The organism is Sulfurihydrogenibium sp. (assembly GCF_028276765.1).
Classification (GTDB): domain Bacteria; phylum Aquificota; class Aquificia; order Aquificales; family Hydrogenothermaceae; genus Sulfurihydrogenibium.
The window spans coordinates 1-57,671 of record NZ_JAPYVU010000001.1 but is presented as its reverse complement, the minus strand read 5'-3'; the positions used below and the strand labels follow the sequence as shown (position 1 = coordinate 57,671).

General features: G+C 32.2%; 61 protein-coding genes and 2 tRNA genes (1 of these 63 running past the window's edge). 27 read left to right on the top strand and 36 right to left on the bottom strand.

The features are described 5' to 3' along the window. The 5 genes from Q0929_RS00315 to Q0929_RS00295 all read right to left on the bottom strand — a co-directional run. A protein-coding gene (locus Q0929_RS00315; protein ID WP_299237597.1) for an HAD-IA family hydrolase crosses the window boundary here: on the bottom strand, positions 1-111 show its start. It extends 525 nt beyond the left edge of the window; 111 of the gene's 636 nt are visible here — the first part of the coding sequence; the start codon lies at positions 109-111; the stop codon falls past the left edge of the window. Continuing rightward, entirely contained in the window at positions 108-500 is a 393-nt protein-coding gene (locus Q0929_RS00310; RefSeq protein WP_299237596.1) for a septum formation initiator family protein, read from the bottom strand. The genes Q0929_RS00315 and Q0929_RS00310 overlap by 4 nt, the downstream gene beginning before the upstream one ends. Next, positions 490-1,776, bottom strand: a complete 1,287-nt coding sequence (gene eno, locus Q0929_RS00305; protein ID WP_299237595.1) for a phosphopyruvate hydratase — start codon at positions 1,774-1,776, stop codon at positions 490-492. Before eno ends, Q0929_RS00310 begins: the two co-directional genes overlap by 11 nt. Positions 1,777-1,790: 14 nt before the next feature. Continuing rightward, positions 1,791-3,221 (bottom strand): acetyl-CoA carboxylase biotin carboxylase subunit, encoded by a 1,431-nt coding sequence (locus Q0929_RS00300; protein WP_299237630.1) that lies wholly within the window; start codon positions 3,219-3,221, stop codon positions 1,791-1,793. Between the two features lie 61 nt (positions 3,222-3,282). Next, on the bottom strand, positions 3,283-4,518 hold the full coding sequence (locus Q0929_RS00295; protein WP_299237594.1) for an aspartate kinase: 1,236 nt from the start codon (positions 4,516-4,518) through the stop codon (positions 3,283-3,285). A 387-nt stretch (positions 4,519-4,905) separates the two neighbouring features. Here Q0929_RS00295 and purS point away from each other — a divergent pair, with 387 nt between their 5' ends. From purS to Q0929_RS00270, 5 genes are read left to right on the top strand one after another with little or no spacing between them, the layout of a single operon-like run. After that, positions 4,906-5,148, top strand: a complete 243-nt coding sequence (gene purS / locus Q0929_RS00290) for a phosphoribosylformylglycinamidine synthase subunit PurS (protein ID WP_299237593.1) — start codon at positions 4,906-4,908, stop codon at positions 5,146-5,148. Positions 5,149-5,151: 3 nt separating this feature from the next. Continuing rightward, entirely contained in the window at positions 5,152-5,832 is a 681-nt protein-coding gene (purQ, locus tag Q0929_RS00285) for a phosphoribosylformylglycinamidine synthase I (protein ID WP_299237592.1), read from the top strand. 9 nt (positions 5,833-5,841) lie between these two features. Continuing rightward, the gene (locus Q0929_RS00280; protein WP_012460387.1) at positions 5,842-6,090 is read left to right on the top strand and encodes a hypothetical protein; all 249 of its coding nucleotides are present in this window, start codon (positions 5,842-5,844) and stop codon (positions 6,088-6,090) included. Beyond that, positions 6,083-6,466, top strand: a complete 384-nt coding sequence (locus tag Q0929_RS00275) for a hypothetical protein (RefSeq protein WP_299237590.1) — start codon at positions 6,083-6,085, stop codon at positions 6,464-6,466. The genes Q0929_RS00280 and Q0929_RS00275 overlap by 8 nt, the downstream gene beginning before the upstream one ends. 4 nt (positions 6,467-6,470) lie before the next feature. After that, positions 6,471-6,926 carry a TlpA disulfide reductase family protein gene (locus Q0929_RS00270; protein WP_299237589.1) on the top strand — a complete coding sequence of 152 codons (456 nt, stop codon included), beginning with the start codon at positions 6,471-6,473 and terminating at the stop codon, positions 6,924-6,926. Here the strand turns inward: Q0929_RS00270 and Q0929_RS00265 are convergent. The 7 genes from Q0929_RS00265 to Q0929_RS00235 all read right to left on the bottom strand — a co-directional run bounded on the left by Q0929_RS00265 (position 6,908) and on the right by Q0929_RS00235 (position 11,181). Beyond that, positions 6,908-6,981 (bottom strand) — tRNA-Arg (locus Q0929_RS00265). The genes Q0929_RS00270 and Q0929_RS00265 overlap by 19 nt on opposite strands. Before the next feature lies 1 nt (position 6,982). Continuing rightward, positions 6,983-7,735, bottom strand: coding sequence for a deoxyribonuclease IV (locus Q0929_RS00260; protein WP_299237629.1), 753 nt, complete (start codon positions 7,733-7,735; stop codon positions 6,983-6,985). Positions 7,736-7,768: 33 nt separating this feature from the next. Further along, positions 7,769-9,271 carry a transposase gene (locus tag Q0929_RS00255; RefSeq protein ID WP_299237588.1) on the bottom strand — a complete coding sequence of 501 codons (1,503 nt, stop codon included), beginning with the start codon at positions 9,269-9,271 and terminating at the stop codon, positions 7,769-7,771. Between the two features lie 108 nt (positions 9,272-9,379). Further along, positions 9,380-9,502, bottom strand: coding sequence for a hypothetical protein (locus Q0929_RS00250; protein WP_299237587.1), 123 nt, complete (start codon positions 9,500-9,502; stop codon positions 9,380-9,382). Beyond that, entirely contained in the window at positions 9,496-10,134 is a 639-nt protein-coding gene (locus Q0929_RS00245; protein WP_299237586.1) for an MBL fold metallo-hydrolase, read from the bottom strand. The genes Q0929_RS00250 and Q0929_RS00245 overlap by 7 nt, the downstream gene beginning before the upstream one ends. Continuing rightward, positions 10,124-10,654, bottom strand: a complete 531-nt coding sequence (locus tag Q0929_RS00240; protein WP_299237585.1) for a DUF29 domain-containing protein — start codon at positions 10,652-10,654, stop codon at positions 10,124-10,126. The genes Q0929_RS00245 and Q0929_RS00240 overlap by 11 nt, the downstream gene beginning before the upstream one ends. A 2-nt stretch (positions 10,655-10,656) precedes the next feature. Beyond that, positions 10,657-11,181: a DUF29 domain-containing protein gene (locus Q0929_RS00235; protein WP_299237584.1), complete on the bottom strand. Its 525-nt coding sequence runs from the start codon at positions 11,179-11,181 to the stop codon at positions 10,657-10,659. A 394-nt stretch (positions 11,182-11,575) separates the two neighbouring features. Here Q0929_RS00235 and Q0929_RS00230 point away from each other — a divergent pair, with 394 nt between their 5' ends. From Q0929_RS00230 to Q0929_RS00200, 7 genes are all read left to right on the top strand, one after another. Next, positions 11,576-14,449, top strand: coding sequence for an EAL domain-containing protein (locus tag Q0929_RS00230; RefSeq protein WP_299237583.1), 2,874 nt, complete (start codon positions 11,576-11,578; stop codon positions 14,447-14,449). Between the two features lie 217 nt (positions 14,450-14,666). Next, positions 14,667-15,068 (top strand): 50S ribosomal protein L19, encoded by a 402-nt coding sequence (gene rplS, locus Q0929_RS00225; protein ID WP_007546596.1) that lies wholly within the window; start codon positions 14,667-14,669, stop codon positions 15,066-15,068. Further along, positions 15,061-15,654 carry a ribonuclease HII gene (locus Q0929_RS00220; protein WP_299237582.1) on the top strand — a complete coding sequence of 198 codons (594 nt, stop codon included), beginning with the start codon at positions 15,061-15,063 and terminating at the stop codon, positions 15,652-15,654. Before rplS ends, Q0929_RS00220 begins: the two co-directional genes overlap by 8 nt. Beyond that, a complete protein-coding gene (gene trpD / locus Q0929_RS00215; RefSeq protein WP_299237581.1) occupies positions 15,647-16,657 on the top strand; it encodes an anthranilate phosphoribosyltransferase in 1,011 nt (336 codons plus the stop codon). The genes Q0929_RS00220 and trpD overlap by 8 nt, the downstream gene beginning before the upstream one ends. 12 nt (positions 16,658-16,669) lie before the next feature. After that, positions 16,670-17,449, top strand: a complete 780-nt coding sequence (locus Q0929_RS00210) for an SDR family oxidoreductase (protein ID WP_299237580.1) — start codon at positions 16,670-16,672, stop codon at positions 17,447-17,449. 127 nt (positions 17,450-17,576) lie between these two features. Beyond that, complete coding sequence (locus Q0929_RS00205) at positions 17,577-19,118, top strand: ion transporter (protein ID WP_299237579.1); 1,542 nt, start codon at positions 17,577-17,579, stop codon at positions 19,116-19,118. Continuing rightward, positions 19,115-19,828 carry a uroporphyrinogen-III synthase gene (locus Q0929_RS00200; RefSeq protein ID WP_299237578.1) on the top strand — a complete coding sequence of 238 codons (714 nt, stop codon included), beginning with the start codon at positions 19,115-19,117 and terminating at the stop codon, positions 19,826-19,828. The genes Q0929_RS00205 and Q0929_RS00200 overlap by 4 nt, the downstream gene beginning before the upstream one ends. A gap of 241 nt (positions 19,829-20,069) precedes the next feature. Here Q0929_RS00200 and gmk read toward each other — a convergent pair whose 3' ends face one another. The 17 genes from gmk to Q0929_RS00115 all read right to left on the bottom strand — a co-directional run bounded on the left by gmk (position 20,070) and on the right by Q0929_RS00115 (position 35,216). Continuing rightward, a complete protein-coding gene (gene gmk / locus Q0929_RS00195; protein WP_299237577.1) occupies positions 20,070-20,687 on the bottom strand; it encodes a guanylate kinase in 618 nt (205 codons plus the stop codon). Then, positions 20,684-22,153 carry an NADH-quinone oxidoreductase subunit N gene (locus Q0929_RS00190; RefSeq protein ID WP_299237576.1) on the bottom strand — a complete coding sequence of 490 codons (1,470 nt, stop codon included), beginning with the start codon at positions 22,151-22,153 and terminating at the stop codon, positions 20,684-20,686. Before Q0929_RS00190 ends, gmk begins: the two co-directional genes overlap by 4 nt. 5 nt (positions 22,154-22,158) lie before the next feature. Beyond that, positions 22,159-23,667 (bottom strand): NADH-quinone oxidoreductase subunit M, encoded by a 1,509-nt coding sequence (locus Q0929_RS00185; protein WP_299237575.1) that lies wholly within the window; start codon positions 23,665-23,667, stop codon positions 22,159-22,161. A 13-nt stretch (positions 23,668-23,680) separates the two neighbouring features. Next, the gene (gene nuoL, locus Q0929_RS00180) at positions 23,681-25,627 is read right to left on the bottom strand and encodes an NADH-quinone oxidoreductase subunit L (RefSeq protein ID WP_299237574.1); all 1,947 of its coding nucleotides are present in this window, start codon (positions 25,625-25,627) and stop codon (positions 23,681-23,683) included. A gap of 4 nt (positions 25,628-25,631) precedes the next feature. Next, positions 25,632-25,934 carry an NADH-quinone oxidoreductase subunit NuoK gene (gene nuoK, locus Q0929_RS00175; RefSeq protein WP_007547541.1) on the bottom strand — a complete coding sequence of 101 codons (303 nt, stop codon included), beginning with the start codon at positions 25,932-25,934 and terminating at the stop codon, positions 25,632-25,634. Next, complete coding sequence (locus Q0929_RS00170) at positions 25,934-26,464, bottom strand: NADH-quinone oxidoreductase subunit J (protein ID WP_299237573.1); 531 nt, start codon at positions 26,462-26,464, stop codon at positions 25,934-25,936. The genes nuoK and Q0929_RS00170 overlap by 1 nt, the downstream gene beginning before the upstream one ends. Next, positions 26,455-27,057, bottom strand: a complete 603-nt coding sequence (locus tag Q0929_RS00165; protein ID WP_299226421.1) for an NADH-quinone oxidoreductase subunit I — start codon at positions 27,055-27,057, stop codon at positions 26,455-26,457. The genes Q0929_RS00170 and Q0929_RS00165 overlap by 10 nt, the downstream gene beginning before the upstream one ends. A gap of 1 nt (position 27,058) precedes the next feature. Next, positions 27,059-28,069, bottom strand: a complete 1,011-nt coding sequence (gene nuoH / locus Q0929_RS00160) for an NADH-quinone oxidoreductase subunit NuoH (RefSeq protein ID WP_299237572.1) — start codon at positions 28,067-28,069, stop codon at positions 27,059-27,061. A 454-nt stretch (positions 28,070-28,523) separates the two neighbouring features. Beyond that, entirely contained in the window at positions 28,524-30,266 is a 1,743-nt protein-coding gene (gene nuoD, locus Q0929_RS00155) for an NADH dehydrogenase (quinone) subunit D (RefSeq protein WP_299237571.1), read from the bottom strand. 12 nt (positions 30,267-30,278) lie between these two features. Then, positions 30,279-30,794 (bottom strand): NADH-quinone oxidoreductase subunit B family protein, encoded by a 516-nt coding sequence (locus tag Q0929_RS00150; protein ID WP_343232040.1) that lies wholly within the window; start codon positions 30,792-30,794, stop codon positions 30,279-30,281. After that, complete coding sequence (gene ndhC / locus Q0929_RS00145; protein WP_299237570.1) at positions 30,785-31,156, bottom strand: NADH-quinone oxidoreductase subunit A; 372 nt, start codon at positions 31,154-31,156, stop codon at positions 30,785-30,787. Before ndhC ends, Q0929_RS00150 begins: the two co-directional genes overlap by 10 nt. A 470-nt stretch (positions 31,157-31,626) precedes the next feature. Beyond that, positions 31,627-31,935 carry a 30S ribosome-binding factor RbfA gene (gene rbfA, locus Q0929_RS00140; protein ID WP_299237569.1) on the bottom strand — a complete coding sequence of 103 codons (309 nt, stop codon included), beginning with the start codon at positions 31,933-31,935 and terminating at the stop codon, positions 31,627-31,629. A 13-nt stretch (positions 31,936-31,948) separates the two neighbouring features. Continuing rightward, positions 31,949-32,230 carry a DUF503 domain-containing protein gene (locus Q0929_RS00135; RefSeq protein WP_007546743.1) on the bottom strand — a complete coding sequence of 94 codons (282 nt, stop codon included), beginning with the start codon at positions 32,228-32,230 and terminating at the stop codon, positions 31,949-31,951. Then, positions 32,217-32,993, bottom strand: coding sequence for a 16S rRNA (adenine(1518)-N(6)/adenine(1519)-N(6))-dimethyltransferase RsmA (gene rsmA / locus Q0929_RS00130; protein WP_299237568.1), 777 nt, complete (start codon positions 32,991-32,993; stop codon positions 32,217-32,219). Before rsmA ends, Q0929_RS00135 begins: the two co-directional genes overlap by 14 nt. Beyond that, the gene (gene galU, locus Q0929_RS00125; RefSeq protein WP_299237567.1) at positions 32,980-33,879 is read right to left on the bottom strand and encodes a UTP--glucose-1-phosphate uridylyltransferase GalU; all 900 of its coding nucleotides are present in this window, start codon (positions 33,877-33,879) and stop codon (positions 32,980-32,982) included. The genes rsmA and galU overlap by 14 nt, the downstream gene beginning before the upstream one ends. Beyond that, positions 33,876-34,574, bottom strand: coding sequence for a phosphoribosylaminoimidazolesuccinocarboxamide synthase (purC, locus tag Q0929_RS00120; protein ID WP_299237566.1), 699 nt, complete (start codon positions 34,572-34,574; stop codon positions 33,876-33,878). The genes galU and purC overlap by 4 nt, the downstream gene beginning before the upstream one ends. A 9-nt stretch (positions 34,575-34,583) precedes the next feature. Further along, entirely contained in the window at positions 34,584-35,216 is a 633-nt protein-coding gene (locus Q0929_RS00115) for a tetratricopeptide repeat protein (protein ID WP_299237565.1), read from the bottom strand. 508 nt (positions 35,217-35,724) lie between these two features. Between Q0929_RS00115 and Q0929_RS00110 the strand changes: the two genes are divergently transcribed. Together Q0929_RS00110 and Q0929_RS00105 are read left to right on the top strand one after the other, a co-directional pair. Beyond that, complete coding sequence (locus tag Q0929_RS00110) at positions 35,725-35,973, top strand: integrase core domain-containing protein (RefSeq protein ID WP_299237564.1); 249 nt, start codon at positions 35,725-35,727, stop codon at positions 35,971-35,973. A gap of 16 nt (positions 35,974-35,989) precedes the next feature. Then, positions 35,990-36,062: transfer RNA gene (locus Q0929_RS00105), tRNA-Phe, on the top strand. A 5-nt stretch (positions 36,063-36,067) separates the two neighbouring features. Here the strand turns inward: Q0929_RS00105 and folK are convergent. The 4 genes from folK to Q0929_RS00085 are packed head-to-tail and all read right to left on the bottom strand — an operon-like array spanning position 36,068 to position 38,242. Beyond that, positions 36,068-36,541, bottom strand: coding sequence for a 2-amino-4-hydroxy-6-hydroxymethyldihydropteridine diphosphokinase (folK, locus tag Q0929_RS00100; protein ID WP_299237563.1), 474 nt, complete (start codon positions 36,539-36,541; stop codon positions 36,068-36,070). Beyond that, entirely contained in the window at positions 36,534-36,773 is a 240-nt protein-coding gene (locus Q0929_RS00095; protein WP_299228454.1) for a hypothetical protein, read from the bottom strand. The genes folK and Q0929_RS00095 overlap by 8 nt, the downstream gene beginning before the upstream one ends. A 9-nt stretch (positions 36,774-36,782) precedes the next feature. Further along, complete coding sequence (locus Q0929_RS00090; protein WP_299237562.1) at positions 36,783-37,676, bottom strand: tyrosine-type recombinase/integrase; 894 nt, start codon at positions 37,674-37,676, stop codon at positions 36,783-36,785. Continuing rightward, positions 37,673-38,242, bottom strand: a complete 570-nt coding sequence (locus Q0929_RS00085; protein WP_299237561.1) for a UbiX family flavin prenyltransferase — start codon at positions 38,240-38,242, stop codon at positions 37,673-37,675. Before Q0929_RS00085 ends, Q0929_RS00090 begins: the two co-directional genes overlap by 4 nt. A gap of 725 nt (positions 38,243-38,967) precedes the next feature. On the opposite strand from Q0929_RS00085, the gene Q0929_RS00080 reads away from it, so the two are divergent. From Q0929_RS00080 to Q0929_RS00050, 7 genes are all read left to right on the top strand, one after another. Next, on the top strand, positions 38,968-39,810 hold the full coding sequence (locus Q0929_RS00080; RefSeq protein WP_299237560.1) for a GNAT family N-acyltransferase: 843 nt from the start codon (positions 38,968-38,970) through the stop codon (positions 39,808-39,810). After that, on the top strand, positions 39,807-40,583 hold the full coding sequence (locus tag Q0929_RS00075) for a lysophospholipid acyltransferase family protein (protein WP_299237559.1): 777 nt from the start codon (positions 39,807-39,809) through the stop codon (positions 40,581-40,583). Before Q0929_RS00080 ends, Q0929_RS00075 begins: the two co-directional genes overlap by 4 nt. Continuing rightward, positions 40,568-41,254, top strand: a complete 687-nt coding sequence (locus tag Q0929_RS00070) for a polysaccharide deacetylase family protein (RefSeq protein ID WP_299237558.1) — start codon at positions 40,568-40,570, stop codon at positions 41,252-41,254. Before Q0929_RS00075 ends, Q0929_RS00070 begins: the two co-directional genes overlap by 16 nt. A gap of 36 nt (positions 41,255-41,290) precedes the next feature. Continuing rightward, positions 41,291-41,665: a HEAT repeat domain-containing protein gene (locus Q0929_RS00065; protein WP_299237557.1), complete on the top strand. Its 375-nt coding sequence runs from the start codon at positions 41,291-41,293 to the stop codon at positions 41,663-41,665. 67 nt (positions 41,666-41,732) lie between these two features. After that, entirely contained in the window at positions 41,733-44,048 is a 2,316-nt protein-coding gene (locus tag Q0929_RS00060; RefSeq protein WP_299237556.1) for a glycosyltransferase, read from the top strand. Next, on the top strand, positions 44,045-44,281 hold the full coding sequence (locus Q0929_RS00055) for a hypothetical protein (protein ID WP_299237555.1): 237 nt from the start codon (positions 44,045-44,047) through the stop codon (positions 44,279-44,281). The genes Q0929_RS00060 and Q0929_RS00055 overlap by 4 nt, the downstream gene beginning before the upstream one ends. Continuing rightward, complete coding sequence (locus Q0929_RS00050; protein WP_299237554.1) at positions 44,278-45,399, top strand: glycosyltransferase; 1,122 nt, start codon at positions 44,278-44,280, stop codon at positions 45,397-45,399. Before Q0929_RS00055 ends, Q0929_RS00050 begins: the two co-directional genes overlap by 4 nt. A 102-nt stretch (positions 45,400-45,501) precedes the next feature. Here Q0929_RS00050 and Q0929_RS00045 read toward each other — a convergent pair whose 3' ends face one another. The 3 genes from Q0929_RS00045 to Q0929_RS00035 are packed head-to-tail and all read right to left on the bottom strand — an operon-like array spanning position 45,502 to position 48,579. Continuing rightward, positions 45,502-46,176: a class I SAM-dependent methyltransferase gene (locus Q0929_RS00045; RefSeq protein WP_299237553.1), complete on the bottom strand. Its 675-nt coding sequence runs from the start codon at positions 46,174-46,176 to the stop codon at positions 45,502-45,504. After that, the gene (cysS, locus tag Q0929_RS00040) at positions 46,161-47,624 is read right to left on the bottom strand and encodes a cysteine--tRNA ligase (protein ID WP_299237552.1); all 1,464 of its coding nucleotides are present in this window, start codon (positions 47,622-47,624) and stop codon (positions 46,161-46,163) included. Before cysS ends, Q0929_RS00045 begins: the two co-directional genes overlap by 16 nt. Positions 47,625-47,664: 40 nt before the next feature. Beyond that, complete coding sequence (locus Q0929_RS00035) at positions 47,665-48,579, bottom strand: protoglobin domain-containing protein (RefSeq protein ID WP_299237551.1); 915 nt, start codon at positions 48,577-48,579, stop codon at positions 47,665-47,667. Between the two features lie 27 nt (positions 48,580-48,606). On the opposite strand from Q0929_RS00035, the gene Q0929_RS00030 reads away from it, so the two are divergent. The 6 genes from Q0929_RS00030 to ppsA all read left to right on the top strand — a co-directional run bounded on the left by Q0929_RS00030 (position 48,607) and on the right by ppsA (position 56,814). Further along, positions 48,607-48,819, top strand: coding sequence for a hypothetical protein (locus Q0929_RS00030; RefSeq protein WP_299237550.1), 213 nt, complete (start codon positions 48,607-48,609; stop codon positions 48,817-48,819). 370 nt (positions 48,820-49,189) lie between these two features. Next, positions 49,190-49,438 (top strand): curli assembly protein CsgG, encoded by a 249-nt coding sequence (locus Q0929_RS00025; RefSeq protein ID WP_299237549.1) that lies wholly within the window; start codon positions 49,190-49,192, stop codon positions 49,436-49,438. Continuing rightward, on the top strand, positions 49,438-51,162 hold the full coding sequence (gene recJ / locus Q0929_RS00020) for a single-stranded-DNA-specific exonuclease RecJ (RefSeq protein WP_299237547.1): 1,725 nt from the start codon (positions 49,438-49,440) through the stop codon (positions 51,160-51,162). Before Q0929_RS00025 ends, recJ begins: the two co-directional genes overlap by 1 nt. Positions 51,163-51,468: 306 nt before the next feature. Further along, the gene (locus tag Q0929_RS00015; protein WP_299237546.1) at positions 51,469-52,362 is read left to right on the top strand and encodes a glycine--tRNA ligase subunit alpha; all 894 of its coding nucleotides are present in this window, start codon (positions 51,469-51,471) and stop codon (positions 52,360-52,362) included. After that, entirely contained in the window at positions 52,343-54,379 is a 2,037-nt protein-coding gene (gene glyS, locus Q0929_RS00010; protein WP_299237627.1) for a glycine--tRNA ligase subunit beta, read from the top strand. The genes Q0929_RS00015 and glyS overlap by 20 nt, the downstream gene beginning before the upstream one ends. Before the next feature lie 5 nt (positions 54,380-54,384). Next, positions 54,385-56,814 (top strand): phosphoenolpyruvate synthase, encoded by a 2,430-nt coding sequence (gene ppsA, locus Q0929_RS00005; RefSeq protein ID WP_299237545.1) that lies wholly within the window; start codon positions 54,385-54,387, stop codon positions 56,812-56,814. Positions 56,815-57,671 lie beyond the last annotated feature (857 nt).

Below are 57,671 nucleotides of genomic sequence, written 5' to 3'. Positions count from 1 at the left end.
TGTTTTAAGATTTAACTTTTCAAATGCGTAGTTTGCCGCTAAGGCTATATCTTTTCCTGAATCGAGAAGTGTCCCATCAAGGTCAAAAATGTATAACTCTAAATGTTTCATTGAATCTTAAATTCTTGATATTTTTCTTTGATTTTATCGATCCATTTCGTTTGATTTAATGGTTCAGGCTCTTCATCCTTAGTTTGTGGCTTTTTGTAATTTACTAACACATAAACTTCTTCATCTTCTTTAATAAGACCTAAATTTTCTCTTGCTTTCTTTTCTATGTAAAATGGGTCGTTTTGCAAGTAGTCTATAGTTCTTTGAAGTTTTTTATTTTCTGATTTAAGTGATTCAACTTGACTTAAAAGCTCATTTCTGGTCTTAACTTTGTCAAAGTATTTAAAAATATTATTTTCTCCAAAAAGAATAGTATATATTGTCAAAAGTAATGTAAATAAAACCGTGAGCTTAAGCCCACGGTCTAAAACTTTATGTTCATTCCTCAAATTGGAATTTCTTAAATACTTGTTTTCCTTTGAAGATTGCGTTCTCACCAAGTTCTTCCTCTATTCTAATTAATTGGTTATATTTTGCTATTCTATCTGTTCTTGATGCAGAACCTGTTTTAATCTGTCCTGCATTGGTTGCTACCGCTAAATCTGCGATAAATGCGTCTTCAGTTTCTCCAGACCTGTGAGAAATGATTGCTGTATAGTTATTAATTCTTGCCATTTCTATAGCATCTAACGTTTCGGTTAAAGTACCAATTTGGTTTAATTTTATTAAAACTGAGTTTGCTATGTTATTTTTAATCCCTTCTTTTATAATTTTTGGATTTGTTGTAAAAAGGTCATCTCCAACAAGTTGAACTTTGTTTCCAAGTGCTTGTGTTAAGTTTTTCCATCCTTCCCAGTCATTTTCAGCCAATCCATCTTCTATAGATACTACTGGGTACGTTCCTACGATTTCTTCGTATAAGATTATCATGTCATCAGATGTTAATTCTCTTTTTTCAAATAAGTATTTTCCATCTTTATAAAATTCAGAAGATGCGGCATCTAAGGCAATAAAGATATCTTCGCCGGGTGTGTAACCTGCTTTATCTATTGCAAGCATTAACATGTCTAATGCTTCTTTTGTCTCTCTTAAAGCAGGTGCAAATCCGCCTTCATCTCCAACGTTTGTTGAGTAGCCTTTTTCTTTTAATACAGATTTGAGAACGTGAAATGTTTCAACGCCTGCTCTTAAAGCTTCTTTAAATGAACTGCCGCAAACTGGAACGATCATAAACTCTTGAAAATCTAATTCGTTGTCTGCGTGTGCTCCGCCATTGATTACGTTCATAAGTGGAACAGGTAAAACCTTAGCATTAACTCCGCCTAAGTATCTGTATAATGGCATTTCCTTTTCTATTGCCGTAGCTCTCGCAACTGCTAAAGAAACCGCTAATATTGCATTAGCTCCAAGGTTTGATTTATTCTCTGTTCCATCTGCCTCTATCATAAGTCTATCTATTCTAACTTGGTCTTCTGATTCTTCACCGATTAAAAGGTCAGCAATTTTTGTGTTAATGTTTTCAACTGCTTTTAAAACACCTTTTCCAAGAAATCTTTTTTTATCTCCATCTCTAAGCTCCAATGCTTCATTAGCTCCTGTTGATGCTCCGCTTGGAACTATTGCAGATGCAACAACACCGCTTTCAAGAACAACAGTAGCTTCTACCGTTGGGTTTCCCCTTGAATCTAAAACTTCTCTTCCGATAATGTCTATAATCGTTGACATTTTAAGACCTCCTTTTATAGTCTATAATATGCTGCTAATGCTCCTGCTATTGCTGCAACTAAATCTTCAATATTTCTCTCTTGCTCTTTTAAGTTAAAAGTTGGTAATTTTTCATCTATGTATTTTGTTGTAAATTTACCATTAATAAAATCTTCGTCTCTGACGATTGCTCTAAGAAGTGGGAGGTTTGTTGGCACACCCCGAACGATAAACTCATCTAATGCTCTTCTTGCTCTATTTACCACATCTTGCCATGTTAAAGCCCAAACAGATAACTTAGCTATCATAGAATCATAGTATGGTGGTATTACATAATCCTTATAAACTGCCGCATCTACTCTAACACCCGGTCCACCTGGAGAGTGGTAAGATGTAATAAGTCCAACCGATGGTGCAAAGTTTTTAGCCGAGTCCTCTGCGTTTACTCTAAACTCGATTGCGTATCCTCTCATGGATATATCTTCTTGTAAGAAAGGTAGCTTTTTACCTTCAGCAATTTCTATCATTTTTTGGACAATATCTATTCCTGTTACCATTTCTGTAACTGTATGCTCAACCTGAAGTCTTGTATTCATCTCAATAAAATAAAAATTATTGTTTTCATCTACTAAGTACTCGATCGTTCCAACGTTTTCATACCCAACTTTAAACATTGCTTTAACTGAGGTTCTGTAAAGCTCTTTCTTTACTTCTTCATCTAAGGATGGAGACCTTGCTATTTCTACTATTTTTTGATGTCTTCTTTGTATAGAACAGTCTCTTTCTCCAAGATGAACTACGTTTCCATACTTATCAGCCATTATCTGAATTTCTATGTGTCTTGGATTTTCAACGTATTTCTCTATAAAAACATCACCTTTTCCAAAGAATTTTTTGGCTTCATTGTAAGCAGACTGGAATAAGGTCTCAAATTCAGATTCAGACCTTACAATTCTCATACCCCTTCCGCCACCACCATAGGCAGCTTTAAGAATAACCGGATATCCTATCTCATTTGCTATTTCTTTAGCCTTTTTCATATCAGATATTGGTTCATCGCTACCCGGCAGGATTGGAACGCCAAGCTCCCTCATTTTTTTCTTTGCCGCCATCTTATTACCAAAGAGTGCAATATGCTCCGGCTTTGGACCAATAAATATGATTCCCTGTTTTATGCAGTACTCTGCAAACTCTGGGTTTTCTGATAAAAATCCGTATCCTGGATGGATTGCATCACACTTAGTTTGTTTTGCTAAATCTACTATTCTAAAGTAATTTAAATAAGCTTGGATTGGGTCTCCTGGAATCAGATAAGCTTCGTCAGCTTTTTTAACATAGATACTTTTTGCATCTGCTTCTGAATAGATTGCTACCGTCTTTATTCCAAGCTCTTTACATGCCCTAACTATTCTCGTTGCTATCTCTCCTCTGTTTGCAACAAGGACTTTTTTAATCTCTCTTGGCATTGCCTTCATGTATTCTTTCTTTGAAGAAATTTTTTTAACTGATTTGTAAAGTGGATTATTTTTACTCATACTGAATATCACCTTCCATGTTTTCTATAAATGCTTCATGTAAAGACCTTACTGCAAGCTCTGCATACTTTTCATCTATTAAAACTGATATTTTTATCTCTGACGTTGAGATTGCATATATATTTATACCTTCTCTTGATAAAACTTCAAACATTTTTGCTGCTGTTCCTGCATGGGTTTTCATACCAAGACCAACGATAGAAACTTTTGCGATTTTATCATTTCTTTCAACTTCTTCAGCTCCTATTTCTTGTGCTACTTCTTTTGCTATTTCTTCTGCTACATCTGCATCTGTCTTGTTAACTGTAAATGATATATCAGTAAAACCTTTGTGTGAAACGTTTTGAACTATCATATCAACAACGATGTTTCTATCTCCAAGAGCTCTGAATAACTTAGCTGCAACGCCTGGCTTATCTGGTACCCTTACTACAGTAATTCTTGACTCTTTTAATTCGTGAGATATTCCTCTGACAATCATTTTTTCCATTTCTTCATTCTCCTCCACTATCCAAGTTCCTTCTTCGTCGTTAAAAGATGACCTTACGTGTATTTTAACACCATACTTTGCTCCAAATTCTACAGACCTAATTTGCATAACTTTTGAACCAAGAGATGCCATCTCCATCATCTCTTCATATGATATAACCGGTATTTTTCTTGCATTTTCAACAATTCTTGGGTCTGCTGTAAAAACACCCGGTACATCTGTATAAATCTCGCATACATCAGCTTTTAAAGCTGCAGCTAAAGCAACGGCAGAAGTATCAGAACCACCTCTACCCAGAGTTGTAATATCTCCCCCTTCTGTAACACCTTGAAATCCTGCAACTATAACAACCTTTCCTTCATCCAAATGTTTTCTGATTCTATGTGTATCTATTTTTTTAATTCTCGCCTTTGTATGTACATCATCAGTAATAATTGGAACTTGCCAACCCGTTAAACTTATAGCATCTATTCCAAGCTCTTTTAATGCAATAGCTACCAATCCTATTGCCACCTGCTCACCTGTAGAGACTACCATGTCTTGCTCTCTTGGGTCAGGTCTTGATGATAACTCTCTTGTTAAACCAAGCAGTCTATCTGTCTCACCACTCATAGCAGAAGAAACAACTACGACTTTATTCCCGGCATCTACTGCCTTTTTTATTTTTTTTGCAACATTTTTAATTCTTTCTATATTTCCAACAGATGTTCCGCCATACTTTTGAACTATTAAAGGCAATTAAAGAGACCTCCATACATAAAAATATTTAGTTTATTATAACAAAAGCATTATTTTTTTGCTTAATTATAAATGATGAGAAATGGGTGAGACTATTCTAAAAATCAAAATTGTCATTCTGTAGCTGGCAAAAATCTCCTACTTTTATGAATTTCTAACCTGATATATTTAAATATACCTTGGGTGAGAAATTAGCGGTTTTTATAGAATTTAAAAATGAGATCCTTCGGCCTTAAGGCCTCAGGATGTTCTATGTGGAGTATTAGATTTTATTGTTTTATCTACATTCATTCCACAGCCAAAGAAGAATCTCCTGCTTTGCTAAATACATTCAAGCCAAGCTTAACTTATGATATAATAACTAAAAAATCCATATGAGGACAAGTAATGCTAATAAAGTTTTTTATCAAGCCAAGAAAAGGTGTTCTTGACCCACAAGGTAGAGCAGTTGCAGAAAGTTTAAAATCCTTAGGATTTAATAATGTAAAAGATGTTAAAGTAGGAAAATATATAGAAGTTTACGTAGACAGTACAGACAAAGAAAAAGCCATAGAAGAAGCTAAAGAGATGGCAAAAAAAGCAATCGTCAACGACCTTATAGAAGACTATGAAATACAAGTGGTGGAGTAAAAAATGAGATTTGGAGTTGCTGTATATCCAGGTTCTAACTGTGATTATGACACTTATTACGTAATTAGAGATATTCTAAAAAAGGAAGTTGAATTTATTGATTATAGAGAAACAGATTTATCTAAATACGATTGCGTTATAGTTCCCGGCGGATTTTCTTTCGGAGACTATTTAAGACCTGGAGCAATAGCATCCCACACTCCACTAACTCAAGCATTAAAAGATTTTGCATCAAAAGGAAAGTTTGTAATTGGAATATGCAATGGCTTTCAAATCCTTACAGAAGCCCATTTGCTACCAGGTGCACTACTGCCAAACAATCATGGAAAATTTGTGTGTAAGCATCAATACTTAAAAGTAGAAAATAATGAAACTCCGTTTACAAAAAATTTAAGCAAAAATCAGGTTATAAAGCTTCCTATCGCACATCACGATGGAAACTACTTCGTTGACCCAGAGACTTTAACAGAAATGGAGAAAAACGGACAGATAATTTTAAGATATTGTGATGAAAATGGTATAGTAGATGAGTCTACAAATCCAAATGGCTCAATTGAAAATATAGCGGGTGTTTGCAATAAAGAAAAAAATGTATTTGGACTTATGCCACACCCAGAAAGAGCCTGCGAGTCAATCCTTGGCACAGCAGATGGATTGCTATTGTTAACATCATTAATAAATTAGGAGAAGATAATGACAGATATAGAAAGAAAGAAATTAGAAGAGTTGGTTGCAAAAGTTTTTACGTTAGCATATGAACTTGGGACAAACGTTGATGAACTTTTTAGAGAAGTAAGACAACTTAGATTTGAAACAAAAGATAAAGACTTTGAAGCAGCACTTATAAACTTGGAACATGCATTTTTTATGGTTGCTCAATCAATTAATATTTTGAAAGATCAAACAAGAAATACAATAACTTCAACCAAAAAAATTGCTTAAAGAGAATACCGAGCTAAAAGTAAACATCAAAGGTTTTGAAGTTTTAGATAACGGAGAGATAAAGTATCTTGAAGATATTTTAACTCCTTTAATTCTTGTTGAAAACATCCCAAATTACAAAGAAAATGTTTTTTGGTATAAGATTAGAAATCTATGGGTTTTGGTCGGAAAAATTCCACCGCTTACAATAGAATCCAATGATGTAATCTTGTTCAAAGAAAAAGGAAAGTGGGGACTATTTAAAATCTTAGAAAAAAAAGATAGCATGCTTATCTTAACAGATGGTAAAGGTTTAAGAAAAACAAAAGTAAAAGAAGAAAATCTTACAGAGCTGAATTTGCTTGGTAAAGTATTAAGAGTTCAAAACAAGGTGTAGAGAAATGATAAGAAAAATAATCGTTTTGGTTGTTCTTATTTTAGCCTCTAAATCTTTTGCTAAGGATATACTAAAAGATAAGTTTGGCAATCCTGTAAAGCTTCCAGAAAATAAGTTAATTGTGCTTAATTTTATGGCTTACAGCTGTGGTCATTGTATGGCTGAAATTCCAACCATTAAAAAAGTATTAAGAGAACCGGAATTTAAAAATAATTTTGTTGTGATTGCTTTTGCAATAGATGGAAAACAAAACGATTTCAAAGATCCAGAATTTCCAATCTATGCAAATCATCCGGAGAATCAGGTAAGGTTTCCAATCTTAGGAACACCTACGACTTACATAATAACTCCAAACGGTAAAAAGTTAATTACAATATATGGTGCTTTAACAGAAGAAAATTTTAGAAAGTATTTAAAAGAGGCTTTAAAGAAAGTCCAAAGCGCGCCTGGCAGGATTTGAACCTGCGACCTTCGGCATCGGAAGCCGATGCTCTATCCAGCTAAGCTACAGGCGCATCACTTTATTAAAGATTTTAACAAATTAATATTTACTCTGTCCATATCTCCCTCTTTTGGTGTTTCTAAGATAAAAGGAAGTTTACTAAAATCTTCATCATTTAAAAATATTCTGAAACCCTCTAAGCCAATAAAGCCTTTTCCAATATGTTCATGTCTATCTTTTTTAGAGTTAAAAGGAGCTTTAGAATCATTACAATGTATAACTTTTATCTTTTCTAAAAGATTATAATCTATAAGCTCTTTTTTAAAGCTATTAAATCCTTCGTCGGTGTTTATCTTATACCCGGATGCAAATATATGGCAAGTGTCAAGACAAACGCCTATTTTTTCATCTTCAAAAGGCTTAATTAGTGTATAAACTTCTTCTAATGTTGCTCCAACTTCTCCGGATTGGCCTGCTAACGTTTCAACTAAAAATGTTGTATTTTTTAGATTTAACCTGCTAAATATCTCTTCAAAAGCTCCTAAGATTCTATCTATTGCCTGCTTTTTTGAATTTCCTTTTGACTTTCCTGCATGAATCACGTAATAATCAATTTTTAACTCTTCACAAAGTTCCAGTTCCTGTATTACGCTTTCTATGGATTTTTTGTATAATTCTTCTTCGAAGGATGCTAAATTAAAAAGATACGAAGCATGTACTACTAACGGATGAATTTTATATTCATTTTTCTTTTGTAAAAATCTTTCTTTTTCTTCATCAGTTCTTTCTATCCAAGCCCAAGAGTTCCCCTTTGCATAGACAAATATTCCATGTATGGAAAAATATTTGTCTATACATACCTAACTTGGCGTCAGGCTCTGACAAGGGTTTAGAATACTCTCAAGATAATCCTTAAAGTATGGATTATCTTTTATAATATTCAAGGGAGGACTCTTGCACCCTTTCAGTCTCTCAAGATACCTTTCTACCAGCATCTTGAGGACTTGCTTTTTTGTCAGATACGAATTCCCAAGAGAACTTCTCTTGAGAATATTCTTAGCTCCGTTTACTTGTGCGTTTATTTGTTTTTTGCATGCTTTACATTCAAATTCTTGAGTATCTTTTCTATTTTTCTTATCTATATATCCGCAGCTACTACATTCTTGGCTTGTATAAGCTGGGTTGATTTCTATTACTTCTATGCCGTATAATTCTTGCAGTCTTTGTAGTTTTTGCTTTATATATCTCTTTCCAAAATTCTGCAATAACCTATTCAATCTTTTAGAAAGCTCAGGAGATCTAAAATCTAATCTCTCTACAATAATTCTTTTTGGTTTGTATATTTCTACAATAACGTTTATCAATCTGTTTATCTCATTTTTCAAACAATCTCTTAAATTATCCACATACTTCCTATACTTCTTATCATCTCTTGGCTTTATGTTTCTCTTCTGTAGACTTGCCATTCTTTTTGTTATTTTCCTATCAAAAGCTTTCAAAATATCAAAGAAATTTCTACCAAACAGATCTCCCTTATCTGTTGCAAATAATGGGCTTAGTCCTAAATCAATTGCTATCTCATCAATAGCAGGTATGTATTCTTTCTTTTTCAACTGCTTTATTATTCTAAATTCTATCTTTCCGTCATTTTCAACTACCTGACAATAATTTAAAAACTCTCCTTCTAACTTTTCTGCATATACATTTGCTTTAAGTGGTATGTATATTGGCTTTCCTTTCTCTAATGTAGCTATTTTTAACCAATAATCAAAACTCTTAGCACCGTTTTCTTTTTTCTTGTTTATATCTATTACTTTACCGTCTAAATGCATTGAGATATTATTAAATCTTGGTTTTCTGTTTTTGCTAAGCAGATGCTTAAATATTTTTCTTGCCAACTTCTTGTGAAACTCTAAAACTTTAACCGTTCTTTTTTCTACATCTTTACCTTTTCTCTCATATATCTCTATCTCATCTTTATCATAAACAAGCCAACCTTTGACATTGTTTAGTGCAAGTAGTATTAACTTATCTTCTTTATTTAAGCTTGAATTAAACACGATATTAGCAAACTGATATTGAATATTTGCTATATAGCCGCTTAAAACATCGTAAGTTTGCCATAAACATACATACTTATAAAGCTCTGATAGATAACTTGGAATGTGCTTGACGTTTATTTTCTTTCTATGAAGAAGCTTGCCTGTGCGAAAGAAAATATACCACAGATAATTAGATATATCCTTAGCAGTTTTTCTGTATTCTTTGAGAGTGTTTTTGACTTTCTCTATTTTACTTTTGTTTGCATAATTTACAAATAGATAAGAGCCAAATATTCTATCTTCCGATGTTTTTTCTTTCACTTTACTACTCATTCTTTCTTTGTCTATTACGATAGTTTCATGGTAATACTATAAAACAAAAGTATAAATTTATCAATAGGAAAACATAAAAGAGTATTAAATCAGAGACTAGTTACAAGACCTTGGAGACCTTATAAAAAACTGAATTGATGAAGCTTCTACTTCTTTTCCCCTTTCAAAAACAAGGTCTAAGGATTTTGAAGATGATACATGGGTTCCAATGTTTACCATTTTAATCTAAATACTCCTGTAATAAAAGGATTTGTCCTTTTTTCTATACCAATGGTTGTTTTAGGTCCGTGGCCGCTGTATACGACTGTATCTTCCGGAAGCTCCATCAGTTTTCTTAAAGACTGTTCTAACATCTTTCCATTTCCACCGGGTAAGTCAGTCCTTCCAACGCTTCCTTTAAAAAGCGTATCTCCAACAAATATAATTTTTTCTTTTTTGTTAAAAAAACACACACTGCCCGGTGTATGTCCGGGTGTTTCTATAACCTGAAACTCCAAATTACCAAATTTCAATACATCACCATCTTTTACATCAAAATCAGGAGATGGGCATTTTACAGCTTTTATAATGTAGGCAAAGTTAGGAAAAATTTCATTGTTAATCAAGAATTCATCTTTTTTATTCATGTAGAAAGGAATATTTAATTTTTCTTTTAAATATCCAACTTGACCTACATGGTCCAAATGTCCGTGAGTTGCGAGGATTGCCTTTACATCTAAATCTTTTAGTTCATCTAAAATTAAATCCCCATCAGCTCCCGGGTCAATAACCACCGCATCTTTTGAGTTTTCTTCAAAAACGATAAAACAATTTTCAGCCAACGGTCCTACTGTTAGAGTTTCAACCTTCATAATCTTCCAAACCTTTTAGCCATGGTTCGTAATCTAAAATCTGCTCAAATGTGTAAGGACATTTTCCCGGGAAGTCTTTTTCTGTTGGTAATCTGTCAAAATACTTTTTTGCTAATCGAATATTTTCAGGGTCTTCGAACCATTTAATTAATCTTCTTACAGCATCTTTCCATGCATACTCTATTTCATTGTAAGATTTAACTCTTAATGATGGATATCTATCAAAAAGTCTTAGTATTTCAATTCTTCCATTGTTTATACTTCTAATCCAACTTACACCCATCTTTTCATTTTCTCTAAAATTTTCCCACTTGTAAAGATGTTCCAAGATAACAGCCATAAAGCTAACTACGCTGTCCAAATGTCTATTGCCCATATCCTCAATCTCCTCTAAGAGATGCTCCCAGTCTACCAAATCAAACTGCTTATCTTTCAAAAGCTTAAGATTTTCTTCTACCCATAATACAAAGTCTTTATCGTAAAGCTTTTTTAATTCTTCTTTGTTAATTTGAGTAATCATTTTTACTCCTCCAGGTCTTTTAGCCATGGCTCGTAATCTAAAATCTGCTCAAATGTGTAAGGACATTTTCCCGGGAAGTCTTTTTCTGTTGGTATTCTGCCAAAGTATTTTTTAGCTAAATGAATATTTTCAGGGTCTTTGAACCAAGAGATAAGCTCTAAAATTGCATCATTCCATGCGTTTTCTAATTCAAATTGCGCTTTCACTTTTAAAGATGGATATTTTCTAAACAGCTTGTATATGCCAGTTCTTGAGTTTATTATGCTTTTTATCCAGCCGTTTCCCATCTTTTCATTTTCTCTAAAATTTTCCCACTTGTAAAGATGTTCCAAGATAACAGCCATAAAGCTAACTACGCTGTCCAAATGTCTATTACCCATATCCTCAATCTCCTCTAAGAGATGCTCCCAGTCTACCAAATCAAACTGCTTATCTTTCAAAAGCTTAAGATTTTCTTCTACCCATAATACAAAGTCTTTATCGTAAAGCTTTTTTAATTCTTCTTTGTTAATTACTTGTGTTAGCATAGATAAACACCTCACTTAATTTTTGCACTATGTAATTAAAATTTGGCATAGATTTTAAAAAATCAACATTAAATTAAAGAGTGTTCCATAATTTTTGTAAGCTTATTTTTCTTGTCATCTGAGCAAAGCAAAGAATCTCCTTTTTACTACTCTTTCTTTTGCGCTCTTTTTTAATTAAAAATTAAAAACAAACCTATTTTACGCATATATTATACAACTTAATGGAATTTTAGAACACCCTCCATGCTTTTATTGAATTTCTTGCCCTACTTATGAGACTGTTCCAAAAATCAATATTGTCATTCTGCAGCCGGCGAAGAATCTCAATCTTTTATTGAATTTCTCGCTCGATATGTATAAAATTGTATTAAAGGAATTCTAAAAGGAGAAATTCGTGATTACTTTTAGAGTTTGTCCGCATGATACAAAAGAAGGATTAAAAAAGTGGTTTAAAATCTCAGATAAAATAAAGCAAATTTTTAACCAAGAAGTAGATTTTAAACCTTATAAAAACTTCTACGAAGAAGAAGCATTAATATTAATAGATAATTTTAAACCAGATATATATTATGCAAGCTTTGATGTTGCTTTAATTCTTTTACAAAAAAATTACAAACTTATAGGAAGATTTAAAGGTCATTACGATAAATTTCTTTTAGTTAGTTTAAATAATCAAAAGGATTTCCAAAATATAGCAATAGTTGATAAACTTAGTTCTTATTGTGTTTTAAACAAAACAGGTCTTTATACTAAAGAGGTTATTTTATATGAATCTCTTGATGAAGTCATAAATTCTTTATTAAACGGAAAAACTGATGCTGGAGTAATACTTAAGGAATATTGCGATGAATTAAGTCAAGAAATTAAAGATAAGCTGAAAATCATAGAAGAAATAGATTTGGATATAAGCCATTACTTTTTGGTATCAGAAGAATTTTATGAAAAGAGTTCCTTTAATATAATTACATTTATCCAAGAGTTAGATTTACAAGAGATTTCTCAAGACAAAATTGATAAACTTAAAGAATATCATGAGCTTGGAAAAATAGCTAGGGATTTAATAATACAAAGGATTCTTGTAGAAAGCTTAAAAGATGTTAATCAGCTAATTATATCTGTAGAAACAGAAGAAGAATTATTTAAAAGAACATGTGAAAGCCTTGTAGAAAAAAATCATTTTAAGTTTGCCTGGGTCGGAAAGAGAGAAGGAGACTTTATTAAGCCAGTATGTAAGTATGGTGAAGACGATGGATATGTAGATAATTTAGCTGTAAGTGTTAGAGAAGACCTGCCAGAAGGAAGATGTCCAACGGGAAGAGCTTACAGAGAAAATAGAATTATTATAAATGAAAATACACTAACGTCAGAATTTATGACTCCATGGAAAAATGAGCTTCTAAAAAGAGATATATATTCATCATTGACAATTCCAGTAGAAAAAAATGGAGAAGTTTATTGTGTAATTACTATCTATTCAACAAAGCCATTTATATTCAACAAAGAATTTCTACCTTTATTTGAAGAAATTAGAAAAGACATATCTTTTGCTTTAAATAAAATAGAAAAAGATAAAGAAAACATACTTTTAAGAAAGGCTATAGATAATTCAAAAATGTGGCTTGTAACTACTGATTCGGATGGAACAATAGAGTATGTAAATCAATATGTTGTAGATTTGACAGGATACACAAAAGAAGAAATAATTGGCAAAAATCCAAGAATATTTAAATCTGAAATGCAGGATGCGAAGTTTTACAAAGAATTATGGGATACCATATTGTCGGGCAAACCATTTTCAGCAGTATTTATAAATAAAACAAAAGACGGAAGACTAATTCATATAGACCAAACTATCTATCCAATTAAGTTAAAAGATGGAGCACTTAAATTTGTTTCCGTTGGAAAAGATATAACACAAGAGAAGATGCTTTCAGAAGAAATAGAAAAATATAAATACTGTGATAGCTTAACCGGGCTTCCAAATTTTATATCATTTAAAATTCAAGCTTCAGAAATGATTAAAAACAAACTATACAAAAAATTTGGATTAATATTGATAGATATTTATAACATGTCTGTAATTAATGCTTCTTATGGATTGGAAACAGGTAATGAAATTTTAAAAGAAGTAGCAAAAAATCTAAAAAAAGAATTTCCAGATGGATATATAGCCAGAATTGGAAATGATGAGTTTGCAATACTTATTCCAAATATAAAAAACGAGTCAATGCTTATTTATAAGATTAGAGATGCTTTAGATAGAGATTTAGATACTTCCAAAGGCAAAATTCATATTTCCTACAACGCTTCAATTGTCTTGTACAATGAGGATGGTCAAACATTTGAAGAGCTTTATAATAATGCCGTTCTTAATTTAAACACAGCTAAAGAAGAAGGAGAAAATGTAATAAAATTCTATGAACCGCAGTTAAATAAAAAATTAGAAGAATATTTAGAAGAATATTTGGAAGCTGAAAAGATTATAGAAAAAGCATTTGAGAAGAAATTATTTAAATTTTACTTCCAGCCATACTTTAAATTAGAAGACTTTTCATTAGCAGGATTTGAATCGTTAATCAGGATAGTGGATGAAGATGGAACTGTTTATCCACCTATAAAGTTTATAGATTATCTTGAAAACAGTAAATATATCACAAAATTTGAAGAATGGGCTTTAGAAGAAGTTTCTCAAAAGATAAAAAAATTTAACTCTTTGAATGATAAAAAAGATATAACAATATCCCTAAACCTATCACCAAAAGGACTGCTTGAATACTCATTAAACTTAACATCAGATGAACTATCAGATAAAAGCTTTATTGAAAGGTTAAAATCTCTGCCGGTTGAGGTTCAGAATAACTTAGTAATAGAAATCACAGAAAGAAATGTCATAAAAGATATAGAAAAATCTAAGAAGATATTTAAAGACATTAAAGATTTAAACAAAAACATAAAAATAGCGATAGATGACTTTGGAACGGGATACTCATCTTTAACATATTTAAGAGATTTAGCTATTGATATACTAAAAATAGACATGTCTTTTGTAAGGAATATTGCAAGAAGTAAACAAGACTTATCATTAGTAAAATTCATAATTGGATTAGCTAAAGATCTTGGATTAAAAACAATAGCTGAAGGTGTAGAAACAGAGGAGCAGGTAAAACTCTTATCTTTACTTGGAGCTGATTATCTACAAGGATTTTACTTTGCAAAACCAATGCCAGAAGAAGAAGCTATTAAGTTAATTATGGAGAAATACAGTTAAAGAGAAAAGACGAAATGATAAGTGATATATAAGATGACAAGGAACGACCCAACGGTGTCATTCTGCAGCCGGCGAAGAATCTCCTATTTTTCAAAAAAACATTAAAAAATGAGATCCTTCACTACGTTCAGGATGACGAGGATTTGAAATACTTTCTCACATTTCACATTTCTTATGCTATAATATTTTTTTAAAATTTTTCAGCGGAGGAAGAATTATGCACCAATTAATTAGAGAAATTGAACAAAGATATTTACCACAAGACATTCCTGAATTTAAAGTAGGAGATACTGTAAGACTTCACCTAAAAGTTAAAGAAGGTGAAAAAGAAAGAACACAGATTTTTGAAGGTTTAGTAATAAGAGTTAGAGGTAGCGGAACGGGGAAAACTTTTACAGTTAGAAAAGTTTCTTACGGCGTTGGAATGGAAAGAATTTTTCCAATAGCATGTCCATCTATTCAAAAAATAGAAGTGGTTAAACGCGGTAAAGTTAGAAGAGCTAAACTCTACTACATCAGAAATCTCAAAGGTAAAGCTGCTAAAATTAAAGAGCTTAAAGAATGGGAAATCAAGAAAAGACAAGCAGAATCTCAAGCTTCTAAAGAAAATAATGGATAATGTTGAAAAAGAGCTTTTTAGTCAAGGTTATGAAAAAATTGTCGGTATAGATGAAGCAGGAAGGGGACCGTTAGCCGGTCCTCTTGTTATTGCATCAGTCATTTTTCCTAAGCATCAAAAACCATTCATACATAATGATTCAAAAAGTCTTTCAGAAAAAGAAAGAGAGTATCTCTTTGAAAAAATTCACGATTACGCTGAAGAAATAAATATTACCATCGTAGAAAATACAGAAATAGATAAGCTTGGCATATCAAATGCTGCAAAAATATACATGGAAAACAATCTAAAATCTTTAAAATCAAAATGGGATATAGCTTTAGTTGATTTTGTAAAATTAGATGAAAGTATAAATCATCTACCTTTAATCAAAGGAGATGAAATATCTCATACAATAGCGGCAGCAAGCATCATCGCAAAAGTAGTTAGAGATAGAATAATGATTGAGTATAAAGAAAAATATCCTAACTTCTCTTTTGATAAACATAAAGGTTATGCAACCAAACAACATTACCAAGAGATAAAGAAATTCGGCATTACTCCAATCCATAGAAGAAGCTTTAATCTTGGAGTTAATGATGATTAAAGATATTATAAAAAAACTTACAGAAAGACAAGACTTAACAAAAGAAGAGATGACCTATCTTTTTGATAATTTAATGGAAGGTAATCTAACCGATGCACAGATTGGAGCTGTTTTAATCGGCTTGAAGATGAAAGGAGAATCTGTTATTGAAATAGAAACAGCGGCAAGAATTATGAAGGAAAAAGCTGTTAAAGTTGTGGTTAAAGATAAAAGTAAACTTGTTGATACATGCGGAACAGGTGGAGATAGATTAAACACTTTTAACGTGTCTACAATATCGGCGTTCGTTGTGGCAGCAGCAGGTGGTAAAGTTGCAAAGCATGGCAACAGGTCTATCTCTTCAAAATGCGGAAGTGCAGATATAATGGAAGCTTTGGGAATAAAAATAGAGCTTACTGCGGAAGAAGTTTCAAGACAGATTGAAGAGATAGGTCTTGGTTTTATGTTTGCTCCGTTGTTCCATCCATCAATGAAAAATGTAATAAAACAAAGAAGAGAGATAGGCGTTAGGACAATTTTTAACATTCTTGGACCACTTTCAAATCCGGCTGATGCAAATTATCAAGTGATGGGTGTATATGATAAATCCTTAGTTGAACCGCTAACAAAAGTCTTACAAAACCTTGGAGTAAAAAAAGCTTACATCGTCCATGGATTAGATGGGTTAGATGAAGTGTCCATCACAGCAGAAACTTATGTTGGAGAAATTAATGAATCTGATATAAACTTTTATACAGTAAAACCGGAAGATTTTGGATTAAAAAGAGCTGAAATTTTTGAAATTCAAGGTGGAGATGTAGAGTGTAATAAAGAGATTGCTTTAAGTATTTTACAAGGCAAAGATTATTCTTCAAAAACAGATTTTGTGGCTTTAAATTCAGCATTTGCTTTAAAAGTTATAGGTCTTGTAGATTCTATAAAAGATGGAATAGATTTGGCAAAAGAGACTATATATAATAAAAAAGGCTATGAAGTTCTTGAAAAATTAAGAAATTTCTCATAAAGGGGGATTGATATGGTTTTAGAAGGAAAGTTAGCATTTGTAACAGGAGCAAGCAGAGGAATTGGAAGAGCAATAGCTTTAAAATTGGCTTCTATGGGAGCAGATGTAATTATTAATTACTATAAAAACAAAGAAAAGGCTGAAGAAGTCAAACAAGAGATAGAAAAGCTTGGAAGAAAGTCTTATATAGTTCAAGGAGATTTTGGAGTTAAGGAAGAGATTGACAGAGTATTTGATGAAATCACAGAAAAATTTGGCTACTTAGATATTTTTGTAAGCAACGCAGTAGCATCAGGAAGAGAAGTAATCGGTGGTTTTGCACCATTTTTAAGACTCAAAGAAAAAGGCACTTTGAGAATATACAACATAACAACCTTTGGTTTTATATGGTCTTCTCAAAGAGCCGTTAAGCTTATGGAAGGAAGAGAAGGAAAGATTATAGCTATTTCATCAACCGGGACAAGAGACTATATGCCAAATTATGCAATACACGGTTCAGCAAAGGCAGCATTAGAAACACTTGTTAGATACTTAGCAGTAGAAGTTGGTCCAATGGGAATTAATGTAAACTGTGTATCCGGTGGACCAATAGATACAGAAGCAATCCAGCTTTTTCCAAACTATGAGGAAGTTAAAGAGGGAACAATCAAGCTAACGCCACTTGGTAGAATGGGGCAGCCGGAGGATATAGCCGGTGTAGTTGGATTTTTATGCACTCCGGATGCAAGATGGATACAAGGTCAAACAATAGTAGTTGACGGTGGATTATCTTTAGTTAGGGGTGGAAGGTAAGTGATTAGGTGAGAAAATGAAAAATCATTTTTTATCATTCTGAAGCCGGCAGAGAACTTTACATTTTTTTATATATCACATTCCACTTTACAATGCTTTTTATATCTCACCTTTATAAGGAAATGTGATGCTTAAGTTAAAAAGAAAAAGATTAAATCATAAAACATTTGTAAAAAGATTCAAACTGTTTTTATACAATCTTTTAGAAAATGATAGAAATTCTCTAAATCATATCTATTCTATCTTTGCAATTTTTTTAGTTTTAACATCCTCAATCACGGTTTTTCTATTAATATCTCCAAAAAGTGAAAGACTTCCTCATGATTTACATACTTTTCTTATAGACTTTGACGAGTTTGCTTTATTTTTCTTTTTGTTTGAATACATACTTAGATGGTGGGTTGTTTCTGATTTTACAGAAGATTTTAAAGATTATTTAACTGAACATAAACAAAGAAATTTAAAAGTATATTTTGATGCCTTTTTATATGCCTTAAAGCCAAAGCTTAAGTGGATGATAAAGCCTTATTCAATCATAGACCTACTCGCAATACTGCCAATCATAAGACCTTTAAGAATGCTTAGGATATTCCAGCTAATTAGACTACTAAAACTTTTAAGATACTCTTCTGTATTTAGAAATTTCTTTTTTGCGTTTAAAGAAAACAGCTTTGTCTTTACATTTACTTTTTCAAGTTTATTTGTAAATATCATTTTCTTCTCTTTTTTAACATACATCTATGAACATAACGCAGGAAATGAAAATTTTGACAGCATCTGGGGAGCCATTTACTGGGGCATCATAACATCCTTTACAGTTGGATATGGAGATATAGTTCCTATTTCTGATGTAGGAAAGATTGCAGCATCTTTAATGGTAATTATTAATGTTATTTTAGTATCAGTTTTAACAGCTGGTTTTTCTGTTTCATTTATAAATAAACTTTTAGAGTTGAAGGAAGGGGAGATAGTCATGAGAGATTTAAAAGACCACATAGTTATTTGTGGATACAATGAAACATCTGAAGAAATCCTTGAAAAAATAATGGAAAGTGATATAGATAAAGAAAAACCTGTTGTGCTTTTAACAAACTATGATAAAAAAGACTTGGGAATTGACCTATCAAAGTATATCCTTTATAAAAAAGGAGATTTTATCTTAGAAAAAAATCTTTTAGATGTTGGAATAGAAAATGCTTCAGATGTAATCATCGTCGGTGAAAAGCTACCAAATCTATCTGAGAGAGACATAGATGCAAGAACAGCTTTAGCAGGTATGCTTATTAGAACGCTTAATCCAACAGTAAAACTTTATATAGAAGTTCTTTTAGATGAAGACGCAGAAATTTTTAAAAAACGAGTTGGAGCAAGGGAAGTTTTGATTCATGGTCAGATAGTAGGAAAGATAATGTTTTCAAGTTTACTAAATCCGGGTGCAACAAGCTTGATAGAAACGTTATTAGATGTAGAGACAGGAATTCAAAAAGTAAAAGTTAGAGAACTTGGAAGTTATAAAACTTTCGGAGAGATTATAAAAATTGTTAGAAAAGATGGCTATTTACCGATTGCAGTAGAAAGAAGTAAAAAAATAATTTTAAATCCGGAAGATGATTTTGAAATTCAAGAAAACGATGCAATATTTTTAATACCAAAAGGCGAATCTCAATGAAAAACATAATCATCACTAGAGAAGCGTCAGGTTTTGAAGAGGTAAAAGATTTATTCATAAATGCAGGATTTAATCCTATATCTTTTCCATTAATCAGATTTGAGCCGGTAGAAATTAAAAATTTTAATCTTGAAGATTACGAATATTTAATCTTTACAAGTAAAAATGCAGTCAGGTATTTCTTTTCTCAAATTCCAAAGATTGATAAAAAAATCATAGCTGTTGGAGAAAAAACAGCAAAATACTTGGAAAATCTTGGATATAAAGATATAATCGTTCCAGAAGTCTACAGTGCAGAAGGACTTAAAGTATATTTTGAAAAAAACATAGATACATTTAAAGATAAAAAAATGGCTTTAATAAGAGCATCAGAAGGAATGGACACGCTTTTAAACAGCAATTTTAAGATAGACCTTATTCCAGTGTATGAAACGAAGCTAAACGTTCCTGAAAATGTTGACAACATAAAGTCGTTAATAGAGGATGAAAAGATTTATGCAATAGCATTTTCAAGTCCCTCAACTTTTAAAGGTTTTTTAAATATTTTTAAAGAAGAATCAAAAAAACTTTTAGACAAAATGCTAACTGTTGCTATTGGAAAAACTACAAAAAATTTTATAGAAAGTCAAGGATTTAAAGTTGATGTAGTGCCTGACAAATTTACATTTGAAGAGATTGTAAAGAAGTTAAAAGTGATGGGTAAGGATTGATTTAAGTAATGAAATTGCTTGTAAAAATCAACATCATCCCTGTAGTCGGCAAAAAATCTCTATCTTTTAGAGTCTGTTCCAAAATTTTTGTAAATTTGCCTTTGCCCGTTATCCTGAAGCCAAAGACCCAAGGATCTCTTTTTTGATTTTTTTGACTTAAAAAGAAAAATAGGAGATTCTCCGCACAGCTGCAAATGACAACGTTGAGTTTTAGAACAACCTCAGAGAAAAATATCAGCAGCTATAACATAAGAGACCTTAGCTCATCATCTTTTATTAAAGACAAATCAAATCGTTGTCTTTTAAATCTTTGAGATTTAATAATATGGCTCAAATTTTCTTTAGATTCAAGTAAGTTCTCATTTATTATTACGTAGTCATACTCTTTCCAGTGAGGAATTTCTCTTTTTGCTGTTTCTAATCTTTTTTGTATTTCTTCTTCACTCTCTCCCCTTATTCTCATTCTACTTTCAAGCTCTTTTAAAGATGGAGGAAGAATAAATACTGAAACAGCCTCGGGAATGACTGATTTTATCTGCTTCATTCCTTGAACATCTATCACTAAAATTACATCAAAACCTTGATTTAGAAGCTCAAACGTCTCTTTTTTGGGTGTGCCGTAATAATTTCCATGAACGATTGCATATTCTAAAAAAACATTCTCTTTGATCATTAATTCAAAAACTTCTTTAGTAACAAAGACATAATCAACACCATCTATTTCATTTTTTCTTTTCTTCCTTGTTGTATAAGTAATAACTCTCTTTAACTTTTCATCTTCTTCAAGCAAAAGATTTGTCAAAGTGGTTTTTCCGGCTCCGGCAGGAGACGAGATGATAAAAAGCTCACCCCTTATCATCTAACTCCCACGCTCATAATAAGTATTGATGTTAAAATATTAGAAATGTCCCAAAATAAGGTTGGGTATATTCCAAGTATTAAAACAACTATTGCAAGAAATCCAATAGTAAACTTCTCAGAAACAGTTAAATTAAATTTTCCTTCTATTACAGGTTCATACATATACATATAAGCAACAACTTTCAAGTAGTATCCAGCTGATATCACACTTGTAATAACAAGAACTACCGCAAGCCACCAAACATTTGATGATATTAAAGCCATAAATACACCAAATTTACCCATAAAACCAACTGTTGGTGGAATTCCAAGCATAGAAAACATATAAATCAACATGAATAACGCCATTATTGGATGTTTTTTTGCAAGACCTTTAAAGTTATCAATGTCATTAGTCCATCTGCTGTCTTTTTCAAAAGCTGATAAAAATATAAATCCACCAATTGCCATAAACATATACACTAAAGAATAAAATATTAAGGCTGTAAAGCCCATTCCATTTGGGGAAGCTAAGGCAGCTAAGATATACCCTGTATGTGCAATGGAAGAATATGCAAGCATTCTTTTAACATTTTTCTGTCTTAAAGCGATGATATTCCCAACGATCATTGACGCTGCTGCTAAAATTGCCCAAGCATAAGACCATATACTATTAACAAGTGGAAAAGCTTCCACCATAACTCTTAAAATTAATGCATACGTTGCAACTTTTGAAATACTTGCAAGAAATGCAGTAATTGGCGTTGGTGCAGCTTCGTAAGCGTCGGGCGTCCAGAAATGAAGTGGTACAGCAGATGCTTTTAATGCAAGACCTAAAATTAAAAGTACTAAACCAGCTGTTAAACCTATATCAGCTTTATCCTGAACTTCATTAAAAATTCTTGCAAAATCAAAACTTCCGGTTTTTCCATATAAAAGTGCAATTGCATAACTAATTACAGCAGTACCTGCACCACCAATGATTAAATATTTAAATGCACCTTCCTTAGATTTATAATCCTTCCTCCAAAGACCAACTAAAATGTATATAGAGACAGACATTAGCTCTAAGCCAATATAGAAGCTTACAAGGTTTGGAGAAGAAACCATTATCATCATTCCAAGTAGTGAAAATAGAATTAGGTAATAGTATTCACCGTAAGATGTTTTCTTACTATCGACATACGACTGCAAGTTAATGATGATCAAAATAGTTGAGATTAGTAAGAAAAATTTAAATACTAAGGAAAAACTATCTACAATATATAATCCATAAAGAGTGACTGCACCTTCTGTAATAGTCAGTGTAGATAAAGTAGCTAAGGAAAGACCTAATACTGAAGTTATAAGAAGAATATTTCTATTTTTTGTAAATAATTCTAAAACAAAAACTAATATAGCAGTTGCTAAAACAATTATTTCTGGAAGCAAAACATTAAAATTTGGAACTCCAAAACCTGACGCGATTTGCTGAACAATAGTCATTTCGATTACCCTCCTACTATCTTGTGTAAAATAAATTGGGTAGTGTTATTAATTAGATTAATCCACCAATTAGGGTATATACCAATTACGAACATAAATACCACAAATGGTAAGAAAGACCAAAGTTCTGCTGTGTTTAAATCTTTTAGCTTTGAGTACTCTCTTATTTTTTCTTCAGAAAGCAACTCCTCTTCAAACATTGTTTTCTTGTATAACCATAATGTGTATGCAGCACCTACTACTAAGCTAAGACCAGCTAAAACAGCGGTTAAGATGCTAACTTTGAATGTTCCAAGCAGTGATAAAAACTCACCTACAAACCCAGATAATCCTGGTAGTCCTGCCGAAGCCATTGCTGATATCATAAATAACGTTGCAAAAACCGGAACAAATTTTGCCATTCCGCCGAGGTCTTTCATTTCATAGCTATGAAGTCTTTCATAAATAAATCCTGCTGCCAAGAATAGCGCTCCTGATGTTAAACCGTGAGAAATCATAGTGATTATGGCACCGTTTACACCCTCAGGATTTAATGCAAATGTACCCATTGTTACAAAACCCATGTGTGATACAGAAGAGTATGCAATAAGCCTTTTTATATGTGTTTGAGCTATTGCCATCATTGCAGTATAAATAATAGCTATTACACTTAAAGCAAAGATTACCGGCATAAAATATTTAGATGCTTCGGGGAACCATGGAAGACTAAATCTTACAAACCCATAAGTACCCATTTTTAACAAAACTGCTGCAAGTATTACAGAGCCTGCTGTTGGAGCTTGAACGTGTGCAGCCGGAAGCCATGTATGGAATGGCCACATAGGAACTTTGATAGCAAAACCAAGAGCAAGAAGTAAGAAAAAGATTAATTCAAGGTTAAAAGGCAAGTGTAATTTTAATAAATCAAAATAGCTTGTAGAAAGTATATTGTTTTCCATGTAGTTGTAAATATACATTCCAATTACGCCAATAAGAAGAAAAAGAGAGCCAAAGAATGTGTATATAAAGAATTTAGTTGCTGCATAAATTCTCTCAGCATAACCCCAAACACCAATGATTAAAAACATCGGAATTAGCATAACTTCCCAAAAAACATAAAACGCAACAAGGTCAAATGCAACAAATACACCAATACAAGCTGCTTCAAGAATTAAAAATGCTATAAAGTACTCTTTTATTCTTTTCTCTATATTTGTGCTCCATACAAAAGCAGCAACAAAAGATAGAGCTGTTAGCCAAACAAGAGTTAAACTTAGAGCATCAACTCCAACTTCGTAGCTTATTCCAAACTGTGGAATCCATGCATACTTTTCATAAAATTGAATTTTATAACCTGTCGGGTCGTATGTTAAAAGCATATAAGAAGATATTATAAAAACTATTATTGACGTTATAATACTAATCGGCTTAGCAAGTTTTTCGTTTGCAAAAAATACTATAAATGAGGCTAAAATTGGAATGATTATGCTGATGCTTATTAGTGGAATGTCAGCCCTTACAAACTCTACTGTCATTTTCTACCTCCTCCTACTTCAAAAACAAGAATAGGGATAAAAAGATTACTACGCCTATTAACATCTGAATTACGTATCCACTAATTCTTCCCATCTGTGTTTTTCTAAATATATCACTTGCAAAAAGTGAAGTTTTTCCAGAACCATCAACAATTCCGTCAATGATAATTTTATCACCAATAAACCACATCACCTTAGAAAGTTTATAATAACCATATACAAAGATTGCGTAGTAAATCTTGTCAAAGAACCATCTGTTGTAGAAAAGAATGTATAAAGGCTTAAACATTTCTCCAATTTTAACTGGGTCAATTTTTCTAATTTGATAGATTATATATGCAGTAAATATGCCGGCTAAAGCAGTTGCCAACAATAGTATTCCTAAGAAAGATGTTAAGGAGTGTCCTAAAAATTCAAAAGCATTTGCCTCTATATGGACATGGTGAGACCTGCTCAATCCTTCATTAACCAATGCTTTCACCTCTGGAGATAAGAAAGGCATATGTGCAGGGTCTAATGATGGTTTTAGGAAGTTTATAAAGAACTCTCTAAAGAAACCAAGAATAACTGTTGCAGTTGCTAACACGATCAATGGAATTGTCATATTTGGCGGTGATTCATGAACATGCTCTCTAATATGAGGGTCTAATCTGTCTCCGTCAAAGAAAGTAAGGAAGAACAATCTAAATATGTAGAATGCAGTCAAGAAAGCTCCAAGCCACAAGAACGTAAACGCAAAAGTATTAATTTCGTAAGCACCTTCAATGATTGGGTCTTTACTGAAAAATCCCACAAATGGAGGTATACCTGCTAATGCAAGAGAACCAATTAAAAATGTTCCCATTGTGATAGGCATCAATCTTCCAATTTGACCCATTTTTTGAACGTCTAGCAGGTGGTGAAGAGCTATTAAAACGCTACCTGAACCTAAGAAAAGTAATGCTTTGAATACCGCGTGGGATGTAAGATGAAACATACCTTCACTGAATAAACCTAAACCTTCAGCAGCAAACATATAACCAAGCTGTGATAATGTTGAGTATGCAATGATTCTTTTAATATCATTTTGAACAAGTCCCATAGTAGCTGCAAGGAATGCAGACATCGTACCTATGAATAAAACTGTATCTAATGCAATTTCTGAAGATGCAAAGACTGGCATTAGTCTTGCAACCATGTAAACACCGGCTGCAACCATCGTAGCAGCGTGAATTAATGCAGAAACTGGAGTTGGACCTTCCATCGCATTTGGAAGCCATATATGCAATGGAATCTGTGCAGATTTACCAACAGCACCACCAAATAATAACAACGCTATAGCAGTGACGATTATATAGTCCGCTCCATGTAATTTATTAAAAATTTGCAAATAGTCTAAGGTTCCAAATGTTGTAAATGCAAGCAATATTCCAAGTAAGAATAGCCAGTCACCAACCCTGTTAACAACAAACGATTCCATAGCAGCGTTCGCCGCAGATTTTTTATAATGCCAAAAACCAATTAATAAGTATGATGCTAAACCAACACCTTCCCATCCGAAGAATAACTGAACCAAATTGTCAGAAAGTGTAAGCATAAGCATCATAAATACGAATAATGATAAATATGCAAAGAATCTTGGATAAGATTCGTCACCTTTCATATAACCGGTTGCGAATATAAAAATAAAGGTTGATACACATGTAACGACACAGGTCATTAAAGCCGAAAGTGGGTCCCAAAATATACTAACAGATATTGAGTAGTCACCGATAGTAAGCCAGTTAAAAAGCTTTAAATCATAATACTTTCCAGATCCGGCAACATCAATAAAACCTTTTACTGATGCTATCGCTGAGATGGCAACTGCTATAACAGCAACGATTCCGGATAATGGTTCTTTTAAAAACTTATAACCAAAAAGTCCTATGATTATAAATGCTATAAGAGGTGAAAACGGTATAATCCATAAGTACTCCATGCTACTACCCCTTTAACTCTGTTAGTTTTTCTACATCAACGTCTTTTTTCATTCTGTAGATTGCCATTATTAAGCCAAGACCTATCGCCGCTTCAGCAGCTGCTATAGTCAAAATAAAAAATACAAATACTTGACCTACCACTTCGTGAAGTTTCATGTCAAAGGCAACAAATGCTATATTTACTGCGTTTAGCATAAGCTCTGTTGATAATAGCATCGCAATAATATTTTTTCTAACTATTACACCAATAAAACCAAGAACCATAAGAAGTCCGCTTAAAGCTACGTAGTATTCAAATGGTACCATTACTGCCCTCCTTCTTCATCTTCAACTATATCTTTTCTTCCAAGTAATATAGCACCAATCATCGCAACAAGAAGAATTAAAGAGGCAACTTCAAATGGAAAGAGATATTTAGTAAATAAAAGGGATGCCACAGCTTTTGCATTGGATATTTTTGTAAAAATATCCGGAGAGAATATGCCTTTATTAGATGTCCATAAACCATAAACAGATACATAGGCAAGCTCTAAGAATAGAATAAATCCAAATGGAAGAGAAAGTAAAGTATATTTTGGGTCTATAGCTTGACCTTTATACTGCGGTACTGTTGATATCACAAGAACATAGAAAACAACTATTGCTACCGCGTAGATTAAGATCTGGAGTGCTCCTACAAGCTCTGCTCCAAGGTTAAAAAATAGCCCTGAAATTGCTATTAATGTCGAGATTAATGACAGTACAGCGTAAACAATATTTCTAAAGAAAACAACACCTATGGCTGATATAACTGCTATTGTAGATAAAACCCAAAAAGCCACTGCACTTAACTCCATTTGACTTGCCCCCATAACTTAATTCTTTCTGAGTCATCAATCCATATTCTATCCGGTTCTTTCAATCTTCTTCTATCAAAATCTTTTCCTCTTTCGCTCATATCTTCCATATGAATTACGCAATTTTTTCTTTGATACTGTGCCATTTCGTATATATCTGTCATAATTAAACAGTCTACCGGACATGCATCAACGCACAATCCACAGTATAGACAGTTTAATAAGTTCATTTCAAATTTTTTAACCTTTTTCTTTCCGTTTGGAAGTTGCTCTGCTTCTATAACAAACAATGAAGGCATTGGGCATGCTTGCTGACACATATAACAGGCAACACATCTGCTTTCACCTGTTTCAATATCCATAAATTTTTCTAATACGCTAAAAGATGGCGGTTCATTTCCATCTTTTACTCTATGAGCATGTACACCTCTAAATCTTTTTGGAGGAGTCAATTTCTCAAAAGGATATTTAGTTGTAATTGTTTTTTGCAATAAGTTTTTAAAAGTTACTTTTAAACCTTTAATAAAATCGATGAAAAATATTTTTTCCCATATGCTTAAGCTTGGTCTTTCTAAATACTTTATTTTAACCATTTTAGCCCTTGATTAAAATTATTATCGCAGTGATAAAAATATTTAATAATGACAATGGAAGCATTACTTTCCAAGCAATTTCAGTAATTTGGTCTACTCTGTATCTTGGAAGCGTCCAATGCACCCATAGGAAGAACATAAACATCATAAATACTTTTAAGAAGAACCATATAAATGGTGATATTGGTCCAAAGATTTCAGGACCTTTCCAGCCACCAAAGAAGAGAATTACAGCTATGGCACTAAGTACAAAAGTACCTATATACCATTCCGCCAATGGAAATAGACCGAACTTCATTCCTGAATATTCTGTGTTGTATCCTGATACTAGCTCTGCTTCTGCTTCTTGAACGTCAAACGGCGTTCTTCCTGTCTCCGCCAATATGGCAAAAAGAATAACAATAAACGCAATTGGCTGATACCAGATAAACGCACCAAAAAATCCATCTTGAGCGTATACTATCTCTTTAAGAGAAAAAGAGCCAGCCATCATAATTGGTCCAACCATAGCAAATCCAAGAGCAACTTCATAACCTATCAATACAGCAGCCTTTCTAAGACCACCTATCATTGGATATTTACTATTTGAAGCCCAGCCGGCAAAGATGACTCCATAAATGCTTATACTACCAAATGCAAGGGCAAGGATTAATCCGATGTTTAGGTCTGTAATATATGGCTTTATTTCAAATCCAAAGATCTGTATAGGCTTGCCAAATGGAATAACCGCAAGTATCATGATAGCCGGAACGAATGCCATAAGTGAAGCAAGGTAAAATAAAACTTTATCAACATTATTTGGAACTAAATCTTCTTTTGTTAAAACTTTAAGAGCATCTGCTATTGGCTGAAGAAGCCCATGAAATCCTACATGGAGAGGTCCCGGTCTTTGCTGAACATGACCTGCAAATTTTCTTTCAATAAGAGTTAAATATGCTGCTGCTAAAAACATTCCAACAACAAAGACAAGAGATTTAATCGTTAGGCCTATTATCGTTCCAAGCATCTCCATATGCAAAACCTCATCCTTGCAATTTTGTTAAATTATATTAACACATTACTACATAAAATTAAACACTGTTTTATTTTAAAAAGTCAAAAATTTATTTAAGGTCTTGATAAATAACTTTTAATCTTTGCTAAAATGTTGAATTTTTTAGTTAATCTGTTTTCTAAAGCTTTTCATTCAACCTTAAGGACTTCGTTTGTTTAAGGTTTATAAAAACCACCAATTTCTCATTCAGAGTATGATTTTTATAAATTCCATGCTTTATTTACATTTGTGGTAAAAAATCAAATTCGTTATTTAGAGGATATAAGTCCGAAGGAGCTTCTCTTTTGATTTTTTTGACTTGAAAAAAGATTAGGAGATTCTTCGCTTTGCTCAGAATGACGATGTTGGTTTTTTTGAAACAGCTTCATTTCTCGCTCGACATGTTTTAACCTTAGAAAAGATTTTTATGCTATTACCTATCTGTTTCACCAACAACTGGGTCTATACTTCCAAGGAGAGCGACTGCGTCAGCTACCGTTCTTCCTTTTATCAGCTCTGGAAAGATTTGAAGATTATAAAATGCTCCCGACCTTATTCTTAATCTGTAAGGCTTGCCTTCACCTTTGCTTACAATATAAAAACCAAGCTCACCTCTTGGATTTTCTCCAGAAACATAAACCTCTCCAGCCGGTGCTTTTTCTCCATAAATTCTTAATGTAAAATCTTTAACCATAGACTCTATGGACTGATAAACCTCATTCAACGTTGGAAGTACATAAGGATTCTCTGTTGCTAGATATTTATCATCCTTTAGTTTTTCTAACTTCTCTACACACTGCTGAACTATTCTTAAACTTTGCTTCATCTCTTCCATTCTGATTAAATATCTATCATAAGCATCACCTACTGTTCCAAGAGGAATTTCAAAATCAACATCAGCGTATGCGTCTGTTGGTTGAATATACCTAATATCGTAAGGAACGCCGGCACTTCTTGCCATTACACCAGTAAGTCCATACTGATAAACATCCTCTTTGCTTACTATTCCTACATCTTTATTCCTTCTTATCCAAATTCTATTTTTAGTTAAAAGGTCTTCATAATCTTTAATTCTTGATGGAAAGTCTTTAATAAAATGCTTGATTACATCTAATGCACCCTCTGGTAGGTCATATCTAACGCCACCTATCCTTAAAAAGGAGGAGTTTAGTCTTATGCCTGCTATTCCTTCTATAATATCCATTAATTTTTCTCTTTCTCTAAATGTATATAAAAACATTGTCAAGGCGCCAAGGTCAAGGGCGGTTGTGCCAAGCCAAAGTAGATGGCTATTTATTCTTTGAAGTTCAGCCAGCATGGTTCTAATCCATTTAGCTTTCTCCGGTGGTTGAACTCCAAGAAGTTTTTCAACTGCATTAACATAGGCTATATTTGAACATAAAGCCGAAATATAGTCCATTCTGTCCGTATATGGGATTATCTGCGTGTATGTAAGGTCTTCTGAAAGTTTTTCAATTCCTCTGTGAAGTTGTCCAAGAATGATATCACATTCTCTTATTGTCTCACCTTCTAAATCAAATAAAAACCAAATTGTTCCGTGCGTTCCGGGATGAAGTGGTCCCCAGTTTAAAACTATTTGATTTTTTTTACTGATTCTTTTCCTTTCTGTTATTTCTAAGTCTTCAAGTGTTGGTATAGCGGTATGGTATGGGTCATAATCATGACTGGGAATATTTTTTCCTTCATTTAAAGATGGCAGAAATGTATCTTTAAATCCTTCTTTTGGAAAATCTTTTCTAAGTGGATAGTAAGGATAAGTTTCCCACAAAAACATTCTTACCAAATTGTCATGACCATCAAACTTTATACCAAACATATCATAGGCTTCTCTTTCAGCCCATTTGGCACCTTTCCAAAGATTTATTAAAGATGGCAGAGTATCATCAGTCCAAGTTTTGACTATGATTCTTTCGTTGTATTCTGGAGAGTAAAGAATGTAAACCGCTTGAAATCTTGGGTTGTGATATGGATAATCTACGACTGTAAAGTCGATAAACATTTTAAAGGAAAAGTCCGGGTCTTCTTTTAGAAATTTTAAAAGATCGATTAAATTATCTTTTTCTACTTCTACCCAGACATTGTCTTTATAACTTTCAATTTTAACATCAAAAACAGAATTTATCCTTTTAGCTTTATCTAAGGTTATCCATGTCAAAATAATTCCCTGCTATTTAGAGATAGGCTTTGATTCTTGAGGAACTTTTATAGGAATCTCTGTAAACTCTTTTCCTTCTTTTTTTGCTTTTATCTTTTTCTGAAGCTCTAATATTCCCCAAAGTAAAGCCTGTGGTGTTGGCGGACAGCCCGGAATATAAACATCTACAGGAATTATTCTATCTACTCCCTGTAAAGTTGCATATGTAGGGAAAGGACCTCCGGCAGATGCACAACCGCCCATAGCTATAACCCATTTTGGGTCCGGCATTTGCTCATATATAAGCCTAAGCATAGGAGCAACTTTATTTACTACTGTTCCAGCTACGATTAAAACATCTGATTGTCTTGGAGAACCTCTGAATATGATTCCAAGCCTGTCTGTATCAAATCTTGAAGCAGCTGTATGCATCATCTCAATAGCACAGCATGCTAAACCAACAGATACAGGCCATAAAGAATTTCTTCTTGCCCAGCTTAAAACTTCTTCAACTGTTGTTAAAATTATTCCACTATTTGTCATTGCCATTTTAACGCTCCTTTTTTCCAAGCATAGATGTAACCAAGAATTAATATACCTAAGAAGAAAAACATTTCAGTAAGTATAAAACCAGGTGCAACCTGTGCAACCTCTCTAAAAATAACCGCCCAAGGAAATACAAAAGCTGATTCAAGGTCAAAAAGTACAAGAAGCAATCCAAGAAGATAATATTTTTGGTCTATTGTTGTCCATGTTGTTTTATCGTAAAGAGGAACACCACATTCGTAAGGATAGCCTTCATAAGGTTCCGGTGTTTTTGGTGCAAGAAGTCTGTTTACAACTAAAAGAACTACTCCAATTGCGGTAGCCAGTATAAAGAAAATCGTCAGTCCTAAATAACCTGTGGTCATTATCGGCTCTCCTCTATAAAATTTCTTAAATTAGGATAACTCAAAATAAAAAAGTTTGCAAGAGTTTTATAACACAGTTTGAATTTTTTGTGACGAAACCTTGTTAAGAAATTGAAAAATTGATTTTAATTTAATGAAACAGATATTGAAAATTGATTGAAAAGAATAAATATTCTCCTAAGAAACTTCTTTTCTATATTAATTAAAAGATACGTCGTATGAGAGATTCAATAAGATTAGGGAGGTTTTTGCCGGCTGCAGAATGTAAATAGTCAAAGACTGAAGTGAGTGAGACTGTTCCAAAATTTTTGTAAGTTGACCTTTTCCTGTCATCGTATATTAAGTATACCAAAAATTTTTAAACTTTAAGAGAATAAGTTTTATAATAATCCTGAGGCTGTAAGGCCGAAGGATCTCTTTTTTAAAATTTTATAAAAATCTCTGATTTATCACTCAAGATATAGCATCATTTACAAAGATATATTCAATTCAAAAATATCTTTTTTAAACAATAGCTTTGGTGTTTTCTTCATTCTGATTCTTTTACCAAGAACGTATCTTATATGTCCACTTTGTTTATTTAAAACCTCTAAAATTTCTTCCTCGTCTTTTAAAGCAGAAATAAAAACTTGAGCTTCGCTTAAGTCTGCTGTAGTATCTACAAAACTCACTGTTATAAAATTATCCTTTGGCAATGCTATCTCTTCAGATATAATTTCAGATAACTCTTTTTTCAACATAGAATTTACCTTTTCCATTCTGTGGGACTTTTCTTTCATTTTAACTCACCTTTTAAATTATTTCCTTGTGTATATTTATATGCAAATGTGGAAAGTTTGCATCTATAAAACCAACGATAGAACCTAAAACCTTTTCTAATTGAAGTTTATCAGGTGCTACAGTTACAACAGCAATCACTGCAGATTGCCATAAATCTTGTTTATCTACTTCAGAAACGGCAACATTAAATTTACTTCTTAGTTTTTCTTTTATAGACCTTACAACCATTCTTTTTTCTTTGAGATTTGATGAGTCGGGTATATGAATTTCTAAAACTAAGCTACCTATCATCATTTTCTACTACCTCAAAGATTCTTATAAAATCTTCCACCGATAGCTCTTCTGCTCTTAAATTTGGGCTAATTCCTACTTTATTCAATATTTCTTCTTCAATCTTAGATTTTATCATTTTTCTTCTGTTTTGAAACAGATGAGATACAAAATTTTTATATTTTTTTACATTTTTAATTGTTATGTTTTGTTTAGGTGTGAGTTTTACTACTGCGGATGTTACTTTTGGCGGCGGGTTAAAAAACCTTGCCGGAACGCTCATTATATATTTTACATTAAAGAATGTCTGAATAAATACTGATAAAAATGTATAATCTTTTGTCTTTGGTTTTGCTATCAACTTTTCTGCCACTTCTTTTTGAATCATAAAAACACAAAAATCTAAAATATCAAGTTTAAACCCACAGTCTATTATCATTAAAGATGCAACATTATACGGCAAATTTCCTACAAGCTTTATTTTTTCTTCATCAGAAATTAATTCATAAAGATTCACATCAAAAAAATCCGATTTTATAAGCTTGAAATTTGAATGTTTACTAAACTTTTCTTCTAAAACCGGATAAACTGTCGTGTCAATTTCAATGGCATACAAAATCTTCGGATTTCTTAATAAGATTTCCTCGGTCAAAGCACCCGTACCCGGTCCTATTTCAACAATAATATCTTCCTGAGAAATATTTATTTCATCTACAATTTTTTCTATAACATTTTTTGAAATTAAAAAATGCTGTCCTAAATGTTTTTTTGGTTTAATTTTGTTCAACTGAATCCTTTTCCATCTCCTTGCATTTTTCTTTTACCATTTTAAAGACTTCATCTCTCAAATCTTTTCTGTCAAGTGCAAAGTCTATGATTGCTTCTATATATCCAAGCTTATTACCTGTGTCGTGCCTTATTCCTTCTATATCTTTTGCATAGATTACTTCTTTCTCTCTAAGCTTTGATAGCCCGTCTGTTAATTGAATTTCTCCACCTCTTCCCACCGGTGTTTCTCTTAATGCATCAAATACGTCTGGCGTTAGTACATATCTTCCTATTATTGCGGTAGTTGATGGTGCCTCTTCTATCGAAGGTTTTTCAATCAATGATTCAACAAGCTTTATTCCATTCATAACTTCTTTTCCTGCTACTATTCCATACTTACTTACATCTTCTTTTGGTACTTCCATCGTACCTATTACTGATTTTCCAAACTGATAGTAAACATCTATAAGCTGTTTAATTCCTGGCTTTTCATCATTTTTGATAATCTCATCTCCAAGTAAAACTGCAAATGGTTCATCTCCAACTAAATTTGCTGCAGTCAGTACCGCATGTCCAAGTCCAAGCTGTTGTTTTTGTCTGATGTATACAAATTCTGCCATATTACTTATTTGTCTAAGCATCTGGATTTCTTTTTCTTTTCCGCTTTTACTTAAAACCTGTTCTAACTCTGGATAGTAATCAAAGTAATCTTCTATTGCTCTTTTATGTCTACCCGTAACAAAAATTATAGTTTCTATTCCAGATTTTACAGCCTCTTCTACAATGTAATGAATAATTGGCTTATCTATCAGTGGCATCATCTCTTTTGGTGTGGATTTTGTAGCCGGTAAAAATCTTGTTCCAAAGCCTGCAACCGGTATTACAGCTTTTCTGATTTTTTTCATTTTTCCACCCTCCTTAAAACTTCTTGATAATATTTAGCTAAATCCCCTAAATTAAGTCTAAATCTATCTTTGTCCATTCTTTCACCGGTTTTTGCATCCCAAAATCTGCATGTGTCCGGAGATATCTCATCTGCTACAACGATTGTTTCATCGTCTAACTTTCCAAACTCTAACTTAAAATCAACCAGAATAATGTCATGCTTTATAAGAAAATCTCTTAATATTTGATTAACTTTTAATGCCATTTCTTTGATAGTTTTAACATCTTCTTCTGTTGCAAGTTTCATAACTAAAATATGTTCATAGCATATGATTGGGTCTCCAAGTGCATCGTTTTTATAGTAAAACTCTATCAACGGTGGATTAAATTCTGTCTTTTCCGGAATTCCAAGCCTTTTAACAATGCTTCCCGTTGCTAAGTTTCTGACCACCACTTCTATTGGAATGATTTTTGTTTTATATGCAAGCATCTCTCTGTCTGAAATCTGTTTTATAAAATGTGTCCTAACTCCTGCTTGATTTAAAAGCGTAAAAAAGATTGATGATATTTTATTATTTAAAATCCCTTTTCCTTCAATTACATCTTTCTTTTGAGCGTTAAAAGCTGTTGCTTCATCTTTAAAGTAGATGATAACATGATTTGGATTTTCAGCTTGATATACTATTTTTGCTTTTCCTTCATACAATTTTTCCATGAAGAACTCCTATAAATTTTCTCTTACTAATAAAGAAAAGTATCTATAATTTTGATCATTTTTTATAGTTTCAAAGATTTTTTGAGCTTCTTGGAAATTACCTTCTTTCTTTAAAATTAAAGCATAAAGAGTTTGTGCTGATATGTAGTTATACTTTTTTGAATCTATGGATTTTAATATTTCTTTTGCTTCTTTAGAATTACCTTCTTTATTTTTTAGGTATGCAAGATATTCATTAACGCCTGAAGATAGGTCGGTTTTAAGTTCATTCTTTAACTTTTCTGCAGGTTCTTTATTTTCTTTATTTTCTTCTTTGTTTATCAATATTTCGTAAGCAAGTGCTACTTTATAAAACTCTGTATCTCTATACTGCTTTTTAAAGCTTTCAAGCTCTTTTTTTGCATCTTCTAATTTGTCTTCTGACAATAAGTCAGCAATTTTAGATATATATAAAGATGCTTTTTCTTTGTTTTGTTTGTCTATCTGATTTTTGTAATATAAACCCCCACTTATTACAATTAATAGCAGGAGAAATGCTAAAACAAATTTAAAATGTTTTTTTAAGAAGTCATAGATTCTATAAACTTTATATTCAAATTCTAAATCTACATCTTTTTCTATTGGCAGTTTTTCTTTTTCCATAGACTTCCTTCTATGTGATTTTTGCTATATATTGTATCATAGATATTTTAAATGAAAAATTCAACAGGATGAGAAGATTTTTGATTGTATAAGTTAATATCAATTCTGGGTCTCTTAAAAATCGTTATGCATCAAAAAAAGGAGTAAAATTAGAAAAATTACAAAAAATAACAGAAAAACAAAAACAGTTAGTTTTAGAAATCAGGAAAAACATCCTAAGCTTGGAAAAGAAAAAATAAAAGTTTTACTTGATGAGCTTTGTAAACAGCACAATATTCCTACAATATCTGTAAGTTTCGTAGGAAATATAATAAATAATGCTTAAAGATGAAAAGAAATTAAATCATGAGTATGCCAGGCAAAGAATCACAATTAACGCAACAGCGGAATACAGACAGATAACGGAAGTGAATTCTTAGGTGAGTTTACCAAAGCATTAAAGAAAAAAGATATAAAACATTATTTTAACTATCCAAGATATCCAAAAGGACAAGCATATGTAGAGAGAATGAATAGGACATTACAGGATGAATTTATCATGTACTACGAAGATTACGAATTAGAAGATATTCATGAGTTTAATAAAAAGATGCTGCAATATATGTTATGGTATAACACAGAAAGACCTCATCATAGTTTAAACAAAAAATCACCTTTACAATACTTTTGTGATATTATGAATTCAAGAAAATCGGAATTTTCCCAAACCGGTATAACCTATACACCCTCTTGCAAAAAATTTAAAATTGGTATATAATTTTTATCTCTGAGTTGGCCAGGTAGCTCAGTCGGTAGAGCATGCGGCTGAAAACCGCAGTGTCGGCGGTTCGATTCCGCCCTTGGCCACTTCTTTATAAAACTCCAATTACAGAATTTTCCATAAACTCTTTTAAATCAGAAACTCTCTTATTTAAAACAGGATGAAAAAGTTTTGGATTTAATTCTATCAATGGTAATAAAACAAAATCTCTTTCATGAAGTCTTGGATGGGGTATGTTTAACTTATCGCTTTTATAGACTAAATTGTTATAAAAAAGTATATCTATATCAATTTCTCTTGGACCCCAATGGAATCTGTATACTCTTCCTGCGTTTTTCTCAACATCTTTTATAAAATTAAATAATTCTTCCGGGCTTAAATTGGTTCTTCCATACAAAACCATATTATAAAAATCAGGCTGGTCTGTATAGCCTACAGCTTTCGATACGTAAATTTTAGATTTTTTTAAGATTTGAATTTTTTCAGATAATAATTCTATAGCTTTGTTTAAATTTAGCAGCCTATCTCCTACATTGCTTCCAAGTCCTAAATAAACTTCATTCATTATTTTCTTTAAAGCCTTCTTTTTCTCTTTGAACTTGTTCTTGATTTTTCTTAACAAACCATAAAGCTCCGGCAGTCATAAGAATAACACCAACAATGACTATTAATCCTTCAACGATTGAGTTAGTATTACAAAATACACCAAAAGATGAGTATGGGTCGCACTGTTTTAAATCTGAGATATCTAACGGATTTTTTTCTTCAGCTAAAAGTTTTAAAAAGAATTTTTCCATTTTTAGACCTCACAAATCTATATTTTCTGATAAGGCTTTGGTTGCTTTTAAAAGCTGCTTCTGACCAACTTTTGCATATCTTGCAGTTGTTACAGGTGAAGCATGACCTAAAAGTTCTTGTATAACTCTAAGTTCTGCTCCGGATGATAATGCCATCGTTGCAGCTGTATGCCTTAGTTTGTGTGGATGTAATGTAATAGCTAATTTTTTACCTATATTTTTAATTTTTCTCCAAAGAAGATGGTAAGAAATCGGGAAAATATATTCGTTGTCATCTAAAAATTCATTGATACTTTTTAAATATTGGACTAAAATTTCCAAAGTTTTGCCGGTTATAGGAACTTCTCTCTCTTTATCTCCTTTACCAACCACTCTTATGTATGCAATATCACCTTCTTTGACTTCACCTTCAATTAGTCTATCAATAGAAAATGTTTGACCGTTCCTTTCAACGACAATGTTAGATTTTTTAATGCTTAAAAGTTCAGAAGACCTTAAACCTGTAGTCAAAAATAAAACTACGATAGCCTTATCTTGGATACTGTCTAAAGCATCTATTAATTTTTTTACTTCTTCGTTTGACAAAGCAGACGGAATTTTTTGAGAAACTTTTGGTCTGTGGGATTTGGTTATAGGCGAAGAGCTAACCAATTCTAAATCCATTAAATATTGAAATAATGAATTAACAGAAGCAAGTTTTCTTGCTATGGTTGAAGATTTTTTATTTTGCATCTGTAAAGTCATTCTAAATTTAGCAATATCTGCTTTTGTGATTTCATTTATATTTTTATCTCCAACTATTTTAATAAATTGATTAAAATCTACTCTGTAATTTTTTACAGTATTTGGTGATTTGTCTGCCATGTAAGATAAAAATAAATCACAACATTCAGAGACCTTCATTCAGTCCACCTTTTAAAAAGATTGTGTTTTACATCAAAACTATCTAATATTTTACCAACCACAAAGTTAATCATGTCATCCAAGGTTTTTGGCTTATGATAAAATCCCGGAGATGCTGAAGCAACAACTCCACCGGCTAACATTACTTTTTTCATATTTTCAACGTGAATTAAAGAAAATGGCATTTCTCTTACAAGTAAATAAAGCTTTTTTCTTTCTTTTAAAGCAACATCACAGACCCTTTGAATAAGATTTACACTAATACCATTTGCCACTGCTGCCAACGTATCCATAGAACATGGGGCTATTATAACACCTTCTGTTTTTACAAGTTGAGAACCGCTCGATATTGGTGCCGCAATATTTTTATTATCAAAAATTTCAACATTTTTTGGAAGTTTCTTTATAAAATCTGATTTAGTCATTCCCTCTTCCTTTTCCATGACTATGAAAGCAGATTCAGAAACTACCAAATAAACATAATTTTCCTTAGCAAGTTCTTCTACTAATCTTTTCCCGTATATAAACCCACTTGCTCCGGTTATTCCAACTATAAATTTTTTCATAATCTGATTTTATCATAACTGATGTAAGATATGTATAAATCATAGGTAGAAGATAATGAATGTTTGAATAATTCATGAATGTCTGTAGGTAAGAAAGGAACTCATAGATTTTTATTTTAAAAATTTTTCCTGAACTAATATGTTTATATACATCGGGGGTGAGAAATTCATTAAAATCATGAGATTCTTCGCCGGCTGCAGAATGACAAATAAGGCAATCGTTAACATACTTTCGCTTTCTCTGTCATCCTTTTAAAAAGAAAGGAAGAGATTCTTAGCTTCGCTCAGAATGACGATTTGGATTTTTGAAACAGTCTCTATAAGTAGATGGAGAAAGATTAAAACTTTCATTGCTTATCTATATGCATTTGCTATTTGTTATAGATTTTTTAGAAAAAGTAAGCTATGGAGGTAATTTCTCACCCAAGGTATACAGTAAATATATGATAGATAAAAAGGCTGAGATTCCTTCTCTGACTGCAAAGTGGCGAAATAAAGTCACTCTTTACTTAGTGCTTATCATTTAATTTTTTCATGTCATACTCAAAACCTTAATCCAAAGAATCTTCTTTTCAAATTCTATGAAAATCACTAAATTCTTAGCCAAAATTGTTTAAACTTTCTTAATATACTCATAAATTTTCTTAAAATAACATAATCAAATCTTAATCAAAATTTAAAAATAAACCTCTATAATCTCATAAATCCAATTTTGGAGGATTGTTATGATAGGCGTAGAAAAGTTAAAAAACTTTAAATCTTTTAAAATTCCTGTAAATCCAACAGACATTTACAAGTACAAGCTCAAAAACTTTAGACCTAAAATAAAATTACAATTTGAAACAGGTAAATACATTGTTAAAACAGCAGAATCTCATACAGAGCTTATAAAAGCTTTAAAATTAAGGCATAAAGTATTTTTTGAAAAGACAAAAAAATTAGTCAAATTAGACACTGATAAATTCGATATGATAGCAGACCATCTATTGCTAATAGATAAAAACTCAAAAGAAGTGGTTGGAACATATCGTTTGATTGGGTCAAATTTCTCTAAGGAGTTTTACACAGAATCTGAATTTTTTATTGATAAGATTAAAAGCATAAAAGACCCAATACTTGAAATGGGAAGGGCATGCATAGATAGCAATCACAGAAATGGAATAGCATTGTCACTGCTTTGGAGAGGTATCAGCCAGTATGTTTACACAGGTGGATATAAGTATCTCTTTGGATGTTCAAGTATTTTTGAAACAGATATAGAAAAAGTGGCATTTATTTACATGTATCTAAAATCAAAATACTACCTGCCAGAGTTAGAAGCTTACCCAAAGTTTAACTACAAAATTTTGAGCTTAAAAAAGTACACAGAATTTTTAGAATACATAGAACCAAACTACGAAAAAGCATCAAATTACATTCCACCACTCCTTGAAGGATATTTAAAAGCGGGTGCAAAGGTTTGTAGTGAGCCAGCATTGGATAAAAAATTTAGATGTGTTGACTTTGTAACAATCTTAGACACAGAAAATTTAACTAAAACATTTGAAAAGAAATACAAGAAGGAATGAGCTATCTAAGACTCTTTTACAGGCTTAACATTTTTATTGTTTTACTGATTTTATTTTTACTGATTTCTTTATCGATAGATTTGACTGTAAAAAACCAGCACAAAAAAAGGAGATTGTTTTTAAAAAATGCCGGAATTTTTAGAGATATAGCCTGCAGGCTTTACAAAATAAATGTCTTGATAGACAACGCTTCAATTCATAAATTGGATAAAAACTATCTTATTATTTCAAACCATCTTTCCTACTTAGACATTATAGCTTTGATGTATAACAATAAAAATGTTTTTGTTTCAACTGTGGAAGTTAGAGACTCTTTTTTGATTGGAAAGCTTGCACAGTATGGAGGAAGTGTTTTTATAGACAGAAAAAATAAAAACGGTATAAAAGAAGAGATAGAGATGATTAAAGATTTATTGCATAATGGTTTTAACGTTGTTATCTTTCCGGAAGGAACTACATCCAATGGCGAATGTGTTTTACCCTTTAAATCTACATTTTTAGAACTTGCTTTCTTGGTTGATACTCTTATAGCTCCATGCTGTATAAAATATACAAAAGTTAATGATGGGCCTGTAAATGAGAAAAACAGAGATTTACTTTACTACTACGGTGATATGGAATTTTTCAGCCATTTTTTCACTTTTTTAAAGAATGTAAAAAGCGTGTTTATAGAAGTTAAGTTTTTAAAGCCAGAAGACCCAAAAAATTTTAAAGATAGAAAAGAGCTTTCAAAATACTTACATTCAAAAATAGAAGAATGCTACAAAAGTTAAACATCTCTATACACGACGTTACAAAATCAAACCTTGAAAAAGTTTACTATCTTAAAGATATCTTAGAAGACTTAGGTGTTAGTAAGATCACGTATCTATTAATACCATACTATCATGAAAAAGAAAATCTGTTAGAGATAAAAGAAGACTTAGAAAACTTTAAAGTTAATGGAGAGTTTGTATTACATGGTTATAGCCACAAATCCGGCTGTTTTAAAGGGCTGAAAAGTTTATTTACAAACTGTGAAGGCGAGTTTTTATACTACCAAGATTTGGAAGACAGACTTAAAAAAGGCTTAGAGATTTTAAATAAGCTTAACATACACCCAAAAGGCTTTATACCACCTGCATGGTTGATGAGAAAAGAAGACTTTAAACTACTAAAACAGTATGGATTTAGATTTACAGAAGACCGATTGTATATTTATGACTTACAAAAAGATAGAAGAATCTTATCACCGGTTTTAAGCTTTGGCAGTAGAGGGATAGTTGAGGTTGTATCTAAATTATCTTTTAAAGCTTATTTTTATACACTTAGACTTTCCAAAATAAACGTCATAAGAATTGCTCTACATCCGATAGATGCCATAGATGAAGACAAAATAAAATTAATCGTCAAGACATTAAAAGGCAAAGATTTTGAATACATACATCTTCAAGATTTGAGATAAAATAAAAGAAAAAACATCCCACCGCTCACTTTCTAAATGATACATTGGTTTTGTCCTTACTGCTGGAAGGAAATTCAAGAAAATGACAAAATCTGTCCTTATTGTAAAGCAGATGTAAGCTTTTTTACTCAATTAGACTACGATGATAAACTTATTCTTGCACTTAATAATCCAATAACACAAAATAGAATGGTTGCTATAGAAATCCTTGGCAAAAGAAAAACCAAAAAAGCTGTTCCTAAGCTTTGTAAAATGCTTTTTGATAAGAGGGATACTTATGAGCTTATAGAGATAGCCAAAGCACTGCAGAATATTGGAACAGATGAAGCTTTAGAATGTTTAAAGGAAAGGAAGAAAATTCAAGATAATATAATCTTAGAAAGGTTCTTAGGTCAAATTATCAAAATTTAACAAAACCTTAATAATTCTCTAACACTTTTAATGTATCCTTTAATCAATCTCTGATAAGGAGGCAAAAATGATTAAAGTTGACCTACATTTACACTCAGAAGCTTCAAACAAGCCTGGTGGTTATCTTTCTAATAAACTTAAAATAAGTGAAAGCTATGTCAAGCCCAAAAAAGTTTATGAAAAATTAAAAGAAAGAGGAATGACCTTATTTACAATTACCGACCACGACACAATAGATGGTTGTTTAGAAATCGCACACTTGCCAAATGTATTTATATCAGAAGAGATCACAACCTACTTTCCGGAAGATAGAGCAAAAATCCACGTAATAGCCATAGATATAAACGAAAAAATTCATCAAGATATTCAAAAAGTTAGAGGAAATATATACGAGCTTGTTGATTACTTACAAAAAAATAATATCACTCATATACTTTCCCATCCTCTGTACAACATGGATGGAAAGCTTACAAAATCACACATTGAAAAGTTAGGACTTTTATTTGACAATTGGGAAATTTTAAACGGCACAAGGTCTAAGACTTCTTCTCAGATTACAGAAAAAATTGCAAATTATTTTAGTCAAAAAGATGTGATTGAAAGATTGGCAAATAAGTATGGTTTTAACAAAAGAAGAAGAGACTTTATATCCTTTACAGGTGGTTCTGATGACCATGGAGGACTTGATTTAGGCACAGGTCACACAATTGCCGAAGGAGAAACAGTTGAAGATTTAAAAAATGCAATCAATGAAGGAAAAACTCAGTACGATGGAATGCACGGAAATCCAAAAAGATTGACCCATATGGTCATGAATATCGCAAAAGAAGGCTTAAAAAGACAGTACAACCTTGGAAATTTTGGAGTGCTTTTAGATTACCTTTTTGAACCAAAGCAACAATCAACCTACATTTTAGACCAAATCCTTGGTAGAAATAGCATTTTAAACTTTATTGAAACAGTAATCAAGCACAAAGGAGAAGTTTCACAAGACAATCATGAGAATATACACAGATTTTTTATAAATCTAATACCCTACTACATCTCAAATATAAGAAATCAAAAAAATTTAGATTTTGACAAATTAAGTATGTACTTAGGGAAAATCCTTATATTCTCGTCTTCTTACTTATTTTACGTTTCAGTTTACAAACAAAGGGCAGATGAAAAGAATTTTTCTAAAAAAATACATAAAGAATTTTTCGATAATGGTCACGTGGAAGGAAAAATAGCATATCTTACAGATACATTTTTCGAGATTAACGGAGTATCAAGAACAACTCAAAAACTACTAAACTTAGCAAAAGAAGAAAATTTAAACATTAAATTCATCATTTCATACGACAAAAGAATAGAAGAAGATGAACATCTAATAAACTTTAAGCCAATGTTTACGTTCAACCTTCCTGAGTATGAAGAAATCCCTATAAACATTCCAAACTTTTTAGAACTTTTAGATTACATAGAGCAAAACAACTTTGACGTAATCTACGCCCCAACTCCGGGACCTGTTGGCTTGATGGGATTTGCCATATCCAAAATCCTTGGCATACCATTTGTTACTACATTCCACACAGACTTTCCAGAGTATGTATACAGATACACAAATGAACCAGCATTAAAAGAATTTGTAGCCCAAGGATTGAAATTTATCTACAACAATAGCGAGAAAGTATTAGTTCCATCAAGATACTACTTTCAAAAGCTTGCTGAAATAGGTGTTAAGCCTGAAAAGATGGAAGTTTTTAGAAGAGGAGTAAATCAAGAAAAATTCAATCCATCGTTTAGGGATAAAAACTTTTGGAAAAAATACGACCCTAAGTACAATTTTGAACAAGTTGTATTATACGTTGGAAGAGTTGCAAAAGAGAAGGATTTAGATGTTTTTATAGAAGTTTATGAACTGATGGAAAACAATCCAAAGGTCAAGTTTGCAATCGTAGGAGATGGTCCGTATTTAAAAGAGTTAAAACAAACTTACGAAGGAAAGATAATGTTCACAGGATTTCTTGAAGGAGAGGAGTTATCTAAAGCCTTTGCATCAGCTGACTTTTTCCTATTTCCAAGCACAACGGAAACATTTGGAAATGTAGTGCTTGAAGCTATGGCAAGCGGTTTAATCCCTCTTGTATCAGACAAAGGAGCCTCTAAAGAAAATATTGTTGAAGATATTACAGGGTTTGTTATTTCCAATAACGACCCAAGAGAATACAAATTAATCCTTGAAAGATTAATAGAAAATCCAGTTTTATCACAAAAAATAAGAAATAACATTTTAAAATTAGTCTCAAATCTTGATGAAAGAAGCCTATTGCTTAAGATGGTTGAAAAATTTAGCTTAGGCTATCTTTCAAAGAAACAACTTGAGGAGGTTTATGTATGAGGTCGAGAAAATCCTACTACCCAATAGACATAACTCCAACAGTCAAAATGAGAGACAATGACTGGTGGATAGCTAAAGATATCCAAAGTGAGATTATAAAGAGAAAAAATAAATATGTAAGCCTTGTGTACATCGGAAGAGTAGCCAATAAGTATAATCTTAGTAAAAAAACAAGCTTTGGATTTAAACTGTATCACAAAAAACTTGTTGATTTAATTATTAATGAATTATGAGACTGTTAGATATAACACATTTCTACTCTGAAAAAGGGGGAGGGATTAAAACATACATCCAAAACAAAATAGAATACCTAAAAGATAAAGAGGATATTCAGCACACACTAATAATTCCAGGGGAGGAGGATGGGGAACTTTTTTTAAAAAGAACCAAAATAATTAAAATCAAATCCCCCTATTTCCCATTCAATAACCACTATAGACTTTTGATGAATCCTGTTAAACTTTCAAACATATTAGAGCAAGAAAAACCGGATATAGTAGAAATAGGCTCTCCTTTTCTAATTCCAACAGTTGTAAATTCAAAAAAAGAAAGTCTAAAATATAAAACTGTAGGCTTTTTTCATTCAAACTTAGAAAGTGTTGTTGAAAATATAAACAAAATTAAAGGAAAAATTATAGTTAAGAAAATTGCAAGGTCCTATACATATAGAACTTATTCAAAATTAGACCTTGTTATTGCTCCATCTTACTATGTTAAAAACTATCTTTTAGATATTGGCGTGCAAAATGTTGAAGTTATCTATCATGGTATAAATGTTGATTTTTTTGATAAAATTCAGCCGGAAGAAGACCTTAGACAAAAATTCAATATCCCTGATGACAAAATAGTTTTTATTTATGTGGGAAGGTTTTCGGAAGACAAAAATTTTGATGAGCTGATAAAAATTATAAAATTGCTTTTACAGATCCAATCAAATAGATTTTTCTTTTTACTCATAGGAGCCGGACCATTAAAAGATTATGCTTTAAGTAGTTTAAATAGTAATTCTTTAATTCTTGATTATATTAGCGATAGGGAATATTTAGTTAAAATGCTCAAAATGTCAGATATTTTTATTACAGCATCTAAAACCGATACTTTTGGACTATCTTTGATTGAAGCCCAAGCCTGCGGACTCCCGGTTTTAGCTTACAACAATACTTCTTTTCCGGAGATAGTGTTTTATAAAGAGTATCTTGCGACGGATGCTTTGGACTTTGTATCTAAGGCTTTAAAGTTAAGCAATAACTTAAACAGTCTTGATAGAAATTTAATGAAAAATTTTATAAGAAATGAGTTTGATTTAAATAAGAATTTTGACAGGCTTTTTAAAATTTATAGAAAGCTATAGGATTACATCAATTAAAAGTGTTCCAAAATTCTCGTAAACTTACCTTTTGTATAAGATATCTGTATAAAATTACTTCTTGATTTCAAGAAAGTCAATAATTTTTCACTCTATTTTTTCCAAAACTATCAAATGAATTAATCCAAAAAATCTCTTTTCTAAAAACTTAACATTAAATCCATGTTTATTAAAAAAAGGTTTTATTTCAGATATTTTCATAGTATTTTCTATGGATTCTACAAAATAATCCCACTCTTCTTTTGAAAAGATAAGCCTTCCTATTGGTCTAAACAATCTATCTGCAAAAAAATGGATGAATTTATAAAAAATATTATTTTCTGGTTTCCCGATTTCAAGAATAGAGACTGTACCGTACTGTCTTAAAACTCTTCTAAGTTCTTTGGTAATCTCTTCTCTTGGTAAATGTCTAAATACAAGAGAAAAGAAGATGTTATCTAAAGACGAGTTTTTAAACGGAAGTTTTAACGCATTAGCCCTAATGTAAATTATTTTTTCGTCAAAGACTTTATTTTTAGCAGTTTTTAGCATATTAAAAGACAAATCAACTGCGTAGATAAAACATTCCTTATCTTTTTCCCTAAGCTTTCTAACTATCTCTCCCGTTCCTGTTCCAATATCTAAAACATACCCTTTTAAATCTGTAGCTGAAATTAATTGGTTTTGCCATTTATTAATCAGTCCAAATGTAGCAAAATTTAAAAAACTGTCGTAAGACTTGTAAACGCTATCAAATATCCTTTCTGTTACGCCTTTTTCCATTTTGTTCCAAATGGTGTATCTTCTAAGATTATTCCTTTTTCAGCCAGCTTATCTCTTATTAAGTCTGCAATTGTAAACTGTTTCTCCTTCCTTGCTTTTTCTCTTACTTCTATCAGCACTTGAATTAAGTCTTCGTTTATACTCTCTTCTTTTTCTTTAGATTTAATTTCTTCTTGTTTTACGCATGGTTGCAGACTGTCAAACAGTCCGAATATATCTCTTCCTATATCGTGAAGTGTTTTCGCTGCTTCTTTGTAAGATTCTAATGCTTTCTTAGAGATTCCACCATGTTTAATAGCTTTATCTCTTAAAATATTCATTTCTCTTACAAGACCAAATAAAGATGCAAGGGCCTCCGGTGTGTTAAAGTCATCACTCATTGCTGAGTAAAAACCAGATTGTGCTTTTTGGATGGCATTATATAAATCTCCTTCAAAGTTTTCTTCTATTGGAAGTTTATTTAAAACTTCTGCCTCCTCAATTGCATTTTTAAGCCTTTCATAAGCTTTTTTAGTCTCTTCCATTTTGTCCCAAGAAAAATCTAATGGACTTCTATAATGAACAGATAAAACTAATAACCTTAAAATGTCTGGTTCGTATTTAGAATAAATCTCTTTAAGTGTTATGTAATTTCCAAGAGATTTTGACATTTTTTGTCCGTTTACAGTGACTAAGCCGTTATGAATCCAGTATCTTGCAAATGGTTTTCCTGTTAAAGCTTCTGCTTGTGCTATCTCGTTTTCATGGTGTGGAAAAGTTAAATCTAAACCACCACCGTGTATATCAATCGTTTCTCCAAGATGTTTAAATATCATTGCACAGCATTCTGTATGCCAACCAGGCCTTCCTTTACCCCATGGAGATTCCCAGTAAGGCTCTCCTGCTTTTGCTGACTTCCATAATGCAAAATCAAGCGGGTCTTTCTTTTTTTCTCCCGGCTCAATTCTTGCACCAGCTAAAAGCTCATCTATACTTCTTTTAGAAAGCTTTCCATACTCTTTAAACTTTCTTACAGAAAAATATACATCTCCATCAGCTTCATATGCATAACCAGCATCAACAAGCTTTTGAATGAAATTTATAATATCAGGAATGTGTGTTGTAACTCTTGGCTCTATGTCGGCTGGTTCTATTCTAAATTTTTCTGCATCATCAAAGTATTCTTTTATAAATTTATCTGCAATAACATTGAATGGTAAACACTCATTTTTTGCTCTGTTGATGATTTTGTCATCCACATCGGTAAAGTTTCTTACAAAAATAACATTGTATCCAAGATATCTTAAATATCTTCTAATCATATCAAAAACAATTAAACTTCTACCATGACCTACATGGTTATAATCATAAACCGTCACACCACAGGTGTAAATTTTAACTTCCCCTGGCTTTATAGGTGCAAAATCTTCCTTTTTTCCGGTTAGTGTGTTGTATATCTTTAGACTCATGGTTTACTCCGTGTAAGATGTTTATAAAATTTTAGCATATCTAAACTTCTTGCTGTTTATTTTTCTTTATAAGCCAATAGACTATACCAAGAACCAAAATAACAAAGCTGTAAGCTGCAAGCTCCATCGCTTTCTTTTCTCCGCTTTCTGACAAAGAAGCAATTAAAAGTTTTCTAATCATTGCAGCTAAAGCAATACTCACAAAAACCGTTATTGCAAATCCTGCACCTTTAAAGTGTTTTATTTCTTCGTTCATTAACTCCGCTACAGCCCAAAGCATAAGTAAGCTACCAAGTAAAGCAACTATCCCTTCTTCAAAAGGAATAATATTAAATAAAACTTTGTAGATATCATACCCAAACAAAACAAATACAAACAAAGCAACAATAACCAATGCACCAAGTATAGCAAAATCAATTATTTCAGAAAATCTTTTTGCGAAAACAAATAAAATTTTCGCATATTTAGACAAAGCTCCATACCTAATTAACTCTTCCTCTCTATAAGCCAACGTCAAGACATCAAGATTTATATCAAGTAGCTTTCCAATAGATGCAACATAAAGATTTCTTTCATTTCTATCTTGAATTTCTACATCTATTTTTTCTATGATAAACCTTCTTACAAAATTAAATGCAGCATTAACATAATGGGTTGGAAGCCCTATTTTTACGTGAACTTCTCCAATTTTATATAGCTTTGAAAAGTAGCTCTCATCATAGTTTCCACTAAACAGGTCCAGAAACCAATTTTTTAACTCTAATTTATGTCTCATAATCATGTCTTCATTTTTTAAAAATTGATTGTAATCAGGAAATCTGGAGATAAAAAAATAGAACCTACTTATAAATTCATCCAAGTACTTTTCTAAAATTGACTTTAGCTTTTTTATTCTTTCTACGTCTTCGTGGTTAAAATCAAAATCTTTTTTTATCTGTTCTATGTTTTCTATCATTACAAAATTCCTCGGTAGGATTAATTTGTGGTAATTATATATCTTGCAGGTGAAATTATGCAAGAAGAAAAGAAATTTTTCGAAGAAAAAGAATGCTTCAAGTGCGGTTCAAAGAAAAATCTAAAAGAAGACCCTAATATAGAAGGTTTGTTTTTTTGTGCTAACTGCTGGGAAGAAAGAGAAAGGACGGAAATAAATGAAAAATGGGGATATGACGAATCTTTACCGGATGATGGTTAAGAAATAAATAGCGTGACGTGTGAAGGCGGATATATGACATTTAAAGAGAAGATCCTTCGGCTTACAGCCTCAGATAACAAATAAATAGCCAGATAGGTTTAAGAACTAGTCTCTGATTTGATACTCTTTTATGCTTTTCTATGAGACTGATTCAAAAAAACCAAAATTGTCATTCTGAGCGTAAGCGAAGAATCTCATGTTTTTGTTAAATTTCTCACGCGACGTATCGAGGATATTATATTTAATACTTTCATTCTTACATCTTAAAATAGAAGTTTAAAACTAAAACCTTACAAGCTTGCTGAAAAGTTTATCTCAAAAATATGATATTCTATTTATATTACGTAAAATCCTTGAGAGGTATTATATCATGATTAAAAAAATTCTTGCAGTACTAATTTTAGCTTTTTCTGTAAATGCAGAAGAATGTAAGCCGAATCTAAGTGTATCTAAGGTTGAAGATATTGCAGGTCCATACGTTGGAACTATACATTCTGTAAAGTTAAGCAAATCAAGAAAAGGTGAGTGTTATTTTAAAGTTTATGGAGATAAAGGATACGTAACTATTGACGCAAACAATGGTGAGCTTTTAAAATTTACAAAGAAGAGAGATAATTGATGGAAGTAGGAATTTCAGGCTATCAGTGGATAGATTTATCAAAAACAAACCCAGCACCGGACTTTTTAGTAAAAAAGTACGGAAAAATATTTGCACAGGTTTTATACAATAGAAGAGACCTATTTGATAAAGATTTTTCTCAAGATTACATCCTTCCAGAATTAAAAAATCTTGTAAATCCTTCTTACTTTTACAGTCTTGAAGAGATAGCTTTAAAACTTGCAGAGCATATCAAAAGAAAAACCCCAATCGTTGTATATGGAGATTACGATGCAGACGGTATCACAAGCACATCATTACTTATAAACTTTTTCAGAGATTTGGGCGTAAATGCAAAATATTACATTCCAAGCAGATTTTCAGAAGGTTATGGGCTAAATAAAGAAGCAATTAAAAAACTATCTCAGCATGGCAAAGTATTAATCGTATGTGATAGCGGAACCAATGCTTTTGATGAGCTATTCTATGCAAAAAGCTTAGGATTTGAAGTGTTTGTTTTGGACCATCACGAACCTTCCCATCTTTGGCAAAACTACACACCACCATTTTTAAGTGAAAAAATAAATATCATAAATCCAAAATTTTATTCAGACAAGCTGATAAATCCACTTTTTAAACATTTAGCAACGGTAGGAATAGCGTTTTACTTGATAGCGATTATAAGAAGACTTTTAAACATTGATATAAAGCTTAGAGATTATTTAGATATTGTGGCAATAGGAACTGTAGCAGACGTTGTTCCTATGTCTTTTATAAATAGAGTTATGGTAAAGATCGGTCTTGAAGAGTTAAATAAGCAAAAAAGAGCTGGAATTAAAGAGCTTTTAAACGTTGCACGGGTAAAAAAAGAGTTAACATCTCAGGATATAGGCTTTATAATAGGACCAAGGATTAATGCATCGGGAAGATTAGCAGATGCTAGAAATTCTGTAAAGCTTTTAATCACGAGAGACCAATCAAGAGCAAATGTATTGGCAATAGAACTTGAAAATCTAAATAAAAAAAGACAAAGACTTACAGACAATGTAATATCTGAAGCAGAAAAAGAGTTGCAAAAGCAAGATCTAAAAAACGTGATAGTAATAGGAAAGGAAGGTTGGCACAGCGGAGTAGTTGGAATAGCGGCAGGAAAATTAACAGAAAAGTATAAATTACCCTCTGTGATTTTATCTGTAAACAACGGAAAAGCAGTAGGTTCAGCAAGAAGCGTTTCAAAAGTAAATATATACAAAGCCTTAGATAAATGTAGAGATTTATTCGATAAATTCGGTGGACATTCAATGGCAGCTGGAATGTCTTTAAAAACAAATTTGATACCTGAATTAAAAGAAAGATTAAACCAAGCAGTTGAAGAGGTTGCAGAAGAAAAACCATGGGCAGTTAAAGAGATAGACATGGAAGTTCCGATGTCTTATTGGACTACTGAAAAAGTTAAAGAAATTTATACCTTACAACCATTTGGAGAGAAAAACCCTATACCGAAGTTCTTGGCAAGAAATTTAAAGATTGAGTTTTTTACAAATCCGGCTAAGAATTTGCTAATTTTAAACTTAAAAGATGAGAATAAAAATATCTTTAATGCCAAAAGCTGGAAAGCCAAAGAATTATTGGATAAATTAAGCGTTGGTATGGTAATAGACATCGTCTATACTCCCGAGATTAATTATTACAAAGGTTTTGAAAATTTAGATTTTGTTATAGATGACCTAAAGATTGTTAAGTGATTTCTCGTATTGTGCCATCTTAAAGACTTTCCGAAAGATCTCCATTTTAAAATTCTACCTAAATATTACTAATACCTCGGGGTGAGAAATTCAATAAAAGCATGAGATTCTTCGCCGGCTGCAGAATGACAAATATGGGTTGCCCGTAGTCAAGTATGTGATTATCAAGTTTTCTTCGTCATCCTGAAGCCGTAAGGCCGAAGGATCTCATTTTTAAATTCTATAAAAACCGCTAATTTCTCACTCGAGGTATCATCAAACTATGTTAAAATATTTTAACCTTAAATATCAAAATGGAGATACTAAATGACATTTCAAGATATAATTATGACTCTCCAAAAATTCTGGGTAGAAAAGGGCTGTATTCTATGGCAGCCTTATGACATAGAAGTTGGTGCTGGAACGATGAATCCGGCAACCTTTTTAAGAGTTCTTGGACCTGAACCTTGGAATGTTTGCTACGTTGAACCATCAAGAAGACCAAAAGATGGAAGATATGGAGAAAATCCAAACAGGCTTCAACATTACTATCAATTTCAAGTAATACTAAAACCAACGCCGGAAAATCCGCAAGAGTTATACCTTGAAAGCTTACAAGCTCTTGGTATAGACCTTACAAAGCATGATATTAGATTTGTTGAAGATGATTGGGAAAGTCCGACACTTGGAGCTTGGGGGCTTGGTTGGGAAGTTTGGCTTGACGGTATGGAAATAACCCAGTTTACATACTTCCAACAAGCAGGAAGCTTAGATTTACCGGAAATCAGCGTAGAAATCACCTACGGACTTGAAAGAATAGCAACCTATTTACAAGGCAAAGATAGCGTTTATGACATAGTTTGGGCAGAAGGTTTAACATACGGAGATATCTATAAAGAAGCAGAAAGACAATGGTCTATTCACAACTTTGAAGTTATAGATGTAGATTTTCTTATCAAAACCTTTGATATGTATGAACAGGAAGGATACAAACTTATATCTTTAAACTTACCTATCCCGGCTTATGATTATGCTTTAAAATGTTCGCATACATTTAACTTGCTTGATGCAAGAGGTGCATTATCTGTTAATGAGAGGGCAAGATATATTGCAAGAGTTAGAAATCTTGCAAGAGAATGTGCAAAAGCATTTGTAAAACACAGAGAAGAGCTTGGATATCCACTTATAAAAAGGAGAAATGATGAAGTCTTATCTGCTTGAAATAGGGTGTGAAGAGCTTCCACCAAAAGCTATACTAACGTACAAAGAATTTTTAAAAGAATATGTAAATCAGGCATTTAAAGACTTTTTTATTTACGAGTCTCCAGAAAACATAAAAATATATGCAACGCCAAGAAGATTGGCGGTCTTAATAAAAAATCTTAAAGAAAAACAAGATAATCAAAAAATTACACTAATTGGACCTCCATACAAGGTAGCCGTTGACAGTGAAGGTAGATTTACAAAAGCAGCATTATCTTTTGCAGAAAAAAACAGTATACCACTTGAAAAGCTTGAAAAAATCACAACAGAAAAAGGCGAGTACTTAGGAGCTACCATAGAAAAAGAAGGAGAAAGCTTAGAATCATTTATCAAACACAAAATCCCACAGCTGTTTAATCAATTTCCACAGCTTAAATCTATGAAATGGAATAACTCAGATTACAGATTTCCAAGACCAATAAGATGGATAATTTCTTTGTTAGATGATAAAGTTATAGAATTTGAAGTAGCATCAGTTAAAGCAGATAGATTTACCTATCTTCACAGATTTATGACAAAGCCGATTGGAAGAGGAGAAAGAAAAGATATAAACCATGCAAACGACTATGAAGAAATCACAAAGCTTGGATACATAATAGCAAACTTTGAAGACAGAAAACACTCAATTAAAACCCAGTACGAAGGCTTTGCAAGACAGTTAAACGCAAGCATTATAGAAGACGATGAGCTTATTGATGAAATAACATGTTTAACAGAGTTCCCGGTTGGCATAGTAGGAGATTTTTCACCAGAATATCTTATACTTCCAAAAGAAGTTATCATTACTGTTTGTAAGTATCATCAAAGATATCTAAACTTTGAAAAAGATGGAAAGTTAATTCCAAAATTTCTTGCTTTTTCAAACAATGCAGTAAAAGATAGGGATATAGTAAAAAACGGCTATGAAAAAGTTTTAAGAGCAAGATTAGAAGATGCTTTATTCTTCTATAAAGAAGACTTAAAGAAAAAACTTGATGATAATATAGAAAAGCTTAAAGGCATTCAGTTTCATGAAAAGCTTGGCTCTATGTATGACAAAGTATTGAGAAACTTAAAATTGGCTTTAAAATTAGCCGATTTAATCGGATATAAAGATACTGAAAAAATAAAAAGAGCTGTTATGCTATCTAAGGCTGATTTACTTACAGAAATGGTAAAAGAGTTTGACGAGCTACAAGGCATAATGGGAATGTATTATAGCCAAAAGCAAGGAGAAGAGGAAGAAATATCAAAAGCAATCTATGAGCATTACCTTCCAAAAACAGCAGAAGACAACATTCCAGAAACAAACCTTGGAACGCTTCTTGCACTGGCAGATAAACTTGATACTGTAATTTCTTTCATAAAAATTGGAGAGCTTCCAAAACCATCAGCCGACCCATTTGGAATAAGAAGAAACGCAATAGGAATAGTAAGGCTTTTAGTTGAGAAAGAGATAGATTTAGATTTAAGAAAAATCATAGATGATGAAAGTATTTTAGATTTTATACTTTCAAGATTAGAAAGCTATCTACAATCAAAAGGCTACAAGACTGACATTATAAATGCTGTATTATCTTTAAAAGATGGAAATATATACAGAAATTATCTAAAAGTAAAGGCATTATCACAACTAAGAAACCTGCCAGACTATGAAAACGTGATAATGGTATTTAAAAGAGTTGGAAATATCATTCCAGAAGATTTTAAATTTTCAAACGCTGATGTAAATTTATTAGTATCAGAACCAGAGAAAGAGCTTTACAAAAAATTTATAGGAATAAAAGATAAATTTAAACAGTTTATTGAAAACAAAGATTACGATAAAGCCTTAGGATTAATGCTTGAATTAAAGCCATACATAGACAGATTTTTTGACAATGTTATGATAATGGTAGAAGATGAAAAACTTAAAAATAACAGACTAAGCCTGTTGAAAGAAATCAACGATTTATTTAGAAATATAGCAGATTTTACAAAATTAATTGGAGGTTAACCAAAATGGCTAAAAAGCTTGTAATGTGGCTTAACGAAGTGAGTATGGAGGACGTAGAGTTAGTAGGTGGTAAAAACGCATCTCTTGGTGAGATGATCAAAGGACTTTCATCTATCGGTGTAAAAATTCCAATGGGTTTTGTTGTAACATCTAAAGCTTATCATTACTTTATTGATTACAACAATCTAAGAGACAAAATTCGTGAAATTTTAGCAGGTTTAGACCCAAATAACATTGAAGATTTATCAAGAAGAGGTTTAACAGTAAGAGAACTAATTAAAGGTGGACAGTTTCCGGAGGATTTAAAAAATGAGATACTAAAAGCATATGAAGAATTAAGCAAAATGTATGGTCAGTTTAGAGTTGACGTTGCTGTAAGGTCTTCTTCTACTGCTGAAGACTTGCCAAACGCGTCCTTTGCAGGTCAGCAAGACACATACTTAAATATCAAAGGTGATGAGACATTACTATCAGCTATAAGAAGCTGTTTTGCATCTTTATTTACAGATAGAGCTATTTCTTACAGAGAGGCATTTAAATTTGACCACTTCGCAATAGGGCTTGCTGTAGGTGTACAAAAGATGGTTAGGTCTGACCTTGCAGCATCCGGTGTTTCATTCTCCATAGACTCTGACAGTGGATTTAAAGATGTAGTTTTAATAAATGCATCTTACGGGCTTGGTGAGATGGTAGTTCAAGGTGCAGTTACTCCGGATGAATTCTTAGTATTTAAGCCAACCCTAAAAGAAGGATATGAAGCAATTATAGAGAAAAAACTTGGAAGAAAGACACATAAAATGGTTTACGGAACAGACCCGGATGAAAGAACAAAAATTGTAGCAGTTTCTAAAGAAGAACAGGCTAAATTCTGTCTTGAAGACCATGAAGTTTTAAAGCTTGCAAGATGGGTAATGGCAATAGAAGAGTACTATACAAACAAGTACGGAAAATGGACACCTATGGACGTAGAATGGGCAAAAGATGGAGAGTTAAATGAGTTGTTTGTAGTTCAGGCAAGACCAGAAACAATCCATTCAAGAAAAGACCATTCTAAGATAATCACATACAAAATAACAGAACCCTACGAGGAAAGAATTAAGAAAAGAATCTTAGAAGGTATAGCGGTAGGTGATAAAGTAGCCTTTGGAAAAGTAAGGATACTACACGATTTAGAAGATGCAAAAGAGTTTCAAGCAGGAGAGGTTCTTGTTACAGATATGACAGACCCGGACTGGGAACCAATCATGAAAAAAGCGGCTGCAATAGTAACAAATAAAGGTGGAAGAACTTGCCACGCAGCAATTGTAGCGAGAGAGCTTGGCGTTCCGGCAGTGGTTGGAGCAGGAAATGCAACAGAAGTACTTGAAAACGGAAGAGAAGTTACCGTTTCTTGTGCGGAAGGTGAAAGGGGCTATGTATACGAAGGAAAAATAGAGTTTGAAGTAGAAGAGTTTGACTTAAAAGATTTACCAAAAACTAAAACTCCAATAATGATGAACGTTGCATCACCAGAAGGAGCATTTGACTTCTCATTCCTACCAAACGCAGGCGTTGGTCTTGCAAGAGAAGAGTTTATTATCAATAACTATATCTCAATCCATCCATTAGCTTTAATAAGATTTGATGAAATCAAGCAGAAAGACCCAGAATTAGCTGAAATTATTGAAGATAAAACATTTGGATATGAAAACAAAGAAGAGTACTATATTAAAAAACTTTCCTATGGTATAGCTAAAATTGCTGCCGCTTTCTATCCTAAGCCGGTTATTGTTAGATTCTCTGACTTTAAATCAAACGAATATGCAAACCTTATAGGTGGAAAATACTTTGAGCCAGAAGAAGAAAACCCAATGATTGGATTTAGAGGAGCATCAAGATATTATTCTGAATTTTTCAAACCAGCATTTGGGCTTGAATGTAAAGCAATTTTAAGAGTAAGAAACAAAATGGGTCTTAAAAACGTCATCGTAATGGTTCCATTCTGCAGAACACCGGAAGAAGCTAAGAAAGTTTTAGAAGTTATGGAAGAGTACGGACTTAAAAAGGGTGAAAACGGATTACAAGTTTATGTAATGTGTGAATTACCATCAAACGTAATCTTGGCTGACCAATTTGCTGAATACTTTGATGGATTTTCTATCGGTTCAAACGACTTAACACAACTCACACTTGGATTAGATAGAGACTCTGCACTTGTTGCGCACTTATACGACGAAAGAAACGAAGCTGTAAAAAGAATGATTTCTCAAGTAATTAAAGTAGCAAAAGAAAAAGGAAAGAAAATCGGAATCTGTGGTCAAGGTCCTTCTGACTTCCCAGACTTTGCACAATTCTTAGTAGAACAAGGAATAGATACAATTTCAATTAACCCTGACTCTATCATCAAAACAACGAAAGCAATCTACGAAATAGAGAAAAAACTCGGTTTAAATTAATTGATAAATGATATGGGGACCATTTAGGTCTCCATTTTTATGTAATTTTGATAACTGTCCTTACTGTCATCAAAAATAGTTTATATAAATACCTTGGGGGTGAGAAATTAGCGGTTTTTATAGAATTTAAAAAGAGGAGATCCTTCGGCCTTGGGATGACAGGAAGGCAAGCTAACGAGAATTTTGGAACACACCCTATACATCTGCTTGACAGGTAGAAAAATTTTTTGTATATTACCACATTTTTAATTTTTTAATTTAACTGTGCATTGACAATTGAATAGGTTAGCCTGCACAAGCTTATTTTACGTGAAAACGTAAAACGTGAGACGTTGGAGATTGGTTTATCAATAGTTTAGTGATTTTTGATTGATTGCTCGGTGAATTGGTGAGATGATTTAGCAGTTAGTGAAGCTAAAGTATTGATAAAGTGATTTTATTTTTTGATGTTTGATTTAAGCTTGTGTAGTGATGGTTTGAAAGAAATTTTTTTAAGAGCAGTTGTAAGTATTTGATGAATTAAACTTTTTGACTTTGGATTTTTTGGTGTTTAAATTTTTAAAGATTTAGAATTTTTTGTTTTAAAATTTTTTAAGATCGGGAAGTTAAGGAGTGGTATTTGCAGCGGGCTTCTGAGTTTGTGGCTTTCAGCGGTTGACTTGTGATGGGAAGTTGAAGTATAAAATATAATAATATATTTTCTGTATATCGAGGTTTGCTGCAAAAAACTTCAACTTGCGGATTTTTTAAAAATTTGGTATAATGTTTTACAACTTGGCAATTGAATAAGGTTTTTACGAATTTATTTTTGAGTTAAAATTTAACGGGTTTGTAGCCTACCTATGAGGAATTGAAGC

Excerpts from the sequence above, each read along its gene's own strand:
- ndhC (WP_299237570.1), bottom strand. The coding sequence starts at position 31,156 with ATGACCACAGGTTATTTAGGACTGACGATTTTCTTTATACTGGCTACC.
- cysS (WP_299237552.1), bottom strand. The coding sequence starts at position 47,624 with ATGAGTCTAAAGATATACAACACACTAACCGGAAAAAAGGAAGATTTT.
- Q0929_RS00210 (WP_299237580.1), top strand. The coding sequence starts at position 16,670 with ATGGTTTTAGAAGGAAAGTTAGCATTTGTAACAGGAGCAAGCAGAGGA.
- rplS (WP_007546596.1), top strand. The coding sequence starts at position 14,667 with ATGCACCAATTAATTAGAGAAATTGAACAAAGATATTTACCACAAGAC.
- Q0929_RS00240 (WP_299237585.1), bottom strand. The coding sequence starts at position 10,654 with ATGATTACTCAAATTAACAAAGAAGAATTAAAAAAGCTTTACGATAAA.
- Q0929_RS00165 (WP_299226421.1), bottom strand. The coding sequence starts at position 27,057 with ATGGTTAAAATAAAGTATTTAGAAAGACCAAGCTTAAGCATATGGGAA.
- purS (WP_299237593.1), top strand. The coding sequence starts at position 4,906 with ATGCTAATAAAGTTTTTTATCAAGCCAAGAAAAGGTGTTCTTGACCCA.
- Q0929_RS00050 (WP_299237554.1), top strand. The coding sequence starts at position 44,278 with ATGAGACTGTTAGATATAACACATTTCTACTCTGAAAAAGGGGGAGGG.
- Q0929_RS00095 (WP_299228454.1), bottom strand. The coding sequence starts at position 36,773 with ATGGAAAAATTCTTTTTAAAACTTTTAGCTGAAGAAAAAAATCCGTTA.
- Q0929_RS00085 (WP_299237561.1), bottom strand. The coding sequence starts at position 38,242 with ATGAAAAAATTTATAGTTGGAATAACCGGAGCAAGTGGGTTTATATAC.
- Q0929_RS00135 (WP_007546743.1), bottom strand. The coding sequence starts at position 32,230 with ATGATGATAGGTAGCTTAGTTTTAGAAATTCATATACCCGACTCATCA.
- purQ (WP_299237592.1), top strand. The coding sequence starts at position 5,152 with ATGAGATTTGGAGTTGCTGTATATCCAGGTTCTAACTGTGATTATGAC.
- Q0929_RS00015 (WP_299237546.1), top strand. The coding sequence starts at position 51,469 with ATGACATTTCAAGATATAATTATGACTCTCCAAAAATTCTGGGTAGAA.
- Q0929_RS00280 (WP_012460387.1), top strand. The coding sequence starts at position 5,842 with ATGACAGATATAGAAAGAAAGAAATTAGAAGAGTTGGTTGCAAAAGTT.
- rbfA (WP_299237569.1), bottom strand. The coding sequence starts at position 31,935 with ATGAAAGAAAAGTCCCACAGAATGGAAAAGGTAAATTCTATGTTGAAA.
- Q0929_RS00080 (WP_299237560.1), top strand. The coding sequence starts at position 38,968 with ATGATAGGCGTAGAAAAGTTAAAAAACTTTAAATCTTTTAAAATTCCT.
- nuoK (WP_007547541.1), bottom strand. The coding sequence starts at position 25,934 with ATGGTACCATTTGAATACTACGTAGCTTTAAGCGGACTTCTTATGGTT.
- Q0929_RS00300 (WP_299237630.1), bottom strand. The coding sequence starts at position 3,221 with ATGCCAAGAGAGATTAAAAAAGTCCTTGTTGCAAACAGAGGAGAGATA.
- folK (WP_299237563.1), bottom strand. The coding sequence starts at position 36,541 with ATGAATGAAGTTTATTTAGGACTTGGAAGCAATGTAGGAGATAGGCTG.
- Q0929_RS00060 (WP_299237556.1), top strand. The coding sequence starts at position 41,733 with ATGATTAAAGTTGACCTACATTTACACTCAGAAGCTTCAAACAAGCCT.
- nuoH (WP_299237572.1), bottom strand. The coding sequence starts at position 28,069 with ATGGAGATGCTTGGAACGATAATAGGCCTAACGATTAAATCTCTTGTC.
- Q0929_RS00075 (WP_299237559.1), top strand. The coding sequence starts at position 39,807 with ATGAGCTATCTAAGACTCTTTTACAGGCTTAACATTTTTATTGTTTTA.
- galU (WP_299237567.1), bottom strand. The coding sequence starts at position 33,879 with ATGAAAAAAATCAGAAAAGCTGTAATACCGGTTGCAGGCTTTGGAACA.
- Q0929_RS00035 (WP_299237551.1), bottom strand. The coding sequence starts at position 48,579 with ATGATAGAAAACATAGAACAGATAAAAAAAGATTTTGATTTTAACCAC.
- Q0929_RS00250 (WP_299237587.1), bottom strand. The coding sequence starts at position 9,502 with ATGGTAAACATTGGAACCCATGTATCATCTTCAAAATCCTTAGACCTT.
- trpD (WP_299237581.1), top strand. The coding sequence starts at position 15,647 with ATGATTAAAGATATTATAAAAAAACTTACAGAAAGACAAGACTTAACA.
- Q0929_RS00205 (WP_299237579.1), top strand. The coding sequence starts at position 17,577 with ATGCTTAAGTTAAAAAGAAAAAGATTAAATCATAAAACATTTGTAAAA.
- nuoL (WP_299237574.1), bottom strand. The coding sequence starts at position 25,627 with ATGGAGTACTTATGGATTATACCGTTTTCACCTCTTATAGCATTTATA.
- Q0929_RS00115 (WP_299237565.1), bottom strand. The coding sequence starts at position 35,216 with ATGGAAAAAGAAAAACTGCCAATAGAAAAAGATGTAGATTTAGAATTT.
- Q0929_RS00065 (WP_299237557.1), top strand. The coding sequence starts at position 41,291 with ATGATACATTGGTTTTGTCCTTACTGCTGGAAGGAAATTCAAGAAAAT.
- Q0929_RS00070 (WP_299237558.1), top strand. The coding sequence starts at position 40,568 with ATGCTACAAAAGTTAAACATCTCTATACACGACGTTACAAAATCAAAC.
- recJ (WP_299237547.1), top strand. The coding sequence starts at position 49,438 with ATGGAAGTAGGAATTTCAGGCTATCAGTGGATAGATTTATCAAAAACA.
- glyS (WP_299237627.1), top strand. The coding sequence starts at position 52,343 with ATGAAGTCTTATCTGCTTGAAATAGGGTGTGAAGAGCTTCCACCAAAA.
- Q0929_RS00170 (WP_299237573.1), bottom strand. The coding sequence starts at position 26,464 with ATGGAGTTAAGTGCAGTGGCTTTTTGGGTTTTATCTACAATAGCAGTT.
- Q0929_RS00090 (WP_299237562.1), bottom strand. The coding sequence starts at position 37,676 with ATGAAGGTCTCTGAATGTTGTGATTTATTTTTATCTTACATGGCAGAC.
- Q0929_RS00150 (WP_343232040.1), bottom strand. The coding sequence starts at position 30,794 with ATGGCAATGACAAATAGTGGAATAATTTTAACAACAGTTGAAGAAGTT.
- Q0929_RS00190 (WP_299237576.1), bottom strand. The coding sequence starts at position 22,153 with ATGACTATTGTTCAGCAAATCGCGTCAGGTTTTGGAGTTCCAAATTTT.
- Q0929_RS00220 (WP_299237582.1), top strand. The coding sequence starts at position 15,061 with ATGGATAATGTTGAAAAAGAGCTTTTTAGTCAAGGTTATGAAAAAATT.
- purC (WP_299237566.1), bottom strand. The coding sequence starts at position 34,574 with ATGGAAAAATTGTATGAAGGAAAAGCAAAAATAGTATATCAAGCTGAA.
- Q0929_RS00200 (WP_299237578.1), top strand. The coding sequence starts at position 19,115 with ATGAAAAACATAATCATCACTAGAGAAGCGTCAGGTTTTGAAGAGGTA.
- Q0929_RS00245 (WP_299237586.1), bottom strand. The coding sequence starts at position 10,134 with ATGAAGGTTGAAACTCTAACAGTAGGACCGTTGGCTGAAAATTGTTTT.
- Q0929_RS00185 (WP_299237575.1), bottom strand. The coding sequence starts at position 23,667 with ATGACAGTAGAGTTTGTAAGGGCTGACATTCCACTAATAAGCATCAGC.
- Q0929_RS00110 (WP_299237564.1), top strand. The coding sequence starts at position 35,725 with ATGAATAGGACATTACAGGATGAATTTATCATGTACTACGAAGATTAC.
- Q0929_RS00235 (WP_299237584.1), bottom strand. The coding sequence starts at position 11,181 with ATGCTAACACAAGTAATTAACAAAGAAGAATTAAAAAAGCTTTACGAT.
- Q0929_RS00270 (WP_299237589.1), top strand. The coding sequence starts at position 6,471 with ATGATAAGAAAAATAATCGTTTTGGTTGTTCTTATTTTAGCCTCTAAA.
- ppsA (WP_299237545.1), top strand. The coding sequence starts at position 54,385 with ATGGCTAAAAAGCTTGTAATGTGGCTTAACGAAGTGAGTATGGAGGAC.
- eno (WP_299237595.1), bottom strand. The coding sequence starts at position 1,776 with ATGTCAACGATTATAGACATTATCGGAAGAGAAGTTTTAGATTCAAGG.
- Q0929_RS00025 (WP_299237549.1), top strand. The coding sequence starts at position 49,190 with ATGATTAAAAAAATTCTTGCAGTACTAATTTTAGCTTTTTCTGTAAAT.
- gmk (WP_299237577.1), bottom strand. The coding sequence starts at position 20,687 with ATGATAAGGGGTGAGCTTTTTATCATCTCGTCTCCTGCCGGAGCCGGA.
- Q0929_RS00045 (WP_299237553.1), bottom strand. The coding sequence starts at position 46,176 with ATGGAAAAAGGCGTAACAGAAAGGATATTTGATAGCGTTTACAAGTCT.
- Q0929_RS00055 (WP_299237555.1), top strand. The coding sequence starts at position 44,045 with ATGAGGTCGAGAAAATCCTACTACCCAATAGACATAACTCCAACAGTC.